Annotated in this window: 60 protein-coding genes and 1 riboswitch (2 of these 61 running past the window's edge); of the genes, 34 read left to right on the top strand and 26 right to left on the bottom strand. The window is 68.4% G+C overall.

Annotated elements, in window-relative coordinates; genetic code table 11:
* From ctaD to PUN51_RS03205, 3 genes are all read right to left on the bottom strand, one after another.
* Positions 1–291: the start of an aa3-type cytochrome oxidase subunit I gene (gene ctaD, locus PUN51_RS03215; RefSeq protein WP_275179976.1), read on the bottom strand. 1443 nt of this gene lie to the left of the window's left edge; only the first 291 of its 1734 coding nucleotides appear in the window; the start codon lies at positions 289–291; its stop codon lies beyond the left edge, outside the window.
* A 35-nt stretch (positions 292–326) separates the two neighbouring features.
* Positions 327–1184, bottom strand: coding sequence for an aa3-type cytochrome oxidase subunit II (gene ctaC, locus PUN51_RS03210; RefSeq protein WP_275179975.1), 858 nt, complete (start codon positions 1182–1184; stop codon positions 327–329).
* 189 nt (positions 1185–1373) lie between these two features.
* Complete coding sequence (locus PUN51_RS03205) at positions 1374–2096, bottom strand: VIT1/CCC1 transporter family protein (protein WP_275179892.1); 723 nt, start codon at positions 2094–2096, stop codon at positions 1374–1376.
* 301 nt (positions 2097–2397) lie between these two features.
* Between PUN51_RS03205 and PUN51_RS03200 the strand changes: the two genes are divergently transcribed.
* The gene (locus PUN51_RS03200; protein ID WP_275179891.1) at positions 2398–3759 is read left to right on the top strand and encodes a phenylacetate--CoA ligase family protein; all 1362 of its coding nucleotides are present in this window, start codon (positions 2398–2400) and stop codon (positions 3757–3759) included.
* Between the two features lie 27 nt (positions 3760–3786).
* Here the strand turns inward: PUN51_RS03200 and PUN51_RS03195 are convergent, their stop codons facing one another.
* Together PUN51_RS03195 and PUN51_RS03190 are read right to left on the bottom strand one after the other, a co-directional pair.
* On the bottom strand, positions 3787–3918 hold the full coding sequence (locus tag PUN51_RS03195; RefSeq protein ID WP_275179890.1) for a hypothetical protein: 132 nt from the start codon (positions 3916–3918) through the stop codon (positions 3787–3789).
* 103 nt (positions 3919–4021) lie between these two features.
* A complete protein-coding gene (locus PUN51_RS03190; RefSeq protein WP_224026932.1) occupies positions 4022–4279 on the bottom strand; it encodes a hypothetical protein in 258 nt (85 codons plus the stop codon).
* A 306-nt stretch (positions 4280–4585) separates the two neighbouring features.
* Here PUN51_RS03190 and PUN51_RS03185 point away from each other — a divergent pair, with 306 nt between their 5' ends.
* Both PUN51_RS03185 and PUN51_RS03180 read left to right on the top strand, forming a co-directional pair.
* Positions 4586–5731, top strand: coding sequence for a carboxylate-amine ligase (locus tag PUN51_RS03185; protein ID WP_374114914.1), 1146 nt, complete (start codon positions 4586–4588; stop codon positions 5729–5731).
* Between the two features lie 149 nt (positions 5732–5880).
* Positions 5881–7389, top strand: a complete 1509-nt coding sequence (locus PUN51_RS03180) for an FAD-binding oxidoreductase (RefSeq protein ID WP_275179888.1) — start codon at positions 5881–5883, stop codon at positions 7387–7389.
* Between the two features lie 28 nt (positions 7390–7417).
* Here PUN51_RS03180 and PUN51_RS03175 read toward each other — a convergent pair whose 3' ends face one another.
* Positions 7418–9142 (bottom strand): alkaline phosphatase family protein, encoded by a 1725-nt coding sequence (locus PUN51_RS03175; RefSeq protein ID WP_275179887.1) that lies wholly within the window; start codon positions 9140–9142, stop codon positions 7418–7420.
* 1 nt (position 9143) lies between these two features.
* Entirely contained in the window at positions 9144–10370 is a 1227-nt protein-coding gene (locus PUN51_RS03170; protein WP_275179886.1) for an alkaline phosphatase family protein, read from the bottom strand.
* A gap of 265 nt (positions 10371–10635) precedes the next feature.
* Between PUN51_RS03170 and PUN51_RS03165 the strand changes: the two genes are divergently transcribed.
* The 9 genes from PUN51_RS03165 (at position 10636) to PUN51_RS03125 (ending at position 19536) form a co-directional block, all read left to right on the top strand.
* Positions 10636–10992, top strand: coding sequence for an SPW repeat domain-containing protein (locus PUN51_RS03165; RefSeq protein ID WP_159633277.1), 357 nt, complete (start codon positions 10636–10638; stop codon positions 10990–10992).
* Between the two features lie 15 nt (positions 10993–11007).
* Entirely contained in the window at positions 11008–11355 is a 348-nt protein-coding gene (locus tag PUN51_RS03160; RefSeq protein ID WP_159633274.1) for a CU044_2847 family protein, read from the top strand.
* A gap of 5 nt (positions 11356–11360) precedes the next feature.
* A complete protein-coding gene (locus PUN51_RS03155; RefSeq protein ID WP_275179885.1) occupies positions 11361–12701 on the top strand; it encodes a phosphoribosyltransferase family protein in 1341 nt (446 codons plus the stop codon).
* 276 nt (positions 12702–12977) lie between these two features.
* The gene (gene acsA, locus PUN51_RS03150) at positions 12978–14813 is read left to right on the top strand and encodes an acetate--CoA ligase (protein ID WP_275179884.1); all 1836 of its coding nucleotides are present in this window, start codon (positions 12978–12980) and stop codon (positions 14811–14813) included.
* On the top strand, positions 14810–15871 hold the full coding sequence (gene pdhA, locus PUN51_RS03145; RefSeq protein WP_275179883.1) for a pyruvate dehydrogenase (acetyl-transferring) E1 component subunit alpha: 1062 nt from the start codon (positions 14810–14812) through the stop codon (positions 15869–15871). The genes acsA and pdhA overlap by 4 nt, the downstream gene beginning before the upstream one ends.
* Positions 15868–16848, top strand: a complete 981-nt coding sequence (locus tag PUN51_RS03140) for an alpha-ketoacid dehydrogenase subunit beta (protein ID WP_275179882.1) — start codon at positions 15868–15870, stop codon at positions 16846–16848. The genes pdhA and PUN51_RS03140 overlap by 4 nt, the downstream gene beginning before the upstream one ends.
* Positions 16841–18289 carry a 2-oxo acid dehydrogenase subunit E2 gene (locus tag PUN51_RS03135; protein ID WP_275179881.1) on the top strand — a complete coding sequence of 483 codons (1449 nt, stop codon included), beginning with the start codon at positions 16841–16843 and terminating at the stop codon, positions 18287–18289. Before PUN51_RS03140 ends, PUN51_RS03135 begins: the two co-directional genes overlap by 8 nt.
* A 42-nt stretch (positions 18290–18331) precedes the next feature.
* Positions 18332–18574: an acyl carrier protein gene (locus PUN51_RS03130; protein WP_159633252.1), complete on the top strand. Its 243-nt coding sequence runs from the start codon at positions 18332–18334 to the stop codon at positions 18572–18574.
* Positions 18571–19536, top strand: coding sequence for an alpha/beta fold hydrolase (locus PUN51_RS03125; RefSeq protein ID WP_275179880.1), 966 nt, complete (start codon positions 18571–18573; stop codon positions 19534–19536). Before PUN51_RS03130 ends, PUN51_RS03125 begins: the two co-directional genes overlap by 4 nt.
* A 6-nt stretch (positions 19537–19542) precedes the next feature.
* Here the strand turns inward: PUN51_RS03125 and PUN51_RS03120 are convergent, their stop codons facing one another.
* The 8 genes from PUN51_RS03120 to PUN51_RS03085 all read right to left on the bottom strand — a co-directional run bounded on the left by PUN51_RS03120 (position 19543) and on the right by PUN51_RS03085 (position 25375).
* Positions 19543–20817, bottom strand: a complete 1275-nt coding sequence (locus PUN51_RS03120) for an MFS transporter (protein WP_275179879.1) — start codon at positions 20815–20817, stop codon at positions 19543–19545.
* 127 nt (positions 20818–20944) lie between these two features.
* Complete coding sequence (locus tag PUN51_RS03115; RefSeq protein WP_275179878.1) at positions 20945–22345, bottom strand: MBL fold metallo-hydrolase; 1401 nt, start codon at positions 22343–22345, stop codon at positions 20945–20947.
* 91 nt (positions 22346–22436) lie between these two features.
* Positions 22437–22847, bottom strand: coding sequence for a rhodanese-like domain-containing protein (locus PUN51_RS03110; RefSeq protein WP_275179877.1), 411 nt, complete (start codon positions 22845–22847; stop codon positions 22437–22439).
* Between the two features lie 4 nt (positions 22848–22851).
* Entirely contained in the window at positions 22852–23217 is a 366-nt protein-coding gene (trxA, locus tag PUN51_RS03105) for a thioredoxin (RefSeq protein ID WP_275179876.1), read from the bottom strand.
* 76 nt (positions 23218–23293) lie between these two features.
* Positions 23294–23590, bottom strand: coding sequence for a rhodanese-like domain-containing protein (locus PUN51_RS03100; protein WP_109864070.1), 297 nt, complete (start codon positions 23588–23590; stop codon positions 23294–23296).
* A 48-nt stretch (positions 23591–23638) separates the two neighbouring features.
* The gene (locus PUN51_RS03095) at positions 23639–23980 is read right to left on the bottom strand and encodes a rhodanese-like domain-containing protein (RefSeq protein WP_275179875.1); all 342 of its coding nucleotides are present in this window, start codon (positions 23978–23980) and stop codon (positions 23639–23641) included.
* A gap of 22 nt (positions 23981–24002) precedes the next feature.
* The gene (locus tag PUN51_RS03090) at positions 24003–24761 is read right to left on the bottom strand and encodes a sulfite exporter TauE/SafE family protein (protein ID WP_224026917.1); all 759 of its coding nucleotides are present in this window, start codon (positions 24759–24761) and stop codon (positions 24003–24005) included.
* Positions 24758–25375: a rhodanese-like domain-containing protein gene (locus PUN51_RS03085; RefSeq protein WP_275179874.1), complete on the bottom strand. Its 618-nt coding sequence runs from the start codon at positions 25373–25375 to the stop codon at positions 24758–24760. The genes PUN51_RS03090 and PUN51_RS03085 overlap by 4 nt, the downstream gene beginning before the upstream one ends.
* Positions 25376–25500: 125 nt before the next feature.
* On the opposite strand from PUN51_RS03085, the gene PUN51_RS03080 reads away from it, so the two are divergent.
* The 6 genes from PUN51_RS03080 to crcB all read left to right on the top strand — a co-directional run bounded on the left by PUN51_RS03080 (position 25501) and on the right by crcB (position 28675).
* A complete protein-coding gene (locus tag PUN51_RS03080) occupies positions 25501–25758 on the top strand; it encodes a metal-sensitive transcriptional regulator (RefSeq protein WP_043452296.1) in 258 nt (85 codons plus the stop codon).
* Between the two features lie 73 nt (positions 25759–25831).
* A complete protein-coding gene (locus tag PUN51_RS03075) occupies positions 25832–26248 on the top strand; it encodes a DUF302 domain-containing protein (protein WP_224026915.1) in 417 nt (138 codons plus the stop codon).
* Positions 26249–26345: 97 nt separating this feature from the next.
* A complete protein-coding gene (locus PUN51_RS03070) occupies positions 26346–27017 on the top strand; it encodes a haloacid dehalogenase type II (RefSeq protein ID WP_275179873.1) in 672 nt (223 codons plus the stop codon).
* A gap of 55 nt (positions 27018–27072) precedes the next feature.
* A riboswitch (Fluoride riboswitch) is annotated at positions 27073–27159 on the top strand.
* Between the two features lie 66 nt (positions 27160–27225).
* Entirely contained in the window at positions 27226–27774 is a 549-nt protein-coding gene (locus PUN51_RS03065; protein WP_275179872.1) for a universal stress protein, read from the top strand.
* Positions 27774–28301, top strand: coding sequence for a fluoride efflux transporter FluC (locus PUN51_RS03060; RefSeq protein WP_275179871.1), 528 nt, complete (start codon positions 27774–27776; stop codon positions 28299–28301). The genes PUN51_RS03065 and PUN51_RS03060 overlap by 1 nt, the downstream gene beginning before the upstream one ends.
* The gene (gene crcB, locus PUN51_RS03055; RefSeq protein WP_275179870.1) at positions 28298–28675 is read left to right on the top strand and encodes a fluoride efflux transporter CrcB; all 378 of its coding nucleotides are present in this window, start codon (positions 28298–28300) and stop codon (positions 28673–28675) included. The genes PUN51_RS03060 and crcB overlap by 4 nt, the downstream gene beginning before the upstream one ends.
* A 48-nt stretch (positions 28676–28723) precedes the next feature.
* Here crcB and PUN51_RS03050 read toward each other — a convergent pair whose 3' ends face one another.
* Positions 28724–29458 carry a CDP-alcohol phosphatidyltransferase family protein gene (locus PUN51_RS03050; RefSeq protein ID WP_275179869.1) on the bottom strand — a complete coding sequence of 245 codons (735 nt, stop codon included), beginning with the start codon at positions 29456–29458 and terminating at the stop codon, positions 28724–28726.
* A gap of 42 nt (positions 29459–29500) precedes the next feature.
* Positions 29501–29929, bottom strand: a complete 429-nt coding sequence (locus PUN51_RS03045) for a hypothetical protein (protein WP_275179868.1) — start codon at positions 29927–29929, stop codon at positions 29501–29503.
* 145 nt (positions 29930–30074) lie between these two features.
* Here PUN51_RS03045 and PUN51_RS03040 point away from each other — a divergent pair, with 145 nt between their 5' ends.
* Positions 30075–30620, top strand: a complete 546-nt coding sequence (locus PUN51_RS03040; protein WP_275179867.1) for a YceI family protein — start codon at positions 30075–30077, stop codon at positions 30618–30620.
* A gap of 26 nt (positions 30621–30646) precedes the next feature.
* Here PUN51_RS03040 and PUN51_RS03035 read toward each other — a convergent pair whose 3' ends face one another.
* Positions 30647–31393 (bottom strand): ABC transporter permease, encoded by a 747-nt coding sequence (locus PUN51_RS03035; RefSeq protein WP_275179866.1) that lies wholly within the window; start codon positions 31391–31393, stop codon positions 30647–30649.
* 141 nt (positions 31394–31534) lie between these two features.
* Between PUN51_RS03035 and PUN51_RS03030 the strand changes: the two genes are divergently transcribed.
* Positions 31535–33511 carry an amino acid transporter gene (locus PUN51_RS03030; RefSeq protein ID WP_159633205.1) on the top strand — a complete coding sequence of 659 codons (1977 nt, stop codon included), beginning with the start codon at positions 31535–31537 and terminating at the stop codon, positions 33509–33511.
* Here the strand turns inward: PUN51_RS03030 and PUN51_RS03025 are convergent.
* Positions 33480–33875: a hypothetical protein gene (locus PUN51_RS03025; protein WP_224026906.1), complete on the bottom strand. Its 396-nt coding sequence runs from the start codon at positions 33873–33875 to the stop codon at positions 33480–33482. The genes PUN51_RS03030 and PUN51_RS03025 overlap by 32 nt on opposite strands.
* 148 nt (positions 33876–34023) lie before the next feature.
* On the opposite strand from PUN51_RS03025, the gene PUN51_RS03020 reads away from it, so the two are divergent.
* Positions 34024–34542, top strand: coding sequence for a GNAT family N-acetyltransferase (locus PUN51_RS03020; RefSeq protein ID WP_275179865.1), 519 nt, complete (start codon positions 34024–34026; stop codon positions 34540–34542).
* 112 nt (positions 34543–34654) lie between these two features.
* Complete coding sequence (locus PUN51_RS20805; RefSeq protein WP_374114912.1) at positions 34655–34876, top strand: PLDc N-terminal domain-containing protein; 222 nt, start codon at positions 34655–34657, stop codon at positions 34874–34876.
* 55 nt (positions 34877–34931) lie between these two features.
* On the opposite strand, the gene PUN51_RS03015 is transcribed toward PUN51_RS20805, so the two are convergent.
* Both PUN51_RS03015 and map read right to left on the bottom strand, forming a co-directional pair.
* The gene (locus PUN51_RS03015; protein WP_275179864.1) at positions 34932–35852 is read right to left on the bottom strand and encodes a phosphotransferase family protein; all 921 of its coding nucleotides are present in this window, start codon (positions 35850–35852) and stop codon (positions 34932–34934) included.
* A 66-nt stretch (positions 35853–35918) separates the two neighbouring features.
* Positions 35919–36692, bottom strand: a complete 774-nt coding sequence (gene map, locus PUN51_RS03010) for a type I methionyl aminopeptidase (protein ID WP_275179974.1) — start codon at positions 36690–36692, stop codon at positions 35919–35921.
* 144 nt (positions 36693–36836) lie between these two features.
* Here map and PUN51_RS03005 point away from each other — a divergent pair, with 144 nt between their 5' ends.
* Genes PUN51_RS03005 through PUN51_RS02990 form a run of 4 tightly spaced genes read left to right on the top strand, consistent with a single transcriptional unit; the run spans position 36837 to position 39666 of the window.
* Positions 36837–37187: an ArsR/SmtB family transcription factor gene (locus PUN51_RS03005; RefSeq protein ID WP_275179973.1), complete on the top strand. Its 351-nt coding sequence runs from the start codon at positions 36837–36839 to the stop codon at positions 37185–37187.
* The gene (locus PUN51_RS03000; protein ID WP_275179863.1) at positions 37184–37885 is read left to right on the top strand and encodes an aquaporin; all 702 of its coding nucleotides are present in this window, start codon (positions 37184–37186) and stop codon (positions 37883–37885) included. The genes PUN51_RS03005 and PUN51_RS03000 overlap by 4 nt, the downstream gene beginning before the upstream one ends.
* On the top strand, positions 37882–38292 hold the full coding sequence (locus tag PUN51_RS02995) for an arsenate reductase ArsC (RefSeq protein ID WP_159633187.1): 411 nt from the start codon (positions 37882–37884) through the stop codon (positions 38290–38292). The genes PUN51_RS03000 and PUN51_RS02995 overlap by 4 nt, the downstream gene beginning before the upstream one ends.
* Positions 38293–38304: 12 nt before the next feature.
* The gene (locus PUN51_RS02990) at positions 38305–39666 is read left to right on the top strand and encodes an FAD-dependent oxidoreductase (RefSeq protein WP_275179862.1); all 1362 of its coding nucleotides are present in this window, start codon (positions 38305–38307) and stop codon (positions 39664–39666) included.
* 7 nt (positions 39667–39673) lie between these two features.
* Here PUN51_RS02990 and PUN51_RS02985 read toward each other — a convergent pair whose 3' ends face one another.
* The 4 genes from PUN51_RS02985 to PUN51_RS02970 all read right to left on the bottom strand — a co-directional run bounded on the left by PUN51_RS02985 (position 39674) and on the right by PUN51_RS02970 (position 43107).
* Positions 39674–40111 carry a hypothetical protein gene (locus PUN51_RS02985; protein WP_275179861.1) on the bottom strand — a complete coding sequence of 146 codons (438 nt, stop codon included), beginning with the start codon at positions 40109–40111 and terminating at the stop codon, positions 39674–39676.
* A 194-nt stretch (positions 40112–40305) separates the two neighbouring features.
* Positions 40306–41136: an oxidoreductase gene (locus tag PUN51_RS02980; RefSeq protein WP_275179860.1), complete on the bottom strand. Its 831-nt coding sequence runs from the start codon at positions 41134–41136 to the stop codon at positions 40306–40308.
* A 47-nt stretch (positions 41137–41183) separates the two neighbouring features.
* Complete coding sequence (locus PUN51_RS02975; protein WP_275179859.1) at positions 41184–42212, bottom strand: aldo/keto reductase; 1029 nt, start codon at positions 42210–42212, stop codon at positions 41184–41186.
* A 13-nt stretch (positions 42213–42225) separates the two neighbouring features.
* Positions 42226–43107, bottom strand: coding sequence for an aldo/keto reductase (locus PUN51_RS02970; RefSeq protein ID WP_275179858.1), 882 nt, complete (start codon positions 43105–43107; stop codon positions 42226–42228).
* An 85-nt stretch (positions 43108–43192) separates the two neighbouring features.
* On the opposite strand from PUN51_RS02970, the gene PUN51_RS02965 reads away from it, so the two are divergent.
* Complete coding sequence (locus tag PUN51_RS02965; protein ID WP_275179857.1) at positions 43193–44098, top strand: helix-turn-helix transcriptional regulator; 906 nt, start codon at positions 43193–43195, stop codon at positions 44096–44098.
* A gap of 26 nt (positions 44099–44124) precedes the next feature.
* Here the strand turns inward: PUN51_RS02965 and PUN51_RS02960 are convergent, their stop codons facing one another.
* A complete protein-coding gene (locus PUN51_RS02960; protein WP_275179856.1) occupies positions 44125–45507 on the bottom strand; it encodes an MFS transporter in 1383 nt (460 codons plus the stop codon).
* Positions 45508–45626: 119 nt separating this feature from the next.
* Between PUN51_RS02960 and PUN51_RS02955 the strand changes: the two genes are divergently transcribed.
* The 7 genes from PUN51_RS02955 to PUN51_RS02925 form a co-directional block, all read left to right on the top strand.
* Positions 45627–46559, top strand: coding sequence for a LysR family transcriptional regulator (locus tag PUN51_RS02955; RefSeq protein ID WP_275179855.1), 933 nt, complete (start codon positions 45627–45629; stop codon positions 46557–46559).
* Positions 46560–46740: 181 nt separating this feature from the next.
* Entirely contained in the window at positions 46741–48399 is a 1659-nt protein-coding gene (locus tag PUN51_RS02950) for an amidohydrolase (protein WP_275179854.1), read from the top strand.
* A 22-nt stretch (positions 48400–48421) separates the two neighbouring features.
* Complete coding sequence (locus PUN51_RS02945) at positions 48422–50080, top strand: thiamine pyrophosphate-dependent enzyme (protein WP_275179853.1); 1659 nt, start codon at positions 48422–48424, stop codon at positions 50078–50080.
* Positions 50081–50111: 31 nt separating this feature from the next.
* Positions 50112–51485 (top strand): NAD-dependent succinate-semialdehyde dehydrogenase, encoded by a 1374-nt coding sequence (locus PUN51_RS02940; protein ID WP_275179852.1) that lies wholly within the window; start codon positions 50112–50114, stop codon positions 51483–51485.
* Positions 51476–52708 (top strand): aminotransferase-like domain-containing protein, encoded by a 1233-nt coding sequence (locus PUN51_RS02935; protein ID WP_275179851.1) that lies wholly within the window; start codon positions 51476–51478, stop codon positions 52706–52708. Before PUN51_RS02940 ends, PUN51_RS02935 begins: the two co-directional genes overlap by 10 nt.
* Complete coding sequence (locus PUN51_RS02930) at positions 52705–53871, top strand: amidohydrolase (RefSeq protein WP_275179850.1); 1167 nt, start codon at positions 52705–52707, stop codon at positions 53869–53871. The genes PUN51_RS02935 and PUN51_RS02930 overlap by 4 nt, the downstream gene beginning before the upstream one ends.
* Positions 53872–53918: 47 nt before the next feature.
* On the top strand, positions 53919–54381 hold the start of the coding sequence (locus PUN51_RS02925) for an MFS transporter (protein ID WP_275179849.1). Its footprint extends 839 nt past the window's final position; the window shows 463 of its 1302 coding nt (coding positions 1–463); its start codon is at positions 53919–53921; the stop codon falls past the right edge of the window.

Below are 54381 nucleotides of genomic sequence, written 5' to 3'. Positions count from 1 at the left end.
GGCGAAGCCGGCGAACAGCGGGGTGGCGAACATCAGCAGCATGATGGTGCCGTGCATGGTGAACAGCTGGTTGTACTGCTCCTTGGTCTGCAGGATCTGCATGCCTGGCTCGAACAGTTCCGCGCGGATGAGCAGCGCCATGACACCGCCCGCGCAGAAGAACACGAAGGACGAGATCAGGTACATGTAGCCGATGGTCTTGTGGTCAGTGGAGGTGATCCAGTTGACCACAAGGGCACCTTTGGGGCGCCTGACCACTGCCGGCGCAGCCGTGGCCGCGGTTCCGCCCATTCTTTGGCCTGTGGTGGTCATTACAGTGCCGTCCTTTACTGTGCTGGTTCCATCGCCTGCGGTGCAGGGGCTGATATCGGCTCCCTGTCGAAGTCCGTGCCCAGGTTGCCGGTGTTTCCCTTCGCCTTCAGATCGGCGATGTGGCTGTCATAGTCCTGCTGGCTGACCACCCGGACCTTGAAGAGCATCTCGGAGTGGTACTCGCCGCACAGTTCGGCGCACTTGCCCATGTATTCGCCGATGCGGTTGGGGGTGATGCTGATGTACGGGTTGTACTGTTCGTGGCCCGGGTAGAGGTCGCGCTTCTGGAGGAAATCCACCACCCAGAACGAATGCTGCACGTCGCGGGACTGGAGATGCAGCTCCACTTTCTTGCCGACGGGAAGGTAGAGCGTGGGCAGCCGGTCCGGCGCGCCATAGTCACCGGTCAGGTGGGCCTGCTGTCCGGCGTCCTCGTGGACCTGCTCCTTGACGTAGTTGAAATCCCAAGACCACTGTTTGCCGAAGACGTCGATCACAACGTCCGGGTTGGGGTAGCGCTCGTCGATGGCCCGCTGCTCCCGGTCCGTGAAGACGAACAGGACCCCGATGACGATAAGTGGAATGGCCAGGTAGAAGACTTCAAGGGGGAGGTTGTAGCTTAGTTGCGGCGGAAATCCGACGGTGTTCTTCCTGCGCCGGTACGCCACGATGACCCAGATCATCAGCCCCCAGGTGATGATGCCAACCACCAATGCAGCGATCCAGGAGTTGACCCACAGGTCGGTGATCAGTTCCGTGTTGTTGGTGGTGTCACGGGCGCCGGGGAGGAAACCGCGGGAAACCAGGTCGGAGCAGGAGGTCAGCGCGGGCAGGGCCAGAAGGCCCGCGGCCAGTGCCGCGAAGCGCCGCATGCGGTTCTTCAATGGTCTTTTACCCACCTGTGGTCCCTCCGGCATGCTCCCGAAGCCCAACTGCATGAGCCCACCGCAGGCCCCAAAGGACCAGCGGCTGTGTGGTTCACCCTACGCGCGGAGGTTGCTGATGTGAAGGGGTTTTGCGGCCGTACGGACTTACGGTGGGACAGGCGGAGCGACGGGCTGCTAGGCGATCCCGGTGGTGCCCAGCAGGCTGCCCACCGCGAAGGTGAACGCCATCGCCAGTGCCCCGCCCACCACCAGCCTGATGGTGGCCTTGCGCTTGGAGCTTCCGCCGATCTTGGCGCTGACGGTCCCGGTGAGGGCCAACGCGAGGATGACCGCAACAAATGTGACTGGGATCCGGGCTTCCTCCGGCGGGAAAATGATGGCCAGCATGGGCAGGATGGCGCCGACCGTGAATGCGATCGCGGAGGCGAAGGCGGCGTGCCAGGGGCTGACCACTTCTTCTTCGTCGATGTTCAGCTCGGCGGACAGGTGCGCCTTCAGGGCGTCCTTTGCCGTCAACTCTTCGGCAACAGTCCTGGCGGTGGCTTCGCTGAGGCCCTTCGCCTGGTAGATGTGGGCAAGTTCGTCCAGTTCGCCTTCCGGATCGTCCCGGAGCTCCTGGCGCTCCTTCTCAATCAGCGCACGTTGGCTGTCACTCTGGCTGCTCACCGAAACGTATTCGCCCAGGGCCATGGACACGGCACCGCCCACTACAGCGGCGGTGCCCGCCACCAGGATGGGCGCCAGGTCGTTGGTCACGCCCGCGACGCCCACCACGGTTGCCGCGACGGAGACGATGCCGTCGTTCGCGCCCAGTACACCGGCCCGCAGCCAGTTCAGGCGTGCGGCCACGCTGCTGTCGTGGGGCTCATTGCGGTGGACCTTGAGGGTTTCAGACATGCTGGCAGTAAAACACTGCCACGCGCCCTGCGCCACGAAGGTTTGCATCCCCTTACCGAAAGGCTTGAAGAGGCACGTCGGAGGTGCGTCCCTGGTTCGCCGATGTGCGGGGACCTATGACCCTGACGCTGCAGGGGCGGGCCGCGGAAGATCAACACTGGGAGTGTTGCGACTTCAAGGCCGGAAGGGGCAGGGCCATGATGTATTGGGACGACAACACGGGCCACGGGGAGTTCGACGAGGGCGAATGCAACTGTCCGCCGCCCGCCGGGCCGGCCGTGCTTCGATGCGGCGGCCTGCCATGAACGTCCGCCTCCTCTCGCAGGTGCTGTCCCTGCGGGCGGCATGGCGCCGGAGGGACGGGTGGGATCCAGCCCGGATCGCCGCCCACCAGGAACAGGCGCTGCACCGGCTGCGCGCGGCAACCTATGCCGGCTCGGAGTTCTACCGGCACCGGCACGCGGGCCTGCACGACGCACCCTTGCAGGAACTGCCGTCCGTCACCAAAGCGGACCTCATGGAGCACTTTGACGAAGCGATAACCACCCCGGACCTAAGCCTCGCCGACCTTGAGGACCACGTGCGTGCCCTCACCGCAAGCGGTGGTGATCCCGGCCGGCCGTTCAGGGGGCGCTGGTGGGTTGCCGCCACGGCCGGGACCACTGGGAGGCGGGGGATATTCGCCTGGAACCGCGCCGAGTGGGCCTCGATCCTGGCATCCTACGCCCGGGCCAACGACTGGGCCGGAATCGCACCCAACCCGCGCCGCCCACTGAAGACGGCGCTGGTGAGCTCCCGGGCGCCCAGCCACCAGTCCGCCGTCGTGGGTGCCTCTGTCCGATCCCGGCTGGTCCCCACGCTCCGCCTGGACGTCATGGCACCCATGGAGGAGACGGTGGCCGCGCTCAACCGGTTCCAGCCCAGGGTGCTGGTGGGATACGCCTCAGCCCTGGGGCCGCTGGCGGCCGAGCAGCGGGAGGGGCGGCTGCATATTGCACCGCAAGGCATCATGTCTGCCTCCGAAGTGCTTACCGCCCAGGCTGCGGCCGAGATGCAGGCGGCGTGGGGAACCGCCCCGTTCGATGTCTATGCCGCCACCGAAACAGCCGGGATCGCTTCCCCCTGCACCTACCGGAACCGCCACGTGTACGAGGACCTGGTCATCGTGGAACCGGTGGACCCCGCAGGCAACCCGGTGCCGCCGGGAACCACCGGGGCGAAGCTGCTGGTGACCGTGCTGTTCTCCCGCACCCTGCCGCTGATCCGCTACGAAATGTCGGACACCATCAGGCTGGACGGTCGCGGCTGCCCTTGCGGCCGGTCCTTCCAACTGCTCGAGGACATTGCAGGACGCCTTGAGGACGTCCTCCGGCTGCCGGGCAGGACAGGCACCGTCAGCATCCACCCAAACGTCTTCCACCTGGTGCTCGACGACGTGGCAGCCTCGGGATGGCAGGTGCTCCAGGAAGCCTACGGACTGCGCGTCCTGGTCACGCGCCTGATCCCCGGAGCCTCCCTCGAGGGAGTGCGCACGGAAGTGGCGGCAGCACTCGAGGCAGCAGGCGTGGCCGGCCTTTCCGTGGACGTCCAGGCGGTGGACCAGCTCGAACGCACACCGTTGGGCAAAGCGCCCTTTGTCCGGGCACTGCGGAGATCACCCTGACCCGGCCAAGGCCGGTCGGGGAGGTCATCAGTCCGGGGCGGGGCTTTCCTGGTCCGGGATCTCGATCTGGAAGCCGCAGGCACAACGCAGCACCCTGGTGGCCAGGTAGACGCCCAGGACTTCCGGGACCTGTCCGTAGGTGCCGTGGATACTGCGCATTTCGGCTCCGCTGGCCGTCATCACCTGCCCACAGTGGACGTAGTGACCGTCGTGGACCAACACGTCGCACACGTCCTTGCGCCGGCTTCCCGAGTACCGCCCATTACGCGACGGCCGGGTAGCTGCTGAGGATGTAGTCGGCCGCGGCAGGGCCGGTCATCCTGAGCCGGGAGTTCCGGACGTCCACGCCGCAGCGCAGCATCCCGGCGCGGAATGCCTGGTCCGGCTTGGGGCTCAGGCCGTGCAGCGCCGCCCAGCTGACATAGAGGCCGTAAAGGCAATCGGGGCCAAGGGGGGAATCGCCGGAGGGATCGGGCGTGGTTGCTTCATCAAGGAACTGCTGGAAATGCGAGGCCGACATGCTTGGCTCTTTCGCTCTTGCATAAGGCGCTGCCGTTGGGCTACAGCAGCTGCTCCCGCTGGGCCTTTGCAGAAGGGCCCGGGAGGACGGGTATGGCGCCCGTCACAGTCCAAATTTACCCGGGGGTAGGTCTGAAGTACAGCGGAGACCCCGGCGGCACCCCTTCCCCCTTATTGATAAGGGTGCTTATTATTGTTTCCTTCCGACGGCGTATGGCGGGCATGGACGTCCTGGTGAACGGGGCGGTCACGCTGCCATGCTCCGGGAAGGAACTTGCAACGACGCAGGGGACAGGGGACGACGGCGATGGACACCTACGGCAATGACGGCACCGGCGGCGCGGGCGCAGGCAGGCGGACGTTCGGCATCGAAGAGGAGTTGCTCCTGGTGGACCCCGCATCGGGGGAAGCCGTCCCGATGGCAGGCGCCCTCCTGGACCTTTACGTCCGTCCGCTGGAGGCCGCGTCCGGGCCGGTACTGACGGCCGAGTTCCAGCAGGAAATGATCGAGGTGGTGAGCCCGCCGCACGCCACCCTGGCAAAACTCGAGCAGGACATCGTGGCCGGCCGCGCCCTTGCCCAGCAGGCGGCCGAGGACGTGGGCGTCAGGGTGGCAGCGCTGGGAACCTCCCCGCTTCCGGCCGATCCCCATCCGGTGCAGCTGCGCAGGTTCCGGGCCATGATGGAGGAGTACGGGCTGACCGCCAGGGAGCAGCTCACCTGCGGCTGCCACATCCACGTCTCGGTGGAGTCGCCGGAGGAAGCCGTGGCCGTGCTGGACCGGATGCGGAACTGGCTGCCGGTGCTCGTGGCGCTGAGCGCCAATTCCCCGTTCTGGCACGGCGAGGACAGCGGCTACGCCAGCTACCGCTCCCAGGTGTGGAACCGCTGGCCGTCCGCCGGGCCGCTGGAACTCCTGCGCACCCCGGACGCCTACCACCAACTGGTCCATGACATGGTGAGCACCGGCGTCGCCATGGACGAGGGTATGGTCTACTTCGATGCCCGGCTCTCCCGGCACTATCCCACGGTGGAGATCCGCGTGGCAGACGTCTGCCTGCGCCCGGAAAACACGGTGTTGCTGGCGGGAATAGCCCGGGGCCTGGTGGAAACCGCTGCCAGGGAATGGCGGGAGGGGACCGACCCCGTATCCGTCCCGTCGGCCCTGCTGAGGCTGGCAGGCTGGAAGGCAAGTCGGTGGGGCCTGCGGGGTGAGCTGCTGGATCCCCAAACGCACCGCCCGGCGCCCGCGCTCGCCGTCGTGAATTCACTGCTGCACCACATCCGGCGGGCGCTGGAGGACACGGGTGACCTGCAGCGGGTGGAGGAACTGATGGACAGGCTGCTGGCCGACGGCACCGGCGCCATGCGGCAGATGGAGGTCCTGCACCGCACCGGTGACCTGGAGCGCGTGGTGGAGGACGCGGCGGACTGCACGATCGCCACGCCCTAGCGCCCTTACCGCCGACGATCTCCCCGGCCGGAGCGCTCTTGACCCCTTCCAGGCCTGGGCGTATACCGAAAGCATCATCATGCTGGCCCCCGCTGGGCCTTGGATGGAGCCGGCTGCCCCTGGTCTCCGACGCAAAAAATGGAGTTGTGATGGGTAGCGATCGTTTCGACGTGCTCCGCGAACAGGTCCGCGGGCAGGTTATCGAAGACGGCGACGCCGAGTACGAGGCCGCACGCCATGTTTACAACGGGATGATCGACCGTCGTCCCGCAGCGGTCCTCCAGGTGTCCCAGGTCGCGGACGTTCTGGCGGCCGTACGCTTCGCCCGTGGTCTGGGAATTGAAGTTGCCGTACGCGGCGGCGGGCACAGTGCGCCAGGATTCGGAACGGTCGACGACGGCCTGGTCCTCGACTTCTCGGCCCGCCGGGGAGTGCGCGTTGACCCCGCGGCGCGGCTGGCCCGGGTGGAACCCGGCGCAACGTGGGCAGACTACAACCACGCCACGCATGCATTCGGGCTGGCAAGCACAGGGGGCATCATCGGCTCAACCGGCGTCGCCGGCCTGACCCTCGGCGGCGGCATCGGGTACCTGTCCCGCAAGTACGGGTTGTCCTGCGACAACCTCGTTTCCGCCGACGTCGTCCTTGCTGACGGAACCTTCGTCACTGCCAGCGAAGCCGAAAACGTCGACCTGTTCTGGGCGCTCCGCGGCGGCAGCGGCAACTTCGGCGTGGTCACGTCGATGGAGTTCCGCCTGCACCCCGTGGACATGGTCCATGTGGGAATCATGTTCTTCGATGCAGCGACCGGAGCCGAAGTTGGGGCGGCCTACCGCGAGTGGATTGCTGCCGAACCGGACGAAATGGGCGCCTTCCTGGGATTCCACCAAGGTCCTCCGGTGCCGTTCCTTCCCGAGGAATGGCATGGGAAGCCCGTTGCGGTGATCGCAGGAATGTGGACCGGCGACCTTGACGCCGGCCCCGCGCACTGGCAGGCAATGCTTGACGCCGGGCAGGTGCTGGGAAGCTTCTTCGCCCCGATGCCGTACCCGGCACTGAACATCATGTTCGACGGCCTCAGCGGCGTCCCCGGGCTGCAGGGCTACTGGAAGGCCGATTTCCTCCGCACCCTCAGCGATGACGCGCTCCGCACCGCCGTCGCATATGCTCCTGGCATTCCCAGCGTCCACTCCGCCAACCATTTCTATCCGATCGACGGCGCCGTGAGGCGCGTAGCTCCCGAGGCCACCGCCTTCGCCTACCGTGACGTGGACTTCGCGCCTGTTATTGCGGCGCAGTGGCCCGATCCGTCCGAGAACGACAGGAACATCGCCTGGGTCCGGGAGTACTGGACCGCGCTCCACGAATTCTCGGAGCCCGGCGGCTACCTTAACTTCCAGGACGCAGATGACCAGGCCAGGATCGAGGACACGCTCGGCTCGAACTACGCGCGGCTTGCCGTACTCAAGGCAAAGTACGACCCCGACAACTTCTTCCATGTCAACCAGAACATCAAGCCCGCCCCCGCCGGCACCGCGGCCGCCGCCGTTCCGGCAGAGCGCCCGGCCGTGCTCCAGGCTGAAGCAGTACCGGAGGAAGCGCGGCAACCTGAAACCGCGCCGCGCACGGCAAATCCCGCAGAGGGGGCTGCCACGTAACCCGGCCGCGTCCTGGCGAGGCCCGGCGTCAGTACGTAGTGGCGTTGGGCAGGATGAGCGGCGGCAGCGGCGCCTGGGTGAAGTCGAAGGACTGTGCCAGGTCGCCCAGCTGGGGGTTGTTCTCGCGGACATCAGGGCGGGCGTCCGGCCTGCCGTCCGTGGCGGGATCGATGCGCTCGCCGCCCAGGAAATCGTCCTCGATGAACTTGAAGTAGGCGTCCTGGCTGAGGACCTGGTGGTCGATGAATCCCTTCTTCGCATAGGGGCTGATCACCAGGCCCGGGACGCGCAGCCCATAGCCGTTGTTGTCCACCACCGGCGGGTTTTCGTGGTCATAGAAGCCGCCCCAGTCGTCCCAGTTGAGGAAGATGGCGGTGCTGTCCCAGTCAGGGCCGCTCATCACGGCGTTGATGAGCCCGGCAACGTAGGCCTGCCCGGTGCTGATCTTCGCAGGCGCGTGTTCGCTGACTTTGTCCGTGGGCGCCACCCAGGTGACTGCCGGCAGCGTCCCCTTTCTGGCGGCATCGTAGAAACCGCTGAGCGGCTTGATGTTGCCCTGCTCGCCGTCCTCCTTGACCGTGTCGAAGTACAGCAGCGGATTCCACAGGCCGGGGGTCTTGGCGTCCTGCTTCACCGGATCGCAGGTGGCGGCGTCATTGCGGCAGTCCGGTTCGGTGCCGTTGAACACGTAGTAGGCCCACGGGACGTTGTGCTTGTGCAGCAGGAACGTCAGGTCGGTCCAGGCGTAGTCCGGCAGTTCCAGTTTCTTGGCCGCCTCGGTGAGCTTCTTCTTCAGGTCATCGGACATGGGGGCGGCATCCACCGCCGCCTGGCAGACGGCGTAGGAATCGGTGGCCTTGCAGCTGGTGCCGATGAGCTGGTCAATCTGGGCAGCGAGGCCCGGGTCGATGCCGGCAGCTTCCAGGGCCTCGCGGCAAGGATCCAGGTCCATCCCGGCCTGGCACTTGCCGATCAGCGTGTCCTTGATGATCTGCGGCTCCGGTTCGGGGTCCGGGTCCTGCAGGGCATTTACACACGACGACGGGTCCCCGGCCTTGGTGCATTTGGCCGACCATTCCGAGACCAGGTACAGGTGCGCCGGCAGGCTCCAGGAGGCGGCGGAGGCGAACAGGTGGTCCTCCAGCGTGAAGTTCTGCGCATAGGCCCAGTAGTTGGGCAGGTCCCGTCCGTCGTGGTAGCCCATCACATCGGTGGGCATGGTGGTGCTGTACTGGCACTTGGTGCTGGCGGCGCCGCAGCCGGACAGGCCCTTCTCCGCCTGCGCCACGAACCCGTCCATCGCCCCGCCGTTGATGTCGGCGGTGGCATCGGCGTGGCTGTGCGGGCCGCCGGCGTTGCTGTCGGCCGAGTTGTAGAAGGGCCTTACGCAGCCACCCTCGGCGGGATCCGGAACGCACACCGCGGGCTTGCCGTCCTTCATGGGAATCCCGTCGGCCCCGGGGTACGTCCCGAAGTAGCTGTCGAAGGACCTGTTCTCCTGGGTGATGATCACTACGTGCTTGATCTTGCCGATTCCGTTGGGGTCGGCGGCAGCAGTTCCCGGTACCGCAGCCGCGGTGGCCGGGGCGCCGGCGGTGGGCGCGGCTGTTGCGGGCGCGTCCGACGCCGGCGGGTCTGCGGACGGTGGGCCGCCGCGCAACGCCAGGGAAAGGACGACGGCGACGATCACCAAAGCCACCGCCGCGGCACCTGCCAGCACGGCCCGGCGTCGTCCGCTTCCTGAAAGCGCCACCTTAGGATTCCTTCCGGTAGACGTCGTCCCCGAACGTCCTGACGCCGGGATCACCGGCCAGCCCCAGGCGCGGGAGATGGAAGAGGTCCTCGATGGTGGCCAGCAGGCTGTAGTGGTTGTAGGGCCGGTCCGAGGAGGTGCCCGCAGCCGCGAACGGGGAGAGGACCAAGGCCCCCACCCGTCCTCCGGCCGTCCCCCCGGCGGGGACTCCCGGGTCGCCTTCGGAGGGGCCGGTGGTGTCGCCCTCGGCCTCGTCGAAGGTGATCACCAGCATGCCGTCCTGCTTGTACGCCGGTGACGCCAGGATGGCCGGGACCTGCTTCTTGAGCCAGTCGTCCGCTGTCCCCAGGCCGCCGTCAGAGCCGTCGGCGCAGGTGCCGTCATGCCCGTCGTGGCACAGGTTGGGCGTGATGTAGGCCAGGTTGGGGGTGGTGTCCACGGATTTCAGGTCGTCCTTGAGCGCGGAAAAGTTGACCACGTTTTTGGCGCAGTCCGGGGACGACGTGATGGAGCGGAAGTACATGAAGGGGTTGTGGTGGGTGGAGTAAAGCTCCTCCGGCGTGGCCTTGATGTGGTTGTCCGCCTCGCCCAGGACCGGGTGCTCGCACGGCTGCTGCATGTCCTCCATGTAGCCCTTCCACGTCTTGCCCTGCGCGGCCAGCTGCCCGGCCACGGTTTGGGTGTCCTCCGGGTAGACGCAGCCGTCGCCCTGCAGCGTCCCGTCCGGATCAGTGCCGGTGGCGTTGAACTCGGTGTAAGTGTGGCAGTCCAGTTCCGTGCTGTCGTTGGGCCGTTGTCCGGAGATCTGGGCCAGGTAGTTGGGCAGCGAGTTGTGGGCGATCCCGTAGTAGTTCTTCAGCAGCACGCCCTTCTTCCGGAGCGTTCCGGACAGGTACGGCGCGGGGGAATTGTCGCCCCAGGTAGTGCCGTACCCCTTGTTTTCCAGGTTGATCACGAAGATGTGCCGGGGCGTTCCGGCGGGCTTGGCCGCGTCCCCCGGCTGTGCCGTGGAGTCTGCGCCTGCCGTGGGTGCTGCCGACGCACTCGGTGGTGCCGACGTATTGGATGACGGGGTGGCGCCGCCGGATGGAGTGGCAGTCTGCGGAGCCGGTGCCGGAGTGGGCGCCTGGCATGCCACCAGCGCGGACAGGACCAGCGCCAGCACGGGCAGCAGCGCGGGCGAAGGAGGCCGCAGGGGAGCGGAGGGACGGGCTGATCTTCGGTTCACGGGCGGCCTCCGCGGTCTGTTCTTCACCTTGCGCCCCAGCGCTGCCGCCACTCTTGCACACCGTAACCGCGTTTTGCACGGGCAATTGCTGTGAGTTGGCAGGGAATCGGGGTGCGCGCAGGTGCACCGGCAGGTGCCGGGCCGCCCTAGGTCTTTCTGCCCTACAAGCGGATGACCGGCAGGCGTTGACTTAAATCGCGGGAAGCTGAGGCCCGCGGGCTGGAAACGCACAACGCGTCCCGCCCACATCAGAAAGGAAAGTTCAGTGAAAAAGTGGTATCGGTGGCAGGACTATGTAGCGGTCGCCGCCGGACTCTTCACCGCGGTGGCGGTCCTGTTCACGCGGCAGCTAAACATGTCCACCACCCTGATGCTCGTCTTCGGCGGGCTCCTGGTGGTCAGCGGCATTATCAACCTGGCCATGCCGGGAACTCCGGCCATGGAATACGTGCAGGCCGTCCTCGCCGCAGGACTGGTCCTCTCGCCATGGCTCGGGACATACACGGGCGCAACGGGCGCAGCCTGGACGTCATGGATCGCAGGGGCGGTGGCACTGGTGGTAACGGCAGTGGCCATTAAGCCCAGCACCGACCTCCGCCACACCTACCGCGTCTCGCATTAGCAGGTGGAATCCGCCATGACCGAAGTGCTGCGCTACGAAGTGGGATCCGGAACCGTGCTCGTTGAGGCTGCGGACAACAGCTACGGCGTGGATCATCCCGCGCGCAACGAACAAGGGATCCTGGACACGGGCAGGCGCCTGGAAGATGCACTTGCCAGCGTCCGCCCCGCTGCCCGCGCAGCACTGGAGGCCATGGCGGAACTCACCCCCGAACAGATCCAGATCGAGTTCGGCGTGAAGCTCGCGGGGGACGCAGGGGCGGTGATTGCCAAGAGCAGTTCCGACGCCCATTTCGTCCTCCGGATGACATGGAACCCCGCGGTGGCCGCGCTGCCCGGGGAAGAAATCACACACAACGGGTGACGGCGATGGCTTCGTTTCATGACAGGTCCGACGCCGGGCGGCGGCTGGGCAAGCGGCTGGCCTCCCTGCGCGGCCGGGACGTCGTGGTGCTGGGCCTGCCCAGGGGCGGCGTCCCCGTGGCATTCGAGGTAGCCAAAGCCCTCGAAGCGCCGCTGGACGTGATCGTGGTGCGGAAACTGGGGGTTCCGTTCCAGCCCGAGGTGGCCATGGGGGCCATCGGGGAGGGCAAAGTCCGCGTCCTTGATCCGCGCACCATCTCCATGGCCCGCGTCTCCCAGGAAGACCTGCAGCAGGTGGAGCGCCGCGAACGCGCCCTGCTAGAAAGCAGGGTGGCCAGGTTCCGGCAGGGGCGCCGGCGGATCGACCTTGCCGGACGCACGGTGGTCATTGTCGACGACGGCATCGCCACCGGTTCCACCGCCCGCGCGGCCTGCCAGGTGGCCCGGCATCTCGGCGCTGCCAGGGTCATCCTTGCCGTTCCCGTTGCCCCCGCCCGCGCCATTGTGGAGCTCAAGGAACCGGACGACGTCGTCTGCCTCCTTTCGCCCCAGGACTTCCAGGCCGTGGGCTACTACTACCGGGACTTCTCACCCACCGAGGACAGCGAGGTGGTGCAGCTGCTGGACGCCGCTGCCGCCCCGGCACACCACGGCGACGGCTACCGGGGAGACGGCAGCCTGGAGGACGACGTCGAAATCCCCGACGGAAGGGCGGTCCTGCGCGGCAGCCTCTACCTGCCGGCCCGGTGCGACGGCACGGTCCTCTTTGCCCACGGCAGCGGCAGCAGCAGGCACAGCCCCCGCAACCGCTTCGTCGCCTCGGTGCTGCACGGCGCCGGCCTGGGCACGCTGCTCCTTGACCTGCTAACGCCCGAGGAGGAGGTCAACCGGGCCAACGTGTTCGACATCGCGCTGCTGGCCCGCCGCCTGTCCTCCGCCACCCACTGGCTGGAGGCGCGGCACGATGGCTCCGCCGGCCGGATCGGCTACTTCGGCGCCAGCACCGGCGCGGCCGCCGCACTGTGGGCCGCGGCCGAACCCGGCGCCCAGGTTGCCGCCGTCGTCTCCCGCGGCGGCAGGCCGGACCTGGCCGGACCCCGCCTCGCCGCCGTAAAAGCCCCCACCCTCCTGATTGTTGGCGGCGCCGACACCCAGGTGCTGGCCCTCAACCGGCAGGCCATGGCGCTCCTGCAGGCACCCACCCGGCTGGAGATCGTCCCGGGCGCCACACACCTCTTCGAGGAACCCGGCACCCTTGCCATGGCGGCCACCCTCGCCGCGGACTGGTTCCGGCACTACCTCCTGCCCTCCCCGGTGGGGCGGCACGCGCCGGAGGCCAGGGAATGAACGCTTCCACCGGCAACACCGGCACCGGCCGCTGGGAGGAACGGGGGCGGAACGCGCGGCGGAAGCCGCCCAGATCCGCGGCCTGGCCCACCCCTGGCCACGCCCGACGACGTGCCCACCCGGATGGGGGACCGCTACGACGCCCTCTTCTGGCATCCGCGGACCGAGGCGCTGCGGCCGCTGCACCACGAATACCAGCCGGGGAACCCGAGTTCGAGACCGAGCCCACGTGGTTCTAGCCCCAACCAAAGGAACATGATGGACCAGAGGAGCACCATGACCGCCGGAGTTGAGGGTGCCACGCGCTGGCCTGCCATCACCAAGGACGTGGCCGCCTTCCCGGTCCGGCCCAACCTGTTGGATTACGATGCCGCCCGGCGGGACTTCAGCTGGGACCAGGCACGGCAGGCGCTGGCCGGGCTGCCCGGAGGCCGGGGCCTGAACATCGCCTACGAGGCCGTGGACCGGCACGTGGCGGAAGGCCGCGGCGCCAAGGAGGCCCTGCGGTTCGTAATGGCCGACGGCAGCACCCGCTCCCTGACCTACGGCGGCCTTGCGGACGGGTCCGGCAGGTTCGCGGCGGTGCTGCAGGGCCTGGGGGTGGGGCGCGGCGACCGGGTCTTTTCGCTCCTGGGCCGCAGCCCCGCGCTGTACACCGCCGTGCTGGGCACCTTCAAAAACGGCAGCGTCTTCTGCCCGCTCTTTTCAGCCTTCGGCCCCGAGCCGGTCCGGCAGCGGCTGCACCTCGGGGCCGGCCGGGTACTGCTGACCACCCGGGCGCTGTACCGCAGGAAGGTGGCGCCGGTCCGGGACTCCCTGCCCGACCTCCGCCACGTCCTGCTGGTGGACGCCGACGGCAGCCCCGAACCGGAAACCCTGGACCTGGCCGAACTCCTGGCCCAGGCTGACCCCATCGGGGAGATCGCAGACACCCAGCCCGAGGACATGGCCCTGCTGCACTTCACCAGCGGCACCACCGGCACGCCCAAGGGCGCCATCCACGTCCACGACGCCGTCGCCGCCCACTACGCCACCGGCCGCTTCGCGCTGGACCTGCACCCGGACGACATCTACTGGTGCACCGCCGATCCGGGCTGGGTGACCGGCACGTCCTACGGCATTATCGCCCCGCTGGTGCACGGCGTCACCGCCATCGTGGACGAGGAGGAACTGGACGCCGACCGCTGGTACCGGATCCTCGCCGAGCAGCACGTCACCGTCTGGTACACCGCGCCCACGGCGCTGCGGATGCTCATGAAGGCCGGCGCCGGGCGGGCCGCGGGCCATGACCTGTCAGCGCTGCGCTTCATCGCCAGCGTGGGGGAGCCGCTGAACCCGGAGGCCGTGGTGTGGGGCCAGGACGTCCTGGGCCTGCCCGTGCACGACAACTGGTGGCAGACCGAAACCGGCGGGATCATGATCGCCAACTACCCGGCCATGAACATCCGGCCCGGCTCCATGGGCCGGCCGCTGCCCGGCATCGAGGCGGCCCTGGTGGCCCGCGACGCCGACGGCAAACCCATCGTCAAAGACGGCCAGGCAGTCCTGGTCACCGGGCCGGACACCATGGGCGAGCTGGCGCTGCGCCCCGGGTGGCCGTCCATGTTCCGCGGCTACCTCAACGAGGAGGAGCGCTACCGGCGCTGCTTTGCCGGCGGCTGGTACCTCACCGGCGACCTGGCAAAGCGCGACGGCGACGGCTACTTCTGGTTCGTGGGCCGCGGCGACGACGTCATCAAGTCCTCAGGCCACCTGATCGGCCCCTTCGAGGTGGAAAGCTGCCTCATGGAGCACCCGGCCGTGGCCGAAGCCGGCGTGATCGGCGTGCCGGACCCCGTGGCCGGCGAGGTGGTCAAGGCCTTCGTGGAACTCAAATCCGGCAACGAGCCCACGGAGGAGCTCCAGCTGGAGATCATCGGCTTCGCGCGGAAACGGCTGGGCGCCGCCGTGGCACCCCGGCTGCTGGACTTCACCACCACCCTGCCCAAGACGCGCAGCGGCAAGATCCTGCGCCGGCTCCTGAAATCCCGCGAGCTCGGGCTGCCGGAAGGCGATACCTCAACGCTTGAATCCCCGGCAGGGCCTGCCGTACCTCTGAAGGACCAGCCATGACCACGCTGAGGAGCCGGGGCATACCGGATGCGGAGCACGCCGTGCACCTGCTGCGGCAAATGCTGCGGGTACGCAGGCTCGAGGAAAAATGTATCGAGCTCTACAGTGCCGCCAAGATCCGCGGCTTCCTGCACATCTATATCGGCGAGGAGGCCGTGGCGGCAGGGGTGATGGAAGCCCTGGAACCGGAGGACGCCGTGGTGGCCACCTACCGCGAACACGGGCACGCCCTGCTGCGCGGCGTCTCCGCCGGGGCCATCCTCGCCGAAATGTACGGCCATGCGGAGGGCTGCTGCCGGGGCCGGGGCGGGTCCATGCACCTCTTCGATGCCGCCACCCGCTTCTACGGCGGAAACGCGATCGTGGCCGGCGGGCTGCCACTCGCCGTCGGCCTGGCCCTCGCGGACCGGATGGCCGGGCGCCAACGGGTGACCGTCTGCTTCTTCGGCGAAGGCGCCGTGGCCGAAGGCGAATTCCACGAAAGCATGAACCTGGCCGCGCTGTGGCAGCTGCCGGTGCTGTTCTGCTGCGAAAACAACCTCTACGCCATGGGCACCGCGCTGGGCCGCTCCGAATCCCAGACGGACATCGCCCTCAAAGCCGCCGGCTACGAGATCTCGGCGTGGGCGGTGGACGGCATGGACGTGCTCGCCGTCGAGGAGGCCGCCCGGCGTGCCGTGGACGCCGTGCGGTCCGGCGGCGGCCCGCACTTCCTGGAGCTGCGCACGTACCGGTTCCGCGCCCACTCCATGTTCGATCCCGAGCTGTACCGGGAAAAATCCGAGGTGGCCCGGTGGATGGAACGGGACCCCATCAGCCTGCTGCAGTCCGCCATGCAGGCGGCGGGCCAGCTCCCGGACAAAGAGTGGGCCGCGCTGCAGGCGGACGTGGACGCGGAGATCAGCACCGCCGTCGGATTTGCCGAGAACGGAACGCCGGAGCCGGTGTCCGAGCTCAGCCGGTTCGTCTACAGCGACCGGCCGGACGACGGCAGCGCAGGCGGCGGGGGTCCGGAGGAGCAGGGCACGACAGCAGGGAAAGGCGGGGCTGCAGGATGAAAACCACGTACCGGGAAGCCATGCGCGCGGCCCTCCGCGATGCCATGACGCGCGACGAACGGGTGTTCCTCATGGGCGAGGACGTGGGCCGGTACGGCGGCAGCTTCGCCGTGAGCCTGGGCCTGCTGGAGGAGTTCGGGCCTGACCGGATCCGCGACACACCCCTCTCCGAGTCCGGGTTCGTGGGCACGGGGATCGGCGCGGCGCTGGGCGGGATGCGGCCCGTCGTCGAAATCATGACCGTCAACTTCAGCCTGCTGGCGCTGGACCAGATCATCAACAACGCCGCCACCCTGCTGCACATGTCCGGCGGCCAGTTCAACGTGCCCATCGTCATCCGGATGACCACCGGCGCCGGCCGCCAGCTGGGGGCGCAGCACTCCCACAGCCTGGAAGGCTGGTACGCGCACATCCCGGGGCTGCGCATCCTGGCCCCGGCCACGCTGGCGGACGCGCGCGGGATGCTGTGGACCGCGCTGCAGGATCCGGACCCGGTGCTGATCTTCGAGCACGGCTCGCTGTACAACGTCGCGGGGGAGCTCGACGACGATGCCGGCGCCGTGGGCATCGACAAGGCAGCGGTCCTGCGCGAAGGGGACGCCATCACGCTCATCACCTACGGCGGAACACTGCCCCTGGTGCTGGAGGCCGCGCAACAGCTGGACGGGGAGGGCATCGACGCCGATGTCATCGACCTGCGCACCCTGCGCCCCCTGGACGCCCACACCATCATGGACAGCGTGGCCAGGACGCACCGGGCCGTGGTGGTGGACGAGGGCTGGCGCAGCGGCAGCATCTCCGCCGAGATCGCGGCCCGGATCTGTGAACAGGCCTTTTTCGACCTGGACGCCCCCGTGGAGCGGGTGTGCAGCCTGGAGGTCCCCGTCCCCTACGCCAAGCACCTGGAGCAGGCGGCGCTGCCGTCGGTGGAACGGGTCATGGCCGCCGCACGAAGGGCCGTGGGCGCCGGTGGATGAGTTCCGGATGCCGTCCCTGGGCGCGGACATGGAGCACGGCAAGGTGGTGGAGTGGCTGGTTAAACCCGGGGACTACGTCCACAAGGGCGACCTCGTGGCGGCCGTGGACACGGACAAGACCGTCATGGACATCGAGTCGTTCCAGGAAGGCGTGGTGGCCGAGTTCCTGGTGGACATCGGCGACACCGTGGACGTGGGCACCCCCATCGCCAGGATCACCGCCACCCCGGCAGAGGTCCCGCCGCCGGCGAAAGTCCCGCCACCGGAACCGGAGCCGGGCACCAAGGCCCCGCCCCCGGTGCGGCACCTGGCGCACACGCTGGGGGTCGACGTCGGACGCATCAGCGGGAGCGGCCCCGGCGGCGAGGTGACCCGGGCCGACGTCGAACGCGCCGCCGCTGCGCCCGGCACCTCCGCTGCGCCCGGCGCCGCCGCGGGGGCTGCTCCGGCTTCGGCTGCGCACATGCCGGCAGAAGGCGCAGCCCACCGGGTGCGGTCCTCGCCGCTGGCCCGACGGCTGGCCGCGGAGCTGGGCGTCGACCTGCAGGCCATCGCGGGCACCGGTCCCGGTGGTGCCGTGACGGAGGAGGACGTGCTCGCCGCGGTGCCTCCCCGGGAACGGGCGCCCAAGGAGGAAATTCCCGGCGGGCGGCCACCCAGCGAACGTGCGGCGGAGGAACCGGCGGAAGCACCGCCGTCGGAAGCTCCAGTTGCCGAACCGCCGCACAAAGCCGCGGAAGAAGCGCCACGGCGCGGCCGGAAGGACACCGGCAGCAAAGCGGAAACCCTGCGGCAGGCAATCGGCGCGCTGATGTCCCGGTCCAAGAAGGAGATCCCGCACTACTACCTGTCCACCACCCTGGACCTGGCGGCCGCGATGGCGTGGATGCAGAGCGCCAACCAGCAGCGGCCGGTCTCCTCCCGGCTGGTGCCGTCCGCCCTGCTGCTGAAGGCCACCGCGCTCGCGGCCAAGGAGGTGCCGGACATGAACGGGTTCTTCACCAGGGGCGCTTTCCAGCCCAGCGGCGCGGTGCACCTGGGCGTGGCGGTGGCGTTGCGGCACGGCGGACTGGTGGCCCCGGCCCTGCTCGACGCCGACACCCTGACGCTCGACGAACTCATGGACCAGCTGCGCGACCTGGTGGGCCGGGCCCGGGCGGGCCGGCTGCAGCGCGCGGAGATGGCCGACCCCACCCTCACGGTGACCAACCTGGGCGATCTCGGCGTCGAAAGCGTGTACGGGGTGATCTACCCGCCGCAGGTGGCCATGGTGGGCTTCGGCAAGGTTTTGGAGCAGCCCTTTGCACACAACGGGATGCTGGGCATCCGGCACGCGGCCATCGCCACGCTGTCCGCGGACCACCGGGTGAGCGACGGGCTGCGCGGCGGCCGGTTCCTGGCCCGCATCGACGAACTGCTGCAGAAGCCCGGCGACCTGTGACTGTTGGACCCTGACTGTTGGACCCGTACTCAAGGAGGAGCCGTGAACGAACAGGACGCGCGCCACGCAGTGGAGGCAGCGCTCGGCAAAGTAGCGCCCGACGTCGAGCCTGGCGACCTGGACGGCGGCGCCCGCCTGCGCCAGGACCTGGAACTGGACTCCCTGGACTTCCTCCGCCTGGTGGAAGTCATCGCGGAATCCACGGGGGTGGACATCCCTGAGGCGGACTACCCGGCCGTGGCCACCGTGGACGGGCTGGCCACCTACGTCGCCCGGCACGGATGACACCGCGGCGGAAGCGGCGCTGGCTCCGCCGGCTGGGGATCGCGGCGCTGGTTGTCCTGGGGCTGGTCCTGGCCTCGGCGGTGGCCAACGCAGCCCTGGAGGCGCAGGAGAAGGCCACCACCCCCGCCTACGGGGAGCGGATCGCGGTGGCCGGGGGCTCGCTGAACGTGGTCCGCAACGGAAACGCGAACCAGGGTCCGCCGATCATCCTGCTCAGCGGACTGGGCACCGCCGCACCCGGCCTGGACTTCGCCCCGCTGATCCGCGAACTCAGCGGCTTCGACGTGATGGTGGTGGAAGGGTTCGGCTATGGCTACAGCGACATGGAAGCCAGCGCCCGCACCAACGAGCACATCAGCAACGAGCTCCATGAGGTCCTGTCAAAGCTCCAGGTCCGGCAGCCCTACATCCTGGCCGGCCACTCCATCGCCGGGTTCTACCTGCTGGACTACGCCAACCGGTACCGCCCGGAGGTTTCAGCGGTGGTGGGCATCGACGCCACCATTCCCAAGCCGGGCGACCACCCGGTGGAGGAGGCGCAGCCCGGCATCAACTGGGTCAAGGTGGTGGCTGCCACCGGGCTGGTCCGCGACGTAGCCGCGGTGGCACCGGGTCTGTTCGATCCGGACGGCAACGCCTATTCGGAGGAAGAGCTGAAGCGGATGCGCACCATGATGCTGTGGAACGTGGGCAATGCCGCGGTGGCCGATGAAACAGCCCGCATCGGCAACAACGCGGCAGCCCTCCGCGGAGTCACCTATCCCGCCGACCTGCCCGTCCTGGCGTTCATCGCGGACGAAAAGGACGGCCGGGCAGCCACGAAGGCCGCCGCCGCGGAGGACCTCCTCAGGAACGTCACCCGGCACCGGGTCCTGCCCCTTGAAGGCGGCCACTACCTGCACTGGACGCAGTCCACCCGGATGGCGGCGGAGATCCGGCAGTTCATTGCCCCGGCCGGCTGACGTGCGCTATCCCGCCGCGTGGTCGTTGCCGCGCATCCGGATGGCCACCACGGCGCCGGAAGCTGCGGTGAGGACCGCGACGGCGGCAACGGCGGCGGGGATGCCGTAAAGGTCGGCCAGGACACCGGAGAGCAGGGCGCCCACGGCGAATCCGCCGTCGCGCCACAACCGGTACACGCCCACGGAGCGCGCCCGCCAGGCCGGGTGCGCGACGTCGCCGATGGCGGCCAGCAGGGTGGGGTAGACCAGGGCGGTGCCGAGGCCCAGCACGACGGCGGCGGCGAGCCAGGGCCCGAAGCTGTGGGCGGTTGCGGTGATGCCCAGCGCCACGGCCTGGACCAGCATGCCGGCCGTGATGAACCATTTGCGGCCCCACCGGTCGGAGGCGGCGCCGGTGGCCAGCTGGGCGGCACCCCAGGCAGCGGGGTAGGCGGCGGCCAGGATGCCGATCTGGCCAAGGTCCAGCCCGGCGCCGGCGAACAGGACGGGAAAGAGGCCCCAGGCCAGGCCGTCGTTGAGGTTGTTCACCAGCCCCGCCTGGCTGGCTGCCGAGAGGGAGCGGTCCTTGAAACTGGTGAGGGTGAACACCTGGCCGGTGGTGAGGCCGGCATGGGCGCGGCTGGAGGTGCCGGCATGCTGGATGGCCTCGGTCTTGGCGTGCTGGTGGGTTTCCCGGACGGCGAGGACCGTCAGGCCCAGGCCCAGGGCGATATAGGCGGCTCCGAGCAGGAACGGGGCGGGGCGGAGTCCGAAGGAGGTGGCCAGGTAGCCGGTGGCCAGCGCTGTGGCGGCCACGCCAAGGTAGCCCGCGGCCTCGTTGAAGCCCATGGCCAGCCCACGCTGCCTGGGGCCCACCAGGTCCATTTTCATGATGACGGCGGTGGACCAGGTCAGCCCCTGGCTGATGCCCAGCAGGACGTTGGCGGCCACGATCCAGCCCCAGGACGGGCCGAAGATGAGCATGAGCGGTACGGGAACCGCTGCCAGCCAGCCGGCGATGAGGACCGGTTTGCGGCCGTACTTGTCGGAGAGGGTGCCGGCGAAATAGTTCATCCCGGCCTTGGACAGGCCGAAGGCCAGGATGTACGTCAGCGCCCCTGTGTAGAGGTCCAGGTGGAACTCCTGGGAGGCCAGGAGGGGCAGGACGGTGCGTTCCTGGCCCAGGGTCCCGCCCACCAGGGCATTGACGGAAACCAGCAGCATGAACTGCGCCAGGTTCTGCCGCAGGCCCAGCATGGGACCGGCTGGCCCGGGGGCGTGGGGAAGCGTTCTGTCCGGCATTGGTGCTCCGTTCCTGGCGGTGGATAGGGGGACATAAAGGTGGCCCGGGCGTGTGGGGGCACGCCCGGGCCGGGAGCCCGGGCAGGAGGGGGGTCCTGCCCGGGCGGTCTTGGGGTGGCAGGTCCGGTCAGACGGCGGGGACGCTGTTCTGCCAGGCGTTCCAGGCGGCGTAGCTGCCGTCGAGTTCGACGACGTCGTACCCGGCACGGCGCAGGGCGCTGGCGGCTACGGAGTTCCGGACGCCGGACTGGCAGTAGGACACGATGGTTCCACCGATGGGCAGCTCGTCGAGGTGCCACATGACGCGGCCGCCGCTGAGCTGGTACGAGCCCGGGATGTGCCCGGCCTTGTGCTCGGTCTTGTTGCGGACGTCCAGGACCATGGCGGCGTCGAAACCGTCGAGTTCCTCAGGCTGGATCAGCTTGGGGGTGAAGGTGGGCAGCCCCTCGATGCCGGTCAGGTAGCCGGCCACGTTGTCGATGCCCACGCGGACCAGGTGGTCCCACATGTCCTGGGCCTGCTCCTGGTCCTTGGCCAGGAGCACCAGCGGGTTCGTGTCCGTTTCCGGGTTGACCACCCAGGCGCCGTAGCTGGCCACTGACTTGCCGGCCGGCACGTTCAGGGACCGGGCCACGGTGCCCTGGTGGACTTCGCCGTTGGAGCGGGTGTCGATGAACGTCAGGGTGTCATCTGCCAGGCCCTGGGCCACGACGGCGGTGTCCAGCTCCTGCAGCGGGGCACGCTCGCCCATGACGGCCGGGCCTTCACGGTTTTCGCGCTTCATGCGGCCGAAGTAGGCGTGGGCGTCGGGCTGGCCGTCGAGGAGCTCGTCGATGAAGCCCTGCTCGTCGTTGGCGGCCAGGTAGGGGCCCCACCAGGCGTAGAGGCGTTCGTAGCCCACCGTGGAGGACGGGATGGCACCCAGGGCCTTGCCGCAGGCGCTGCCGGCGCCGTGGGCGGGGTGGACCTGGACGTAGTCCGGGAGAGTGAGGAACTTGTCGCGGAGGCTGGCGAAGAGCTGCTTGGCGCCCTCGAAGCGGGTGTCCACGCCGCCGGCTGCCTCGTCCAGCAGGTCCGGCCGGCCCAGGTCGCCGGAGAACACGAAGTCTCCGGAGAGCAGGTAGCCGGGCTTGTCGCTGAACGCGCCGTCGGTCACCAGGAAGGACAGGTGCTCCGGGGTGTGCCCGGGGGTGTGGACTGCCTTGATGTTGATGTTGCCCAGGGTGATGGTGTCGCCGTCGTAGAGCCGCTCGCCCTCGAACTGGTACTGCCAGTCGGGTCCGCCCTCGCCGGAGACGTAGATCTTGGCGCCGGTGGCGGCTGCGAGTTCGCGGGTGCCGGAGAGGTAGTCGGCGTGGATGTGGGTCTCGGTGACGGCCACGATCTTCATGCCGTTCTTGGCGGCGAGCTCCTGGTACACGGAGATGTCGCGGCGTCCGTCCACCACGATGGCTTCGCCCTTGGCCTGGCAGCCGATGACGTAGCTGGCTTGTGCGAGGTCTTCGTCGTAAATGCGCTCGATAAGCATCTGGTGCTCTCCTTCAGTTGAAAGGGGATTGGGAGGTGGTTCTGAATTCAGTATAGATACCCCCGGGGGTATCCCGCAAGTGCGCTGCGGCCTATGCGGATGTCCTGCGGAAGAGCCGTGGCAGCAGGCGCCGGAGGCCTGGTGCTGCGGGGTTTTTTGATGGTGCCGGCTGGTCTGCCGGAGTTTGGCTGTAGCTGACGGGATGCCCTGCCCGGTACCACTCGGTGATCCCGCCGGCCACGTTGACCGCGGTGTGTCCGCGGTCGGTGAGGACCCGCGCGGCCTGGCTGCTGCGCTTTCCGGAGCCGCACATCAGGTAGAGGGTCGTATTGGGCAGGTCCGTGAGCCGGGAGGCCAATTCATCCAGGGGAATGTTCAGGCTCCCCGGGACGTGCGCGGTGGCGTGCTCCTCCCGGCTGCGGACGTCCACCAGCGTGACGCGGGGCCGCGCCAGGGCGAGTTCGTCCGCCGTGACCGTACGGAACGCCCGCTGGTCCGTCATGGCCTCAGGCGTGCTGGTGTCCGGCTTCGGCGCGGAGCGTGTTCATGTCCAGGTTCTTCACGGCCTGGATGACTTCCTCCAGGCCCGTGGCGTTGAGGGCGCCGGGCTGGGAGAAGACCAGGGTCTTGTCCTTGAACGCCATCAGGGTGGGGATGGACGTGATGTTCGCTGCGGCGGCGAGAGCCTGTTCGGCCTCGGTGTCCACCTTGGCGAAGGTGATGTCCGGGTGGCGTTCGGCGGCGGCGCCGTAGGTGGGGGCGAACATGCGGCAGGGGCCGCACCAGGCTGCCCAGAAGTCAACGAAGACGATGCCGTTGTCCTCCAGGGTCTGGGCGAAGGATTGCTGGGTAATGTCGATGGTTGCTGCCATGATCTGTCGTGTCCTTTCGGGCGAAGTTTGTGGTTGCGCTGTGTTTGTTGGTTGCGCTGTGCCGCAGGGGCAGGGCCTAGGTGGTGGGGAGCCCGGCGCGGGTCCAGGCGGTCATGCCGCCGGCCATGGTGTCCGCCTTGTAGCCGGCGCCGTTGAGGGCATCGGCGACGGCGGCGCTGCGGTTGCCGCTGCGGCAGACGGCGATCACGGGCACGGCCGGGTCAAGCTCGCCCAGGCGGGCCTGCAACTGGCCCATCGGGATATGCAGGGCGCCGGGGATCATGCCCTCGGCGACTTCGAAGTCCTCGCGGACGTCGAGGATCCGGGCGGTGGAGCGGCGCTGTTCGGCTTCGGTGATGGTGATTTCAGCCATGATGGTTCTCCTTCGAAGTGGTGTGTGGCTGGAGCTGTGGTGGTGTTGCTAGCGGACGGGTTCGCCGGCCTGGCGCCAGGCAGCCATGCCGCCGCGCACCGAGTACGCGTCGTACCCCTTGGCGGCCAGCAGCCTGGCTGCCGAAGCGGAGCGGACGCCGGAGGCGCAGACGGCAATCACCGGACGGGTTTTCTGGATGCCTGCGGTGCTGGCCTGCAGCCGGTCCAGGGGAACGTGCTTGGCCTGCGGCGCCCGGCCGGTCCGCCATTCCTGGGCCGACCTGACGTCGATGAGCGTGGCCCCGGAACCCAGGAGTTCCTTGGCCTGGGCCACCGAAATCGTCTTGTAGGGCTTGCTGAAGGCCTTCTTGAGGGAATCAATCAGTCCCATGGTGTTCTCCTCTATGGATGGGTCAGGCGGTGACCGTGCCGGCGGTGACCCACGCCGCGACGGCGAAGATGAGTACCGCGAACGATATGCGGATGTGTTTGTCGTGCAGCCGGCGCGCAAACCGGGCGGCAACCACCGATCCCACGATCGCCGGGATGGCGAACGCCAGGGTGGTGGCCCAGTCGATGGTGTAGCCGGCGGCGTGGGCGCTGAACCCCGCGGCCGAGTTGACCACGATGATGGCCAGCGACGTTCCCACGGCCTGCTTCATGCGCAGGCCCAGGAAGATGGTCAGCGCGGGGGTGATGAGGAAGCCGCCGCCCACGCCCAGCAATCCGGTGAGGAACCCGACCAGCAGGCCCACTCCCACGGCTTTCGGGGCGCAGGACCGGAATGCCCGGTTCGGCCCGGTGCTGCAGGACCCCTCGCTTTCGCGGGGCTTGCTGAGCATCCGGATGCCCGCGGCCACCATGATCCCGGCGAAGGCCAGCATCAGGATGTTCGGGTCCAGCAGCTTGCCCACGGCCGCACCGGCCCAGGCTGCCGGGATGCCGGCACCCCCCACCAGGGCGATCACGGGCCAGTTCAGGCCTTCCCGCAACCTGGGGAGCAGTGCTGCCAGCGAGGAGATTCCCACCACCAGCAGCGAGGTGGGAATGGCCTGGGCGGGGCTCATGCCCACGCCGTACACCAGGGCGGGAACAGCGATGATGGACCCGCCGCCGCCCACTACGCCCAGTACGACGCCGACGACGAGCCCCAGACCCAGGGCCGGGATCATGCTGCCGCGCCCTCTTCAGCCGGCTGCACGGGGAGCTGCAGGATGGCACTTTCGCGGGTGGGTTCCTTGGCGGCCTTGTTCCACGGCATGGCAGACAGGGCCTTGCCCATGGCGCAGGTGTTGGTCGCGGCCGAGAACGTCAGCCCGGCGCCGATGGCGCCGGCCAGCATGCGGACCTTGGGGGAGACGAACTTGCCCCCGGCCAGGCCCAGCATCACCAGGGAGCCTGCGGCCAGGCGGACCTGGCGTTCCAGGTCCCAGCGGTCCTTGCCCTTGACCACGTCGCCGCCGGCGGCGGCGAAGCCGGGAACCCCGCAGGTGAGCACGTAGGCGGTGTCGAGGCCAACAGCGGCCATGCGCTGGCGGGCCTGTTCGGCGCGGACGCCGGACTGGCAGACCAGGACAACGCGGGAGCCCAGGCGGGCAGCGAGCTCATCGGTGTGCTCGGAGAGCAGCGGAAGCGGCACGTTGTAGGAGCCGCGGATGTGCATGGTTTCGAATTCAGCGGCGGAGCGAACGTCGATCACCACAAGATCCTGGTGCTCTTTGATCCAGGACTGGAGGGCCTCAGGGGCGAGTGCAGTAACGGCTGTTGCTGTGGAAGGGGATGTCATGGGTGGCCTCTCGGAAGGGGTCGGGTGGATACCCCACCGAGTATTACAGATACCCCCGGGGGTAGTCAAAACACCCATGGGGGTATATAGTTGACGGCAAGCACCCCATCGATGGAGACCCCTTTATGGAACTGAACCCAACCGAACTCACGCCTGTGATCAACCGCCTCAAGCGCGCACAGGGCCAGCTCGCCGCTGTGACCCGCATGCTTGAGGAGGGCCGGGACTGCAAGGACGTCGTCACCCAGCTGGCCGCCGTGTCCAAGGCCCTTGACCGGGCGGGCTTCGCCATCATCGCTACCGGGCTTGAGCAGTGCATCGTCCAGAAGGACGAAACCATGGACCGGAAGGACCTGGAGAAGCTTTTCCTCTCCCTCGCCTGACCGGCGGCACGCTGCGCGCCCTGAGCCCCAGCACCCTCTAGACCCGCACCGCCCGGCAACTTCAAGGAGCATCATGACCTACACCCTGGCCACCACTGTTTCCCTTCCCTGGGCGGAGGCGCTGGAGCGCACCCGCGAAGCCCTCGCCGCGCAGGGGTTCGGGATCCTGACCGAAATCAACGTCCGGTCCACCTTCGAAGCCAAGCTCGGCGCCGAGGCCGCGGACGCCGTCGGGGATTACGTCATCCTCGGTGCCTGCAATCCCGCCCTCGCCAGCCGCGCCCTGGCTGCCGAACCCGAGATGGGTGCCTTGCTGCCCTGCAACGTGGTGGTGCGCCGGAACAGCTCCGCGGACTCCACCACGGTGGAAGCCATCGATCCGCAGACCATGGTGCAGCTCAGCAGCGCCCCTTCCGTGAAGGAAGTGGCGGACGACGCCGGCACTCGCCTGCGCAAGGCCCTCGCCAGCCTGGGCCAGACTGAAGGCTAGTCCCCGCAGCTCCCGTGTGGTCTACTGCTGACAGGCCTGGCCTGCCGGCAGCCGCCGGCAGGGCCTGACCGGCCGGCTGGAACGAAAAGGGAAGATCATGGCGGAACCACTGGTCATCGTTTTTGACGTCAACGAAACGCTCTCGGACATGGCCCCGCTCGGCGAGGTCTTTGCGCAGACCGGCGCGCCCCGCGGGCTGGCCAAACTTTGGTTCGCCACGCTCCTGCGGGACGGCTTCGCCCTCACCGCCAGCGGCGACAACCAGGCCTTCGCCACCATTGGCGGCGATGCCCTCCGCACCGTGCTGGAAGCCGAAGGGATCTCCGGGAACCTGGACACCGCCGTCGAACGCGTCATGGCCGCCCTGCAGAACCTCTCCCTTCACCCGGATGTCCCTGCCGGGGTCCGCGCCCTGGCAGCTGCCGGGCACCGGCTGACCACCCTGACCAACGGCGCGGCCGCCAATACGGACAGGCTGCTGGTTGCCGGCGGCATCCGGGATAAATTCGAGCTGCTCCTCTCGGTGGAGGATGCCCCTGCCTGGAAACCGGCCAAAGCCGCGTACCTGTATGCGGGCGCCTCGGCCGGAGTGGATCCGTCCGGCATGTTGCTGGTCGCCGTGCACCCCTGGGACATCCACGGCGCAGCCAGGGCCGGGCTGCGGACCGCCTGGATCAACCGGACCGGCGCCCGCTACCCCTCGTATTTCCGTGCCCCCGACATCACCGTCGGGGCACTGACCGAGCTGCCCCCGGCCCTCGCCGCCTAGGCTGGTGGCCGGGGCCGCAGCCGTGGTGGCGGACGCCGCGGGAATACCTGTAGTCTCTGTTCACGGTGATGGATCCCGCCGGAAGGCCTGCGCTGGTGCGCGGTCTTCGAACCGCCACATGGCTGATGGTTCCTGCCTTTGACACGAAGGCAGGTGACCCGTGCCCGCGCCCGGTTCAGTCTTCCTGCCCCGCCGAACAGGAGAGCACATGACTGAGCCCGAGAAACCAGCCCCCTCCACTGGCGGCGTTCCCTATGCACTCCGGAAGATCAGCGGGCCGGTGCTCATGGGGGTGGTGCCGGGCCAGCCGCTGGCCGTGGCCCACCGCGCCGCCGAGCTGGCCTACAGCCTGGGCGTGAAGCTGGTCTGCGCCTACGTGGACGTCACCACCTACCTGGCCGAAGAGCCCGACGGCACGGTGGAAGCGCGCCCCATCGATCCCGACGGGGTTGATGACGACATCGAAGGCATCAGCGCCTCCATCGCCGGCCATCTCCGCGAAGCCCTGGACGGGACCGGGATCGGCTGGTCCTTCGTGACGCTGGCCGGGGACCCTGCCAGGGCGCTGGGACGGCTGGCGGAAACCACTGACGCGTCCGTCATTGTGGTGGGCACCCGGGAACGCGGACTCGGGGCGCGGCTGGAGGAACTGCTCGTGGGATCCGTGGCAGTCCATCTCACCCACCGCCAGCACCGGCCCGTCCTGGTGGTCCCCCTGGCCCCGCACCCCAGGCACCAGCCGAAAGCGGACCACTGATGGAGCAGCCCGTCCCCGGGACCACAGCGGCCGGCGACACAGACCAAGGGACGCTGGGCGAGGCACGCGTCCACCGGCCGGTCCACCTGCACCCGGGATTCGTCCTGGTGGTCATCGTGGGCGGCACCTTCGGCGCCCTGGCCCGTTATGGGCTGGGCAGCGTCCTGCCCGCGCCAGGCGGCTGGCCGGTACCCACCCTGGTCATCAACCTGGCGGGGGCGTTCCTGCTGGGTGCCCTGCTTGAGTCTCTGGTCCGCCGGGGCGCTGACGCGGGGCGGCTGCGGCTGGTCCGGCTGCTGGTGGGCACCGGGTTCCTGGGCGCCTTCACCACCTACAGCACCCTGGCCGTGGAAACCACCACCCTGTTCAGTGCCGGCCGCAGCGCCGACGCCTTCATCTATGTGGCAGCCTCCGTGCTGGTCGGAGCCGTGGCCTCCGTGGCCGGCATCCGGCTGGCAGCAGCCCAGCATGCCCGGACCAGCTCCCGGCCAGGCACAGCCGGCCCCCGGAAGGAGGGAACCCGGTGAGCCCCCTGACCATCATCCTGCTGGGACTCGCCGGCGGCCTCGGAGCTGCCACCCGCTTCGTGGTCGACGGCCTGGTGCGCGCCAAAATCAGGACCGCCCTGCCGGTAGGGACCATTGCCATCAACGTCACGGGATCGTTCCTGCTGGGCCTCGTGGCGGGTGCCGTGATCGTGCATGCGGCGCCCCCGGAGCTGCAGGCCATTGCCGGCACCGGATTCCTGGGCGGCTACACCACCTTCAGCACCGCGAGCTTCGAAACCGTCCGCCTGGTCCAGTCCGGCCGCACGGGACTGGCCCTCCTCAACGCCCTGGGTACCGCAGCAGCCGCCGTGGCCGCCGCTGCCGGAGGCTTCGCCGTCGCGGGGCTGCTGTAACGGGACGGGCTGCTGTGACGCGACCGGGCGGCAGCGTACCCACACCAACTAGGCAACCGCGGCCGGCACACCCTGGAGTCCGGCGCGGTGCAGGTGTTCCAGTTGGACCACGTCGCGGGTAAAGGACAACGCGAGCAGGGCCAGGGCGAGTGCCGGTACCGACGCCGCGGCAACCGCAGGGACCCCGGGGAGGAGCGCGAACAGCAGCGCGAAGGGCTGGAACGCGCCAATGGCTTTGCGGGATGCGCTGGGCGGCAGCGCCACCCGAAGGTGCGGCCGGACGAGCCCCGCGGCGACGAACGCGTAGTACATGGCCCCGATGCCCAGCGTCCAGGGGCCCGCCACGGGAGCGGCGGCAACGGACAGTACCAGCACCAGGGCGGCGTCGGTGGCGGAATCGAACCGCGCCCCGGCAGGCGACGAGGTTCCGGTGCGCCGGGCCACCACACCGTCCAGCCCGTCCAGCAGGAACGCGGCGCCGCCCAGGACGGGGAGGAGCAGGTCTGCGCGGCGGCCCGTGAACAATTGCGGGACGGCCAGCACCGCGCACAGGGCCACGAGGATGGCGCGCAGCAGGGTGACCCGGTCGGCCGGCGTTGAGAACCGGGGGATACGGCGCAGGACAGAACCGGCGGCGGCCACGGCCACCAGGGCGCCCGCGCACAGTCCGGCCAGCTGGAGGACCGGCACGGTGGGGGACAGGGACGTCAGCCAGAGGGCCGACAGCACATAAATGGAAACGGCGCCGAACGCATCCGGCACCGCCCGTTCAGCCGCGCCCATGTGCCACCTCCCCTTGCATGCTAACAACGGCGGGGGTGATGGTCACGGGCGGCGGCGCCGGGCCCGAAGCCTGGCGCCGTCGTCGGACGTTCTCCTGCGGCCGCCACGGACCAGGCCGGCGAAGGCCAGCACCGCGCCGGCTCCCTCGGCAACAGCGCTGAGGGTCTTCGAGAAAAACCAGACGGGGTCGTACATCGCCGGGATCGGTCCGATGGCCGGGATGTCCACGTACCTGTACAGCACGACGGCGGCGAACGCGCTGAGGGCAACCACCAGGGCCACGGCGTAGGCAGCCCTGCTGCCGCGGACCAGGACATAGACACCGGCCACCAGCGCCGCGGCGGCTTCGAGCAGGAACAGGGTGCCCTGGCTGACAGTGCCAGGCTGCGCGTTCTGGTAGCCCGGGGCCAGGAAGAGGTGGACGCCGGCATCAATGAACAGCGCCAGGGCGGTCAGTAATCGTAGAGCCACGCTTATGTATACGCCGGAAGTTCCCTTCCGGTTCATACGGCCCTGTTTTCCATGTGGGTTTTGGGGGGAATATTTAGGGGCATCCGCAGTCTTGCGCCTGTAGCGGGCGGCTGGGCCTGCGGCCCTACGAGTAAGGAGAACTGCCATGACCCTTCCCAAGGAACTCACGCCTGGAACCTGGACCCTGGACATGTCCCACAGCGAGATCGGCTTCAGCGTCCGCCATGCCGGGATCAGCAAGGTCCGGGGCCGTTTCACCGAAGCCCAGGCCGAGGCACGCGTGGGCCAGTCCCTGGCGGACTCGTCGGTGCACGCCACGGTATCCACCGCCAGCTTCAACTCCGGCGACGCCAACCGCGACGCCCACGTCCGCGGCGAAGACTTCTTCGACGTCGGGAAGTACCCCGAGATGACCTTCCGCGGCACCTCCATCGAAGGGGACGGCGAGGAATACACCCTGACCGGGGACCTCACCATCAAGGGCGTCACCCGGCCCATCGAGCTGGAAGTCGAGTTCACAGGCGTTGCCGTTGACCCGTTCGGCGCTACACGGGCCGGCTTCTCCGCCGAGACGGAGATCAGCCGCAAGGAATTCGGGCTCACCTGGAATGCGGCGCTGGAGGCCGGCGGCCTGCTGGTCAGCGACAAGGTGAAGATCAGCCTGGAAGCGGCCCTGGTCAAGCAGGGCTGACGCAGCAGTTCCGCGGCGCCCGTCTGTCAGGGCGCCGCGGGCCGTACCTTCACGTTGCCCAGCGAACGGATGAGTGCCACCGCGGTGATGGACCCGGCGGCCATGATCGAGGCCAGCACCACCACCTGGAACCGCCCCGCTTCCAGGGGTGAGGCGCCGCCGAAGATGGCGCCCACGAACGCGCCCGGCAGCGTGACCAGGCCGGTGGTCTTGGTCTGGTCCGTGGACGGGATCAACGCTGAATGCACCGCCTGCCGGGCTTGGATCAGGGTGGCCTGCCGCGGCGTGGCACCCAGCGCCAGCCAGCCCTCCACCTGGTCCCATTGCTCCACTACTGCCTCGAAGAAGCGGCGGCCGGCCAGGGTGGCAATGGTCATGGAGTTGCCGATCACGATCCCGCCCACCGCCAGCGCGTACCGCGGGGAGAACTCGATGGCGCCCGTTCCGAACACGACCCCCAGCGTCACCAGGATCCCGGCGGCCATGGTTGCCGCCACCAGCGCAAAGCGCCGCCAGGACCACGTGAGCCGGCGCGCCGCCGTCACGGACGCCACGCTGAACATCACCAGCAGGGCCGCCCCAACCCACAGGGGACTCGTGATGACACCGCCCAGCACCAGGCTGATCACCGCCAGCTGGGCCGCGCCGCGGAGGATGGCCAGGGCGGGGGAGAGGTACGACGGCGTCCGCGCGCCCCACAGGATGCCCACCGTGAGTGCCGCCAGGATGGCAACGGCCACCAGGGTGGGCAGCAGCGCGGCGAGGGTTGGCATGCCGCCAGCTTACTGACCGCACTGCGTCGTAGATCACGCGTCAAGGAATCATTAAGAAATGCCTTTTCGGCGCTCCCGCCCTTTTGGCCGGTGCTAGCTTCGCAAGGGTCGCGATGCAAAGGGCAGCGCGGAAAGGCAGACATGACCACGTTGAGCAGGCCCCCGGCGGATCCGTCCGCGCCCCACGCCCACGGCAGGAAGGCGCTCCAGGACTGGCTGCTGTTTGGGCTGCAGGACAGCAAGGGCGCCCACCCGGGTCCCGGCGGCGTGCCGACGCAGCACGAGAAGAAGCATTCGTGGTGGCAGGTCATGTGCCTGACGGGCGTGGACTACTTCTCCACCCTGGGCTACCAGCCGGCCATCGCCGCGCTGGCCGCAGGGGTCATCTCCCCGCTGGCCACCCTGGTGCTGGTGGCGGTGACCCTGCTCGGCGCCCTGCCGGTGTACCGCAGGGTCGCCGGGGAAAGCCCCCGCGGTGAAGGCTCCATAGCCATGCTCGAGCGGCTGCTGCCCCGGTGGGGCGGCAAGCTCCTGGTGCTGGTCCTCCTGGGGTTCGCCGCCACCGACTTCATGATCACCATGACCCTCTCGGCCGCCGACGCCACCGCGCACCTGCTGGGCAATCCCGTGGCGCCGGGCTGGCTCCAGACCCAGAACGTCCCCGTGACGCTCTTCCTGCTGGCCCTGCTGGCAGCGGTGTTCCTGCGGGGATTCAAGGAAGCCATCGGCGTCGCGGTGGTCCTGGTGGTTCTCTACCTGGGCTTGAACGCCGTGGTGGTGGTCGCCACCCTGGCGCAGGTGCTCACGCACCCCGCGGCCACGGGGGACTGGTGGACCAACCTGTGGGTGTCGCACGGAAACCCGGTCATGGCCGTGGCCATCGCGCTGCTGGTGTTTCCCAAGCTGGCCCTGGGCCTCTCCGGCTTCGAAACCGGCGTGGCCGTGATGCCGCAGGTGCGGGGCGCTGAGGACGACACGGAGGAGAACCCCGCAGGCCGCATCCGGGGCGCCCGGCGCATGCTCACCACCGCCGCTGTGATCATGAGCGTTTTCCTGCTGACCACCAGCTTCATCACCGTGGTTCTGATCCCGGAACAGGAATTCCAGCCCGGCGGCCAGGCCAACGGCCGTGCCCTGGCCTTCCTGGCGCACGAATACCTGGGTGTGGGCTTCGGCAGCGTCTATGACATCAGCACCATCGGCATCCTCTGGTTCGCCGGCGCCTCGGCCATGGCAGGGCTGCTGAACCTGGTGCCGCGGTACCTCCCGCGCTACGGCATGGCTCCGGCCTGGGCCAAGGCTGTGCGGCCCCTGGTCCTCGTCTTCACCCTGATCGGCTTCCTGATCACCTTCATCTTCAACGCCGACGTCGACGCCCAGGGCGGCGCGTACGCCACCGGCGTCCTGGTGCTGATGACTTCCGCCGCGGTGGCCGTCACGCTCTCGGCGCGCCGGCGGAGGCAGCGGAACCTCACGGTGGGCTTCGGCGTCATTTCGGTCGTGTTCGCGTACACCACGGTGGCCAACATCTTCGAACGGCCCGAGGGCATCCGGATCGCCGCCATCTTCATCCTCGGCATCATCGTCATCTCGCTGCTGTCCCGGGTCCGCCGTTCCTTCGAGCTGCATGCGACCCGGGTTCACCTGGACCAGCAGGCCCTGGAGTTCATGTCCAGCGCCCTGGACGGGCCCATCGCCATCATCGCCCACGAGCCGCTGCGGATGTCCGCGGAGGCCTACCGGGACAAACTCGAGTCAGCCATCGAGGTCAGCCACCTCCCGCTGGCAGGTGACGCCCTGTTCCTGGAGGTCGTCGTGGACGACTCCTCGGATTTCGAAACCGAACTGCACGTCCGCGGCGTGAACCGGCACGGGTACCACATCCTGGAAGTCCACGGCCCGGTGGTGCCCAACACCATCGCCTCTGTGCTGCTGCACATCCGGGACGTCACGGGCCTGATGCCGCACATCTACTTCCGCTGGACCGAGGGGAACCCCATCACCAACCTGGTCCGGTTCCTGTTCCTGGGCGAGGGCGAGATCGCGCCGGTGACCCGCGAGGTGCTGCGCGAGGCCGTACCGGACGTTACCCAGCGGCCCTGGGTCCACGTCGGCTGATGGGCTCCACCGCGGCCGCAACCCGGGCGGCGTCCGCCAGGCTGGAAGGGGCGTTCGCGCTGAAGGCTGCCTCGGCGTCGTCCTCCCATACGCCTGCCGCGAGCACCACAACGTGCACCATGTCGCCGTAGGAATCGTTGCAGGCAAGGATGTCGCCGGGAACCCGGTGCGGATGCGGGCCGGCTGAGGGCCAGGGCTGGAAGATGACCCACCACGGGTCCCCGTCCTGGTCCGGGAAGGTGTAGCCGGCCACAGGATGAAGGGCGCGGCCGTTCAGCCCGCGTCCGCCGTAGCCCTCCACGGCGTCGGCGGATGCGGCGAACTTGACCCTGCCGCGGTCCGCTGGCTCCTCATCCCACCGCATCTGCCCTCCCTGGCTTCATGCCTGCCTATGCCTCCATCAAAGGGCCGCACGGGTGGAATCGGGGCGGGAGGGCTGTTTTATTGACGAATTTTTTACGCCGCCGCCTGCCTGGGCGGTGGCCCGCGGGCGCCACACCATAATGGGATCCATGGACAGCCCCGTAACCATCCGCCCCATGTGCCCCGATGACTGGGACGCCGTCCACGCAATTTACGCCGCCGGCATTGCCACGGGGGAGGCGACGTTCGAGAGCGAGCCGCCCACCTGGGAAGCGTTCGACGCCGTGCGGTTGCCTGAGCACCGGATCGTCGCCGGGGATGCGGGGCGGGTCCTGGGCTGGGCCGCCGTGTCCCGGGTTTCCTCCCGTGAGGTGTACCGGGGGCTGGTGGAGCACTCCATTTATGTTGACCCGCAGGCCCAGGGCCGGGGCGTGGGCCGGCTCCTCCTCGCGGCCCTGATCGAATCCACGGAGGCGGCGGGCATCTGGACCATCCAGTCCAGCATCTTTCCCGAGAACGCCGCCAGCCTGGCACTGCACCAAAAGCTGGGCTTCCGGGTGGTGGGGACCCGGGAGCGGATTGCGCAGATCAGCAACGGCCCCAAGGCCGGGCACTGGCAGGACACGCTGCTGCTGGAACGCCGCAGCGGCGTGGTGGGGATGGAATAGCTCCTACCGCGAGGGCAGGGTCCGGATCTCTGCGCCGCGTCCGCCCAGGGTTCAGCACGCGATAGCCGACTCACCTGCTGCGGTGGAGGGGTGATTGACGCATACTGATCCTATGAACATGGCAGGTGCCGCCTCATGGTTGCCTTGGCTGGTCCTCATCCCGTGCCTGGCCATATGGGTGTATAGCCTGGTCGACTTCATCCAAACCGACGAACGGGAGATGCGAACTTTCAGCAGGGACACCTGGCTGGTTCTCCTCGTCTTTGGAAGTGTGGTGGGCGGGTTGGCGTGGCTCGCAGCAGGCCGCCCCCGGCTGCCTGGAGTTCATCGCTGAACCTCGTGCAGCCCGCACATAGCTTGGGCGGAATTGCCGGCGGCGCAGTTCACTGTCACCCCAGCAACGCCTCGAGATCCGGAAGCCGGCAGAACAAGTCGGGGAGGCCACGCACCCCGTCGCGCACGGACTCATGCGACAGCGCGAGGTCTGGCCCGGTGCTTGCCTCAACACCGGCGAGGCACCGGAGGATGTTCCACCTCGTGTGCCCCAGCCAGCCGCCGATTATGAACGCAAACCAGCTTGGACCCTGCGGCGGCAGCGTTCCGCCCCCCGCCACATAGCCGTCGAGAACCGAGCGGAAAATGGCGGGCCTGATGTCATCGACGCCGGGCCCCTTCGCAAGGCTCAGCGCGGTCGATCCGAGCTCGCCGGACAGGTCGAGCATCCCCGAGAGTTCCCAGTCGAGCACCACCGGCCGGCCCTCTCGAGCGAGCAGGTTCCACGGTTGGATGTCTCTGTGCGTCAGAACGACTGGGCCTGGCCGGTTGCAGGTGTCAACGAAGCGGGCAATCGCGAGGAACGTTTCGACCTGGGAGGCGAGCTCTGCAGCCCACGGTTGTCCGGTCGCCGCCGCCTGGACGGCGAGCTCAGCCCAGTCCCTTGACGCCTGCTCCTCGATCAACGCGTCGCTCCACCCGACGTCGAGCGAATGGATACGCGCGAGAATCTCACCGATCTCAAACGCGTAGCTCGCCGACACCGGCGCTTCGGCCTTCCCGCCGTCGACCCATCGGTGAACGAGTGTGTTGTGGTTGGCCGAAATCGGCTCTGGCATCGGAATGCCGGCAGCGAAGGCGGCCCGCTCAAACCGGAGCACGTCCTTGATGCGATAGGGCCAGCGGCGATCGACCAGGTTCAACTCCTTCACCGCGAACGACCCATCGTCAGTGTCGAGCCGGTACATCCGGTTGGCGAACCCGCCATGGACGCGAATCATCGGCCCGACGGGCACGCCGAGATGCGAAAGGTTCACCTCCCCATTTTAGGAGGCGGCGGTTGGTCGATGCCCGAGGTGAACGTGGTGGGGACGGAATAGCTCCTACCGCGAGGGCAGGGTCAGGATCTCGGCGCCGTCCTCGGTGATGGCGATGGTGTGCTCGGTGTGTGCCGTCCGGCAGCCGGTGGCGCTCCTGAGGGTCCAGCCGTCGTCGTCCGTTACCAGCTCCGCCGTGTCCGCCATGATCCACGGCTCCAGGGCCAGCAGCAGCCCGGGCCGCAGCTTGAAGCCGCGGCCGGGCCGCCCCGTATTGGGGACGTGCGGATCCTGGTGCATGGTGGACCCGATCCCATGGCCGCCGAACTGCGTGTTGACCGGATATCCCGCATCGCTGAGGACCCGGCCGATGGCGTAGGAGATGTCGCCGATCTTCGCGGCCGGCCCCGCGGCGGCGATTCCGGCGGCCAGCGCCCGCTCGGTGGCCTCGATCATGGCCACGCTCTCCGCCGGGCGTGATTCGCCCACAATGAAGCTGATGGCGGCGTCGGCGGCCATCCCGTTCTTGACGACGGCGAGGTCCAGGGTCAGCAGGTCGCCGTCGGCCAGGTCGTAGTTGTGGGGGAGTCCGTGCAGCACGGCATCGTTGACGCCCGTGCAGATGTAGTGCCCGAACGGGCCCCGGCCAAACGACGGGGCGTAGTCCACGTAGCAGGATTCGGCCCCGGCCTCGGTGATCATCTCCTTGGTCCACTGGTCGATGTCCAGGAGGTTGGTGCCCACCGTGGCGCGGCTCTTCATGGCCTGCAGGATGTCCGCCACCAGGGCGCCGGTCTCCCGGGCGCGGGCCACTTCAGCGGGGTTCAGGATCTCGATCATGGTGGCGCCCTTCATCTCCGGCCGGTAAATCTACGGGCCATCCTATTTGTCCTTTCTCCGCGCGCCGCAAGGGAAGAGCGTAATCAGCGGGAAAATATGGGGATTGCCAAAGACATAGATGAATGTAAATATTTATGTGTGTCTATGTCCCTGAAACTGACCCCTGTGGCAGCCGCGGCGTGCTGCTCGCCGCTTGCGCGCGAGCCGTTGACCGAGCCGGAAGCGGAAGGAGTCGTCCCACTGCTGAAGGCGCTGGCCGATCCTGTCCGGCTGCGGCTGATGTCCCTGGTTGCCTCCCATGAGGGCGGCGAGGCCTGCGTCTGCGACCTGAACGATGCCTTCGAGCTGTCCCAGCCCACCATCAGCCACCACCTGAAGATCCTGCACGAGGCGGGGCTGCTGGACCGGGAGAAGCGCGGCGTGTGGGTCTACTACCGGGCCCGGACCGAGGCGCTGCAGAACCTGGCGGCCCTGATCGGCGGGCAGGCAGCGTGAGTGTGCTGGGCCGCAAAGCTGCCGCGGAGTTCGTGGGCACCGCGTTCCTGGTGATGGCCGTGGTGGGCTCGGGCGTCATGGCCTCGCGGCTTTCACCGGACGACGCCGGGCTGCAGCTTCTGCAGAACAGCCTCGCCACGGGTGCCGCGCTGGTGGCCCTGATCGTGGCACTCCAGCCGGTCTCGGCGTCGTTCAATCCCGTGGTGACCCTGGTGGAACGGGCCCTGGGCCTGATCGATACAGGGACCACCGCGGCGTTAGTGGCCGCGCAGGTTCTGGGCGGCCTGGCCGGCACCGTGGCGGCCAACCTGATGTTCGGGCTTGACGCGGTCACGGTTTCAACTCACGTCCGCACCGGTCCCGCGCTCTGGCTGGGCGAGCTCATCGCCACCGTAGGGCTGCTGGTGGTCATCTTCGGCACCGTGCGCTCCGGCCGGGCAGACCGGGTCGCCTTCGCCGTCGGCGGCTACATCACCGCAGCGTACTGGTTCACCAGCTCCACCAGCTTCGCCAACCCCGCCGTGACCATCGCCCGGACGGTCACGGACACCTTCGCCGGCATCGCGCCGTCGTCGGCCCCTGCCTTCATCCTCGCCCAACTGTTGGGCGGCGCCGCCGGGTACGTCCTGGTCCGGTTCCTTTACCCACCCCTCGCAACTCCCGCCGTCGCCACGGCTGACCGAAAGGTGCTCTCATGAGCCAGAAGCCCTCCGTCCTGTTCGTCTGCGTCCACAACGCGGGCCGGTCCCAAATGGCGGCCGCCTTCCTCACCACGCTGTCCAAGGGCGCCATCGAGGTCCGCTCCGCCGGATCGCAGCCGGCCGAGAAGGTCAACCCGGCCGCCGTCGAGGCGATGGCCGAGGTGGGCATCGACATGTCTGCCGAGATCCCCAAGGTCCTCACCACTGAGGCCGTGAAGGATTCCGACGTGGTGATCACCATGGGCTGCGGCGACGAGTGCCCCTACTTCCCGGGCAAGCGCTACGAGGACTGGGTCCTGGAGGACCCCGCCGGCAAGGGCGTCGACTCCGTGCGGCCCATCCGCGACGAGATCAAGGGCCGCGTCGAAGCCCTGATCGCCTCCCTTATCCCCGCTTCGGCCTGAAAGGTTGACGCCATGACATCACAGGAGTCACTGCCCGTAGCCGTAATCGGCGCCGGACCCGTAGGCCTGGCCGCCGCCGCGAACCTGCTGGAACGCGGGCTGGAACCGCTCGTCTTCGAGGCAGGTCCCGCCGTCGGGGCAACCATCCGTCAATGGGGGCACGTCCGCGTGTTCTCCACCTGGAAGTACAACGTGGACCCCGCCTCGGTGCGGCTGCTGGAGCGCCACGGCTGGGAAGCTCCACGGCCCACCGCGCTGCCGTACGGGTCGCAGATCGTCTCCGAATACCTTGAGCCGCTTGCCGCGACGCCGGAGCTCAAGGACCGGATCCGGACCGGGTCCCGGGTTGTTGCCGTCACCCGGCAGGGCATGGACAAGGGCCGCAGCCAGGGCCGTGACAGTGCCCCGTTCCTCCTTCGCATAGGACACGACGGCGGCCAGGTCACCGAGGTGCTGGCCCGCGCCGTGATTGATACGTCCGGTACCTGGAGCAGCCCGGCGCCGCTGGGATCGTCCGGCCTGGCCGTTCCGGGTGAGGCCGAGGCGCGTGCAGCCGGGCTGGTCACAGGCCCCCTGCCGGACGTTTCCGCTGGTGGTTTTGCCGGCCGCCGCACGCTGGTCATCGGCTCCGGGCATTCGGCCGCCAACATGGTGCTGGACCTGGCCCGCGTGGCCCGCGCCAACCCTGGCACTGAAGTCCTGTGGGCCATCCGCGCCGCCACCCCGGCCCGGGCCTACGGCGGCGGCGACGCCGACCAGCTGCCCGCCCGCGGCCAGCTCGGGGCCCGGCTCCGCACCGCCGTCGAGAGCGGCGCTGTCCGGCTCCTGACCAGCTTCCACACGGCGTCCATCGACGTTCGAGGCGACGCCCTGACCGTGCACGCGGCGGACGGCCGGTCCGTGTCGGTGGACCGGGTCATTCCCGCCACGGGGTTCCGCCCGGATTTGGCCATGCTGTCCGAGCTGCGGCTGGACCTGGACCCCGCCGTCGAGGCACCCAAGGCCCTGGGCCCGCTGATCGACCCGGATTTCCACAGCTGCGGCACCGTTCCTGCCCACGGCGCCCGGATCCTTGAGCAGCCGGAAAAGGACTTCTACCTGGCGGGCATGAAGTCCTACGGCCGCGCGCCCACGTTCCTCATGGCCACCGGGTACGAGCAGGTCCGCTCCATCGCCGCCGCCCTGGCCGGGGACACCGCAGCCGCGGACGCCGTCGAACTTGAACTTCCGGAAACCGGCGTGTGCTCCACGTCCGTTCCGGACGACGCCGGGGATGCTGGCGCGGACACCTGCTGCTCCGCCCCGATGCCGGTGACGATCGGTTTTGCCACCGGACTGCAGCACGGCCGCAGCAGCGAACCGGCGGACGCGTAGGCGTGCCTTAGGGAGCCGACGGGTCACCCCAGTTGATGCCGATGGATCGGCCGCGGGAGAAATGGGCGTTTGCGATGTCGTTGACTTCGCGCAGACTCTTCCCCGGGTGGGCCAGCCGGATCCACTCGTAGTCCCATTCCTGCATGTCCCGTACGCGGCTTATCCGTTTGTGGGCCCGCAGTTGGGCCGTCAGGTCTTCGCCGGTGGGGACCACGCGGGGCGGGGCAGCCACGGGTTGCGGCCTGGGTGGTGGTGGCACCTTCGCCGGGCGGGCCGGGGCATTGGCGGAGCGGACCAGCGCCACAGTCAGCCCAACCACACCTGCAGCAATCAGCAGGACCCACCAGTACTGGATGATCAGGGCTACGACGATGAGGACGAAGAAGGGGGCGCACCCGATAGCGCCGGCGCCCTTGCCGGCTGAGCGGCGTCGTATGGCTGCCATGCTGGTTCCTCTTGCGGAGTGGTGGAACGTGAGGAATTCACTCTCGCACCGGGCGTGCGCCCTGTCATGAGTACCGGGTACTCGATTTTGCGATGCCCGATTTCGTTGCGGCCCAGGGTTTCCAGTTCCCCAACTGGGTCGCATTTGTTGTCGTTTTGACGCCCCAGAACGACAACAACTGCGACCTAGTTGGGTTAGTCGGTGATGTCCGTGCTGGTGCTCAGCTCCTGCCACTGGTCCAGCTCGGCGCGCTGGGCCTCGGCCACCTTGCCGAATGCACCGAAGGCGTCCGTGCCCAGGACCAGCAGGCCCGGCGGGTTGGGGGAATCGACGACGGCGAGGATCGCCTTGGCTGCCTTGTCCGGGTCCCCGGGCTGGTTCCCGTGGGCGGTGTCGACTTCCTTGCGGCGCTTGCCGGCCGTGTCCGCGTAGTCCCCGATCGCCGTCGTAGACTGTGTGAGCGAGCGGCCGGCGAAGTCGGTGCGGAAGCCGCCCGGCTCGATGGCGGTGACGTTGATGCCCAGCGGCTTCAGTTCGTTGCGGAGCGATCCGGACATGCCCTCCAGCGCTGCCTTGGTGGCCGCGTAGTAGCCCGAGCCGGCCGGGGTGATGCGCGCCCCGATGGAGGAGATGTTCAGGATGGACCCCGACTTGTTGGCGCGCATGCCGGGGACCACGGCCTTGATCATGTCCACTGCGCCGAAGAAGTTGGTGTCGAAGAGGCGGCGGATGTCGGCGTCGTCCGCTTCCTCCACGGCGGCGCGGTAACCGTAGCCGGCGTTGTTCACCAGGACGTCGATGCTGCCGAACTTATCCTCGGCTGCCTTCACGGCGGCGGTGATCTGCGCCTTGTCCGTCACGTCGAGGGGGAGGGACAGTGCGGTGTCGGGGAAGCCGGCGGTGATGTCCTGGACTGCCTCGACGTTCCGGGCGGTGACGACGGCGTTGTGCCCGGATGCGAGCACGGTTTCCGCGAGTGCCCGGCCAAGTCCGGTGGAGCAGCCTGTGATGAGCCACGTTGCCATGGGTTTTCCTTTCATAGGGGAGTGGGTAGTAAGGCGGGAAGCGGCACTTAAGGCCGGTGCCGCCGTCGTGCCTGTGCTGTCAGTTCATGGGCGCCGTAGCTGTTGTCGTCGGGGTTGACGGTGACGCCGGGGGCCACCAGCTGGTCAATGCGGTCCAGGACCTCGGGGGCAAGCCTGGTGTCCGCGGCGGGGAGGTACGACTCGAGCTGCTCCATGGTGCGGGGCCCCACGATCGCGGCCGTGACGCCGGGGTGGTTGATCACGAATGCGATGGCCAGCTCGATCATCGTGACGCCTGCCCATTCGGCCACCTGGGCGAGCTCCTCCACGATGTCCAGCTTGCGCTGGTTGGCGGGCTGGGTCATGTCGAACCGGGCGCTGGGCCGGGCACTCGAGGCGGGCCTGGACGCGGAGTCCTTCCGCCACCGGCCGGAGAGCCAGCCGCCGGCCAGCGGGCTGTAGGTCAGGGTGCCCATCCCGTGCCGCTCCACCGTGGGGAGGACGTCCTCCTCAATGCCGCGGGCCAGGATGGAGTACGGCGGCTGCTCCGTGACGAACCGCTCCAGGTTGCGCTCGCGGGACGCCCACTGCGCCTCCACGATCTGGGAGCCGGAGTAGGACGAGGAGCCGATGTAGCGGACCTTGCCCTGCCGGACCAGGTCGGTGAGGGCGCCCAGGGTTTCCCCAACATCAGTGTCCGGGCTGGGCCGATGGACCTGGTAGAGGTCGATGTGGTCGGTGTTGAGCCGGCGCAGTGAGTTCTCCACCTCCCGCATGATCCAGCGCCGCGAGCCGCCGCGCTGGTTGGGGTCTTTTTCGTCCATGGGCATGAAGAACTTGGTGGCCAGGAAAACGTCGTCGCGCTTTCCCGCAATCGCTTCGCCGACGATCTCCTCCGAAGCGCCGCCGGAGTAGACGTCCGCGGTGTCGATGAAGTTGATGCCGGCGTCCAGGGCGCGGTGGATGATGCGGGTGGCGTCGGCGCGGTCGTCATTGCCCCAGGGGCCGAACATCATGGCGCCCAGGCAGAGGGGGCTGACCTGCACACCGGTGCGGCCGAGCGGGCGGTATTCCATAGTTGCTTCTCCTTTAGGCTTCCGGGATGACCATGGCGAACCGCTCCGGGCGGGCCACATCAGGGTCCGGTCCGCTGCGGACGCCGGTGTCCAGGGCGTCGATGGTCTGGAGCTCCGCCGGGGACAGCTCAAAGCCGAACACGTCGAAGTTCTCCGCGATGCGGGCCGGGTTGGTGGATTTGGGGATGGCGGAGCGGCCCTGCTGCAGGTGCCAGCGGAGCATCACCTGCGCGGGCGTCTTGCCGTGGGCCTTCGCGACGGCGGCAATCGCCGGGTCCCGCATGACGTTCTTCCGGTTCTCGCCCCACCCCGGATAAAAGGTGATGCCGCCGATGGGCGACCACGCCTGGGTCAGGATGCCGTGCTCCGCGTCCGCTGACTGGACCTCCCGCTGCTGGAAGTAGGGGTGCAGCTCGATCTGGTTCACGGCGGGGACGGTGTCTGTCTCGGCGAGCAGCTGCTGAAGGTGGTGCGGCATGAAGTTGCTGACGCCGATGGCCCGCACACGCCCGTCCTTGAGCAGGGTTTCCAGGGCCTTGTACGCGGCGACGGTCTTTTCCATCCGGTCCGGCGCGGGCTGGTGCAGGATGAGCAGGTCCAGCTGTTCCACGCCCAGCTTGCCCACCGCCTTGTCCCAGGCGTGCAGTGCCTCGTCGTAGCCGTAGTCGCTGACCCACACCTTCGTTTCGATGAAGACCTCTTTGCGCGGCAGCCCGGACCGGCGGATGCCTTCGCCCACCTCGCGCTCGTTGCCGTACGCGGCGGCGGTGTCGATGTGCCGGTAGCCCACCTCGAGCGCTGTCTGGACGGCCGCCGTCGTCTCTTCCGGGGGACTTTGGAAAACGCCCAGGCCGAGTACGGGCATGGTGATTCCGTTGTTGAGTTTCAGTTCCATGCCTCCACGCTATTTCGGCGCGCGGGTTTGTGGGAGGGCTTGCCAGTCCCTCCTTCGCTGCCTGCCCGGGGCGTAGCGTGGGGGCATGACCAACAGCGAGGACGTGCGGAAATTCCTGACCTCCCGCCGCGCCCGGCTCACCCCGGAGGACGCCGGGCTGCCGGCGTACGGCGGCAACCGGCGCGTGGCGGGGCTCCGGCGGGAGGAGGTGGCCATGCTTGCGGGCCTCAGCATCGACTACTACATCCGGCTGGAGCGGGGGAACCTTTCGGGCGCGTCGGACAGCGTCCTGGAGGCCTTGGGGCGGGCGCTGCAGTTGGACGACGCCGAGGCGGCCCACCTTTTCGACCTGGCCCGCGCGGCCACCGCAGCCCCGCGGGTGCGGCGGAAGCGGAGCCCCCTGACCGTGCGCCCCAGCGTGCAGCGGGTGATCGACGCGATCACGACGGCGCCCGCCTGGGTCCGCAACGACCGCGGCGACGTCCTGGCCTCCAATGAGCTGGGCCGGGCCCTGTACCTGGAGATGATGGCCGACGCCGGCACCCCGCCCAACAGCGCCCGGTTCACCTTCCTGAATCCGAAGGCACGGGAGTTCTTCCGGGACTGGGAGCGCAGCGCGGACGACATCGTGGCCGTCCTGCGGTCCACCGCCGGGAAGAACCCGTACGACAAGGACCTGTCCGACCTGATCGGCGAGCTGTCCACCCGCAGCGAGGAGTTCCGGATCCGCTGGGCCCGGCACGATGTGAAGTACCACCGCACGGGCCGGAAACGGCTGCACCACTCGATCGTCGGGGATCTGGACCTGACCTATGAGGCGATGGAGCTTCCCGCGGATCCTGGCCTGCGGATCAACATCTACACGGCCGAGCCCGGCACGCCCTCCGAGGACTCACTGAAGGTCCTGGCTAGCTGGGCCGCGACGCAGCAGGCAGCCGCGCAGGGCGGAGGGGCGCAGCCCGCGCCCGGGGTGCCCGCCCGGGACGGCTGATCCGGCCGGCACCATTGGCAGCCAAACTAGTCGCCGGCGCCGTCCTTGCGGATGATGCGGGCGGCGGCGATGGCCCCGGCCAGGGAAATCAAGCCGACGATGACCAGGAGCGTGGCCGGACCCCAGGAGGCGTTGCCTGACACGGTCAGGAAGAGGGTGGCCAAGGCTGGCATAAAACCAGCGATCACCGCGGACAGGTTTGCGGACAGCCCCATCCCTGAGTACTTCACGTTGGCCGGGAACAGGCGCTCCAACAGGGCCCCGATAATGGCATAGGTGATGCCGCAGGGGCCGAACGCCAAGACCATGGCCAGCGTGATCATCCCCGGATCCCTGGTGTCCACCAGCGCAAAAATGGGGAAGCCGAGGGCGATGAACACCACGTAGCCGGCAATCGCGGTCCTGGCGGCCCCGAACCGGTCGGCAGCAAACCCGGCCAGGACGGTGACCACCATTTGCACCACGGCGCCGACCGTCATGGCAGTAAGAATGACCGACGGCGCCAGGCCCAGCACCCGCGTGACGTAACTGATCATGAACGTCGTGAGGATAAAGAAGCCGGCGTTGCCTACGAGGTAGGCGGCAACGCCGATGGCCAGCCGGCCGGGTGCTGCCTTGATGAGCTGCAGCAGGGGTGCTTTCCGGGTGTCTTCGGATTCCTCCAGCTCGCGGAACACGGGTGTCTCTTCGATTTTCCACCGCATCCACAGGGCAACTCCCACCAGGATCAGCGACGCGAGGTAGGGCAGGCGCCAGCCCCAGGACATGAATGCATCCTTGGGCAGTAGGGTTACCAGGGTGATCGCGGCCGTGGACAACAGCGTGCCCACCGGTGAACCCAGCTGGACCAGTGCCGCGTACAGCGCACGCCGGCGTTCCGGCGCGTACTCCACCGCCATGAGCGTGGCGCCGCCCCATTCGCCGCCCGTGGCCACACCCTGGACGGCGCGGAGCAGGGTCAGCAGGATGGGGGCGACGATGCCGGCCGTTGCATAGGTGGGCAGCAGGCCCATGAGGGCCGACGCCACGCCCATCATCATCACGGTGGCCACCAGGGCGCCCCTGCGGCCATACTTGTCACCCACGTGGCCGAAGATCACGGCGCCGATGGGCCGGGCAACGAAGGCCACGCTAAAGCTCAGGAACGCGGAGACGGTGGATGCCACCGGATCGGAGCCCGGGAAGAACAACGGCGCGAATACGATCGCAGCGGTGGTGCCAAAGAGGAAGAAGTCGTACCACTCCAGGGCTGTGCCGATGAAGGCGGCCGCCACCACCTTCCCCGGCGAAGATCCGGAGGCGGGGGACCCACCGGAATCGCCACGGGTAGCAGTTGACGACGCCGGGCCGGGACGTGTGTGCGGAACGCCGGCTCCCGCCGGGGTGCCAGTGGTGGAACCTGTAGGCATGCCAGGTGTCCTCTCTGCTGCAAACGGAAGATCGACTGCATTGAGAGTAGGGTCAACCAGCCCATGCTTACCAATACTTTTTATTGCGCAAGACCATGCCGTCTAGGCATGCTTAGCGGATGAACTACCGGAGACTCGAATACTTCCTGGCTGTAGTGGATGCCGGCACGGTTACGGCGGCGGCGGAGGAGCTGCGAATCGCACAGCCAGCCCTGAGCCGCCAGCTCCGCACTTTGGAGCGTGAAATTAAGATGCCGCTGTTCGAGACGCGCGGCAACCGGCTGGTCCTCACCCAGGCGGCCCACTCCTTCGTGGATCTGGCCCGCCGCCTCATCCAGCAGACCCGTGCGACGGAGGAAGCGGTTACGGCCCTGCGCAGCGGTGAGGTGGCCACCCTTACCGTCGCCGCCACCACAGCCTCCATCCGCGGATTCCTTGCCCCCTTCATCGCCACCACCAGCCCCCGGGACCCACTGCTGCTGGCCCGCGAAACCACGCACTTCGGCATCCACGAAACGCTGCTGCACGGCGCGGATCTGATCATCGCGCCGACGCCGCAAAAACCGGACCTGGAATCCCTGGACCTGGGCAGCATCCCGCTCAAGGCTTATGTGGGCCCGGACCACCCCTGGGCGTTGGAGGGGCGAACGCAGGTGGACCTGGCTGAGCTGGCGGGAGCTCCCCTGATCCTGCCGTCGCACAGCAGCGTCAGCCGCTACATGCTGGACGACGCCCTGAACCAGCAGCGCCTCGCACCGGTGGAAATCCACGAGTGCGAGGACGGACTCTCCATTCAAGCGCTCGCCGCCGCGGGCCGCGGGGCGGGGGTTACCACAGATCTCCCGCACTACGGCGCGCACCCCCTGCTGATCAGCACCAACGGGCGGGACGGCGGCGGCGCAACAGGCGCCGTGCTGCAGCTTCCGTTGCATGCCGCCTGGCTTCCCAGCCATTACGCCGCGGACCTCATCCGGAGCATCGCTGGCCGCATCCGCGACTTCCTCAACAGCCAGGGTGCTACCCTCCGGCCGACCGAGGACGGAGGCCAGTAGTAGCCCAGGAACAAGCACCGCAGCCGACCCTCCACCCTTCAGCCGCTGACAGGTCAGCATGCTTTTTAGGCATGGTAGAGAAACTTTTTTCGCATTAGACAGCATAGAAACCCTCCGCTCTACTTGATGAAACGAGACGCCGGACACATCGGCGTCACCCCATCAGGACCCGGAGGCAAGGATGCTTTTTGACGCGCTGTTCACCAACGGTGTGATCCACACCCAGGACGCGGCCTGTCCAACGGCACACAGCCTTGGCGTCCACAACGGCCGAATCATCAGCCTGGACAACGAACTGCCAGCCACGTCATTCCGTGAGGTGCACAACCTGGGCGCAGCCGCCGTCGTCCCCGGATTCAACGACGCGCACCTCCACCTGACCTACCTGGGCGAGGCCCAGCTGCAGGTTGACCTGCGCCCCGCCGCGGTGACCGGCATGGACCAGGTGCTGGCCGCCGTCGGCCAAGCCTGCAGAGATGCTCCCCCCGGTGCCTGGGTGATCGGCGCCGGCTACGACCAGAACTATCTGGGGGACACACACCCCACCGCCGAGATGCTGGACCGGGTCAGCCAGGGCCATCCCGTTTGGTTGATCCACAATTCCCGCCACATGGGCGTGGCCAACACGGAGGCGTTCGAGCGCGCCGGATTCCCCGGGCGGCGCAACGTCCCCGTGCCCGACGGCGGCGCCGTGGCCAAGGATGCCAACGGCAATGCCGCGGGACTTCTTCAGGAAACGGCCCGGGCGCTGGTCACCGCCGCCATACCGGGCAAGACCGCTGAAGATGTCGCCGCCATGGTGGGTGCCGGCAGCCGCGTGGCCCTGGACCTGGGCATCACCAGCATCACCGAACCCGGCCTGGGTGCCCCTGCACATATCGGGCACAGCGCCGTGGACGTGGCGGGCTACCAGCTGGCCCGGGACACCGGCCGGCTGGGCGTCCGCGCCACCGTGATGCCCTACCTCACCGCCCTCCATCCATTGACAGGCAACGCCGACGAGGCAGCCGGCGCACCCTTTGGCCTTGACCTCGGCCTCCGTTCAGGGCTCGGGGACGAATGGCTCCGCATCGGGCCGGTCAAGATCCTGTCCGACGGCTCCATGATCGGCCGCAGCGCATTCATGTGCTGCGACTACCCGGCCGACGACGCTGCCGGAATCTCCAACCGCGGCATGCTCCAATTCCCAGCGGACAACCTCCGGGACTGGCTGACCGGGGCCCACCGCTCGGGTTGGCAGGTCGCCGTGCACGCCATCGGCGACGCGGCCCTGGACGTCGTTATGGACATCCTCGAAGATGCCCAGCGGCAACACCCACGGCCGGACACCCGGCACCGGATCGAACACCTCAGCACCGCCAGCGACCTCCAGCTCAAACGGGCAGCAGCACTGGGACTCGTCGGAGTCCCGCAGGGCCGGTTCATCTCCGAACTGGGCGACGGCGTGGTCCGCGCCGTCGGGCAGGACCGGGTCCCCTCCATCTACCGGGTCAAAGGCCTGCTGGACGCCGGGATGGAGATCCCCGCAAGCACCGACGCTCCCGTGGTGGACGCCAGCCCCATCCTGAACATTCACGATCTGGTCAACCGCCGGACGGCTTCGGGCGCGGACTTTGGCCCGGAAGAACGCATCACCGTGGCGCAGGCGGTGCGCGCCTACACCGTGGGCAGTGCCTACGCCGTCCACGAAGAACAGTACAAAGGCACACTTTCCCACGGCATGCTGGCGGACTTCGTCACCCTGTCCGAGGACCTCTACCGGGTGGACGCCCGGAACATCCGCGATGTGAAGGTCACCGGCACTTTCGTTGCCGGCAGGCCCGTCCACTCCACCCGCTGAAAACCCACCAAGGAGCTTCCAAATGCAACACCCCACCGCCGCGGCCCACGCAGGCCAGGCCATCGTTGATTCCCTGGCCCTGCACGGCGTCAAACGCGTCTTCGCCGTCCCCGGCGAGAGCTACCTGGCCGTCTTGGACGGCCTGCACGGCGCAGCCATCGAAACCGTTGTGTGCCGCCAGGAAGGGGGCGCCGCGTACATGGCAGAAGCCCACGGCAAGTTCACCGGGGAGCCCGGCGTGGCCCTGGTGACCCGCGGACCCGGCGCCGCCAACGCGTTCGTCGCCATCCACAGCGCCTGGCAGGACGGCACCCCCATGGTCCTTTTCGTGGGCCTGATCCCCACCGCCGATCGGATGCGGGAGTCCTTCCAGGAGTTCGATCCCCACGCCTGGTTCGGCACGCAGGCAAAGCGCGTCTTCGTCCTGGACGAGGCCCGTCGCGCCTCCGAAGTTGTCGCCGAGGCCTTCTTCGCCGCCAAGTCCGGCCGCCCCGGCCCCGTCATCGTAGGACTCCCCGAGGACGTCATCACCCACGAATTCACCGGCCCCCTGCACCAACCCATCGCCGTCACGGAAGGGGCGGTCTCCCCACACGAACTGGAGCACCTCACACAGACCGTTGCCTCTGCCCGGAAGCCGCTGATCTTCACCGGCGGGCAGCGCTGGACCCCGGAAGCTGCTGCCACCATCACCCGCTTCGCCGAAACCAACGGCATCCCCGTCATCCAGGACTGGCACGCCGCTGACCGCATACCGTCCACCTCTCCGGTCAACGCGGGCTCCCTGGGCTACGGCCGCACGGACACCGCCGCCAGGATGTTCGAGGAAGCGGATGTGCTGCTGGCCATCGGGGCAGTCCCCACCGACGTCCCCACGGACGGCTTCACGCTGCGCCAGTCCCCGGATGCCGTGAACATCCTGGTGACCATCGATACGTCGCTCCGCGGCCGGTCGGGCGCCGTCACCAGCCACATCCTCGCCTCACCGGTGGCGTTCGCCCGGGCTGTGGACGGCATGAACTTTGGGCTCGCGGGGGAGTGGGACGCCTGGCGTTCCGCGGGCCGCCAGGCACAGGAACAACTGGCCACCGTGCCGGATTACGCCACCCTGCCGGACACCCGGGAAGGAACCGCCCACATGTCCGTCGTGATGGGCGAGCTGGTCCGACGGCTCCCGAACGACGTGGTGAGCACCTTCGGCGCCGGCAACCACTGCGCCTGGGCCCAGAACTACCTGCCCACCACCGAATTCCCCGCCCAGCTGGGCACCCGCAACGGCTCCATGGGCTACTCCATCCCATCCGCAGTCGCCGCCTCGCTGGAAAGCCCGGACCGGCTGGCCGTGGCAGTGTGCGGAGACGGTGAGTTCCTGATGAACGGCCAGGAAATGGCCACCGCCGCGCAGTACGGCGCCCCGCTGCTCGCCATCGTGATGGACAACGGCCAGTACGGCACCATCCGCTCACACCAGGAAGCCCATTTCCCGGGGCGCATCAGCGGCACCCAGCTGGAGAACCCGGACTTCGCAGCCCTGGCCCGCGCCTTCGGGGCCCACGGCGAAACCGTCACCTCCGACGGGCAGGCCGCATCCGCCGTCGAACGAGCCCTCAAAGCCGTCCAGGAACAGGGCCGGCCGGCGCTCATCCATGTCATCACCGACCAGCTCATTGCCCTCCCGTAACCCGGGTACCCAGACCCCAAGGAGAACCACTGTGACCAAGTACGCCGTCACCAACCCCGCCACGGGGGAGCTCGTGGCTGAATACCCAACCGCCACGGACCAACAGGTCCAGGACGCCCTGGCCGCCACGGACAAGGCCTTCAGCAGCTGGCGCACCAGCCCTGTGGAGGACCGCGTCCGGGTACTGAACCGGGTGGCCGACCTTTACCAGGATCGCCGCGACCAGCTCGCCGCGATCATCACCCGTGAGATGGGCAAGCCCATCTTCCAGGCGCAGATCGAGGTGGACATCGTGGTGTCCATTTATCGGTACTACGCCGCCAACGGCCCGGCCTTCCTGCAGGACGAGGAGCTGGACGTGGAGGGCGGCGGCACAGCGGTGGTCCGCAAGGAGGGCCTGGGCACGCTGCTGGGCATCATGCCCTGGAACTTCCCGTACTACCAGGTGGCCCGGTTTGCCGCACCCAACCTGATGAACGGCAACACCATCCTCCTCAAGCACGCCCCGCAATGCCCGGAATCCGCGCTGGCCATGGAGGAACTCTTCACCGACGCCGGCGTCCCGGAGGGTGCCTATGTCAACATCTTCGCCACGAACGAGCAGGTGGCGGACATCATCGCCGATACCCGGGTGGCCGGGGTGTCCCTGACCGGGTCGGAGCGTGCGGGCTCCGCCGTGGCCGCGGTCGCGGGCCGCCACCTGAAGAAGGTGGTGCTCGAACTGGGCGGCTCGGATCCGTTCCTGGTCCTGGACTCGGCCGATGTGGACCGTGCGGTCACCCAGGCCATGTTCGGCCGCTTCGGCAACGCGGGCCAGGCCTGCAACGCCGCCAAGCGCATCATCCTCACCGAAGGGGTGCAGGACGAATTCGTGGCCAAGTTCACCGCCGCCGTCGCCGGCATCACCCCGGACGACCCCACCAAGGCGGACACGTTCATGGGCCCCCTGTCCTCGCCCGCCGCCGTCGAGGGTGTTGCCGCCCTGGTGGACGACGCCGTTGCCAAGGGCGCCACGGTGCTCACCGGCGGTTCCCGGCTGGAACGGCCAGGGGCCTGGTACCAGCCCACCATCCTCACCGGCGTCACGGAGGGGATGCGCGCCTATTCCGAGGAACTGTTCGGGCCGGTCGCTGTTCTGTACAAGGTCTCCTCCGAGGCGGACGCTGTGGCGCTGGCCAACAACTCCGCCTATGGGCTCGGGGCCGTGGTGCAGTCGGATGACATCGCCAGGGCGCACCAGATCGCCGCGCAGTTGGACTGCGGCATGGTCTACATCAACGAGGCCCCCGGCACCGCTGCGGAACTGCCGTTCGGCGGCATCAAGCGCTCGGGCGTGGGCCGGGAGCTGGGCAAGTACGGCATGGAGGAATTCGTCAACCGGAAGCTGGTCAAGACATGCAAGTAACCGCTGAATCCATCACCGACGCTGCCCTCGCTGACCGCGTCCGCGCTGCCCGGCCCTCGGAAGTGCGCAAGGTGTTCCGCGCCGCGCAGCGTCCGGGCATGATCTCCTTCGCCAACGGCGCCCCGTACCTGGGCGCCCTGCCATTCGACGCGCTGGCTTCCTCGGCCGCACGGATCCTGGCCGAAGCCGGTCCCGTGGCCCTCCAATACGGTGCCAGCCAGGGCCTGCCCGCACTCCGCGAACACATCGTGTCCCTGATGGCGCTGGAAGGCATCACCGCCGGAGCCGACGAGGTGGTTGTGACCGCCGGCAGCCAGCAGGCGCTGGACCTGGCGGCGCGGATCCTGGTCAATCCCGGCGACGTCATCTTCGCCGAGGCCCCGTCCTACGCCGGGGGAATGGCGGTGTTCAGCGGCTATGAAGCGGACCTTGTGCACATCCCCATGGACGCGGACGGCCTGGTCCCGGAGGAACTGGAAAATGCCATCGCGGCTGTCCGGGCCTCGGGCCGCACCGCCAAGGGCCTCTACACCATCCCCAACTTCCAGAACCCCGGCGGGGTGAATCTCTCCGTGGAGCGCCGCCGCCGGGTGGGAGAGATCTGCCGCGCCAATGGGCTGCTGATCTTCGAGGACAACCCATACGGCCTGCTGGGTTTCGACGGCACCACCCTGCCCGCCATCCAGCCGGACTTCCCGGACATCACCATGTATTTCGGGTCATTTTCAAAGATGATCGCACCCGGCCTGCGGCTGGGCTGGGTGTTGCCGCCGGCCTCGCTGTACACCCACTTCCTCAACACCTCGGAGACCACCCTGCTCAACCCGCCGGTGTTCAACCAGATGCTCCTGAGCAGCTACCTGGATGACCCCGCCTGGGAGGCCAAGCTCGACGAATACCGCTCCCTGTACAGGGAAAAGTTCCAGGTCCTGGTGGAGACGCTGGAGCAGGTCATGCCCGAAGGCACCCGCTGGAACCTGCCCACCGGCGGTTTCTACCTGTGGGTCACCGTCCCGGACGGCATCGATACCGAGGCGCTGGTGCACGAATGCATCGACCGCGGCGTGGTTTACGTTCCGGGCACTGCCTTCTACACCAATGGCAGGGGCCACAACGAGCTCCGGCTCTCGTTCTGCCTGCCAACCCTGGAGCAGATCCGCCAGGGCGGCGCCATTCTGGGTGAGGTCTTCACCGCCGCTGCCGCCAAGGGTGGCCGGGCATGAACGCGGATGGCCTGACGGACGGGCTGAAAGCCAAGGCTGAGGCGGCCCTGGCTTCCGAATTCGACCGGATCCTGGGCTTCAGCCACCGCCTGCATGAGAACCCCGAAACCGGGTGGGAAGAGGTCAATGCCTCCACCTGGCTCGCAGGGGAACTAAGGGCCGTGCCCAACGCCCGGGTCACCCACGGGCTGGGACAACTTCCGACGGCGGTCCGCGCCGAAGCAGGCACGGGCGCCCTGGTCCTGACCATCTGCGCCGAGTACGACGCGCTGCCCGGAGTGGGACACGCCTGCGGACACAACGTCATCGCTGCCGCCGCGCTGGGAGCTTTCGTGGCCCTGGCCCCGCTGGCCGACCAGCTGGACATCACTGTCCGGCTGCTGGGCACCCCGGCTGAAGAAAACGGCGGCGGCAAGATCGTCATGCTGGAACAGGGGGACTTCGACGGCACCCACGCGGCCATGATGGTCCATCCCGGCAACGTGGACGAATACGAGATGCACCCTTACGCCTGCTCCGGCTTTGCGGTCCGGTATGAGGGCCGTGCCTCCCACGCCTCGGCTGCCCCGTGGGACGGCATCAACGCCCTGGACGCCCTGACGGTGGCCCTGACCGCCGTCGGCCTGGCACGCCAGCAGCTCGAACCGGGCCAGCAGATCCACGGCAGCGTGGACGGCGCCGGAACGGCGCCCAACATTATTCCGGAGACCGCCTCCGGCAAGTGGATGGTCCGGGCCCATGACGTCCTGTCACTCCAAAGTGTCACCGCCGTCCTGGAGCGCTGCCTCCGCGCCGGGGCCGTGGCCACCGGCGCCGCGCTGCACATCGAACAGGTGGGCCGGACCTATGCGGACATGCGCAATGACCAGCCCATGGCCCAGCTCTTCGCCGCCAATGCGGGCCGCCTGGGCCGCACCATGAGCCGCAGCGACAGGCGCGGCGGCTCCACGGACATGGCAAACGTCTCCCAGTCCTTCCCCTCCATCCACCCCATGATCAGCCTCGGCGACGGATGTCCACCCATCCACAACGAGGCCTTCGCCCGCTACGCCGCCTCACCCGCAGGCGACCAGGCGGTCCGGGACGGTGCCTTGGCGATGGCGTTCACCTGCATCGACCTGGCTACCGACCCGCGGCAGCGCACCCGGCTGCTGGATACCTGACCGCAATACCTTCCTGCACTGCCTTCACAGAAAAACTGAGGCACACCATGTCCACCTTCAATACAACTGCAGCCGCCTCCGCGGAGCAGTCCACACTGCGGGCGGGTGCCCGCACCGTCTTCGGCATCGGCGTCGGAAATGCCCTGGAATGGTTCGACTGGGCCATCTACGCATCCTTCGCCCCTTTCTTCGCCGGCCAGGTTTTCGACAACAAAGATCCCGTCTCAGCCATGCTGGCGACGCTCGCGGTGTTCGCCGTCGGTTTTGTGGCGCGGCCCGTGGGCGGCTTCTTCTTCGGCTGGCTGGCCGACCGCAAGGGCCGCAAGTTCGCCATGACCCTCTCGGTGGGTCTGGCGTCCCTGGGCAGCCTGATGCTGGCACTCACGCCCACCTTTGCCGCCGTCGGCGTTTTCGCCTCGATCCTGCTGCTCCTCACCCGGCTCATCCAGGGCCTGGCGCATGGCGGTGAAATGCCGGCGGCGCAAACCTATGTGGCCGAGGTGGCGCCGC

This window comes from Arthrobacter sp. NQ4 (assembly GCF_029077345.1).
In the GTDB taxonomy this organism is placed as follows: Bacteria; Actinomycetota; Actinomycetes; order Actinomycetales; family Micrococcaceae; genus Arthrobacter.
The sequence above is the reverse complement of the archived record's forward strand: the minus strand, read 5'-3'. Positions and strand labels throughout refer to the sequence as shown.

Excerpts from the sequence above, each read along its gene's own strand:
- ctaC (WP_275179975.1), bottom strand. The coding sequence starts at position 1,184 with ATGCGGCGCTTCGCGGCACTGGCCGCGGGCCTTCTGGCCCTGCCCGCG.
- PUN51_RS03205 (WP_275179892.1), bottom strand. The coding sequence starts at position 2,096 with ATGTCTGAAACCCTCAAGGTCCACCGCAATGAGCCCCACGACAGCAGC.
- PUN51_RS03200 (WP_275179891.1), top strand. The coding sequence starts at position 2,398 with ATGAACGTCCGCCTCCTCTCGCAGGTGCTGTCCCTGCGGGCGGCATGG.
- PUN51_RS03195 (WP_275179890.1), bottom strand. The coding sequence starts at position 3,918 with ATGCGCAGTATCCACGGCACCTACGGACAGGTCCCGGAAGTCCTGGGC.
- PUN51_RS03190 (WP_224026932.1), bottom strand. The coding sequence starts at position 4,279 with ATGTCGGCCTCGCATTTCCAGCAGTTCCTTGATGAAGCAACCACGCCC.
- PUN51_RS03185 (WP_374114914.1), top strand. The coding sequence starts at position 4,586 with ATGGACACCTACGGCAATGACGGCACCGGCGGCGCGGGCGCAGGCAGG.
- PUN51_RS03180 (WP_275179888.1), top strand. The coding sequence starts at position 5,881 with ATGGGTAGCGATCGTTTCGACGTGCTCCGCGAACAGGTCCGCGGGCAG.
- PUN51_RS03160 (WP_159633274.1), top strand. The coding sequence starts at position 11,008 with ATGACCGAAGTGCTGCGCTACGAAGTGGGATCCGGAACCGTGCTCGTT.
- PUN51_RS03155 (WP_275179885.1), top strand. The coding sequence starts at position 11,361 with ATGGCTTCGTTTCATGACAGGTCCGACGCCGGGCGGCGGCTGGGCAAG.
- acsA (WP_275179884.1), top strand. The coding sequence starts at position 12,978 with ATGACCGCCGGAGTTGAGGGTGCCACGCGCTGGCCTGCCATCACCAAG.
- pdhA (WP_275179883.1), top strand. The coding sequence starts at position 14,810 with ATGACCACGCTGAGGAGCCGGGGCATACCGGATGCGGAGCACGCCGTG.
- PUN51_RS03140 (WP_275179882.1), top strand. The coding sequence starts at position 15,868 with ATGAAAACCACGTACCGGGAAGCCATGCGCGCGGCCCTCCGCGATGCC.
- PUN51_RS03125 (WP_275179880.1), top strand. The coding sequence starts at position 18,571 with ATGACACCGCGGCGGAAGCGGCGCTGGCTCCGCCGGCTGGGGATCGCG.
- PUN51_RS03120 (WP_275179879.1), bottom strand. The coding sequence starts at position 20,817 with ATGCCGGACAGAACGCTTCCCCACGCCCCCGGGCCAGCCGGTCCCATG.
- PUN51_RS03115 (WP_275179878.1), bottom strand. The coding sequence starts at position 22,345 with ATGCTTATCGAGCGCATTTACGACGAAGACCTCGCACAAGCCAGCTAC.
- PUN51_RS03110 (WP_275179877.1), bottom strand. The coding sequence starts at position 22,847 with ATGACGGACCAGCGGGCGTTCCGTACGGTCACGGCGGACGAACTCGCC.
- trxA (WP_275179876.1), bottom strand. The coding sequence starts at position 23,217 with ATGGCAGCAACCATCGACATTACCCAGCAATCCTTCGCCCAGACCCTG.
- PUN51_RS03100 (WP_109864070.1), bottom strand. The coding sequence starts at position 23,590 with ATGGCTGAAATCACCATCACCGAAGCCGAACAGCGCCGCTCCACCGCC.
- PUN51_RS03095 (WP_275179875.1), bottom strand. The coding sequence starts at position 23,980 with ATGGGACTGATTGATTCCCTCAAGAAGGCCTTCAGCAAGCCCTACAAG.
- PUN51_RS03090 (WP_224026917.1), bottom strand. The coding sequence starts at position 24,761 with ATGATCCCGGCCCTGGGTCTGGGGCTCGTCGTCGGCGTCGTACTGGGC.
- PUN51_RS03085 (WP_275179874.1), bottom strand. The coding sequence starts at position 25,375 with ATGACATCCCCTTCCACAGCAACAGCCGTTACTGCACTCGCCCCTGAG.
- PUN51_RS03080 (WP_043452296.1), top strand. The coding sequence starts at position 25,501 with ATGGAACTGAACCCAACCGAACTCACGCCTGTGATCAACCGCCTCAAG.
- PUN51_RS03075 (WP_224026915.1), top strand. The coding sequence starts at position 25,832 with ATGACCTACACCCTGGCCACCACTGTTTCCCTTCCCTGGGCGGAGGCG.
- PUN51_RS03070 (WP_275179873.1), top strand. The coding sequence starts at position 26,346 with ATGGCGGAACCACTGGTCATCGTTTTTGACGTCAACGAAACGCTCTCG.
- PUN51_RS03065 (WP_275179872.1), top strand. The coding sequence starts at position 27,226 with ATGACTGAGCCCGAGAAACCAGCCCCCTCCACTGGCGGCGTTCCCTAT.
- PUN51_RS03060 (WP_275179871.1), top strand. The coding sequence starts at position 27,774 with ATGGAGCAGCCCGTCCCCGGGACCACAGCGGCCGGCGACACAGACCAA.
- PUN51_RS03050 (WP_275179869.1), bottom strand. The coding sequence starts at position 29,458 with ATGGGCGCGGCTGAACGGGCGGTGCCGGATGCGTTCGGCGCCGTTTCC.
- PUN51_RS03040 (WP_275179867.1), top strand. The coding sequence starts at position 30,075 with ATGACCCTTCCCAAGGAACTCACGCCTGGAACCTGGACCCTGGACATG.
- PUN51_RS03035 (WP_275179866.1), bottom strand. The coding sequence starts at position 31,393 with ATGCCAACCCTCGCCGCGCTGCTGCCCACCCTGGTGGCCGTTGCCATC.
- PUN51_RS03030 (WP_159633205.1), top strand. The coding sequence starts at position 31,535 with ATGACCACGTTGAGCAGGCCCCCGGCGGATCCGTCCGCGCCCCACGCC.
- PUN51_RS03025 (WP_224026906.1), bottom strand. The coding sequence starts at position 33,875 with ATGCGGTGGGATGAGGAGCCAGCGGACCGCGGCAGGGTCAAGTTCGCC.
- PUN51_RS03020 (WP_275179865.1), top strand. The coding sequence starts at position 34,024 with ATGGACAGCCCCGTAACCATCCGCCCCATGTGCCCCGATGACTGGGAC.
- PUN51_RS20805 (WP_374114912.1), top strand. The coding sequence starts at position 34,655 with ATGAACATGGCAGGTGCCGCCTCATGGTTGCCTTGGCTGGTCCTCATC.
- map (WP_275179974.1), bottom strand. The coding sequence starts at position 36,692 with ATGATCGAGATCCTGAACCCCGCTGAAGTGGCCCGCGCCCGGGAGACC.
- PUN51_RS03005 (WP_275179973.1), top strand. The coding sequence starts at position 36,837 with ATGTCCCTGAAACTGACCCCTGTGGCAGCCGCGGCGTGCTGCTCGCCG.
- PUN51_RS02995 (WP_159633187.1), top strand. The coding sequence starts at position 37,882 with ATGAGCCAGAAGCCCTCCGTCCTGTTCGTCTGCGTCCACAACGCGGGC.
- PUN51_RS02990 (WP_275179862.1), top strand. The coding sequence starts at position 38,305 with ATGACATCACAGGAGTCACTGCCCGTAGCCGTAATCGGCGCCGGACCC.
- PUN51_RS02985 (WP_275179861.1), bottom strand. The coding sequence starts at position 40,111 with ATGGCAGCCATACGACGCCGCTCAGCCGGCAAGGGCGCCGGCGCTATC.
- PUN51_RS02980 (WP_275179860.1), bottom strand. The coding sequence starts at position 41,136 with ATGGCAACGTGGCTCATCACAGGCTGCTCCACCGGACTTGGCCGGGCA.
- PUN51_RS02975 (WP_275179859.1), bottom strand. The coding sequence starts at position 42,212 with ATGGAATACCGCCCGCTCGGCCGCACCGGTGTGCAGGTCAGCCCCCTC.
- PUN51_RS02970 (WP_275179858.1), bottom strand. The coding sequence starts at position 43,107 with ATGGAACTGAAACTCAACAACGGAATCACCATGCCCGTACTCGGCCTG.
- PUN51_RS02965 (WP_275179857.1), top strand. The coding sequence starts at position 43,193 with ATGACCAACAGCGAGGACGTGCGGAAATTCCTGACCTCCCGCCGCGCC.
- PUN51_RS02960 (WP_275179856.1), bottom strand. The coding sequence starts at position 45,507 with ATGCCTACAGGTTCCACCACTGGCACCCCGGCGGGAGCCGGCGTTCCG.
- PUN51_RS02955 (WP_275179855.1), top strand. The coding sequence starts at position 45,627 with ATGAACTACCGGAGACTCGAATACTTCCTGGCTGTAGTGGATGCCGGC.
- PUN51_RS02950 (WP_275179854.1), top strand. The coding sequence starts at position 46,741 with ATGCTTTTTGACGCGCTGTTCACCAACGGTGTGATCCACACCCAGGAC.
- PUN51_RS02945 (WP_275179853.1), top strand. The coding sequence starts at position 48,422 with ATGCAACACCCCACCGCCGCGGCCCACGCAGGCCAGGCCATCGTTGAT.
- PUN51_RS02935 (WP_275179851.1), top strand. The coding sequence starts at position 51,476 with ATGCAAGTAACCGCTGAATCCATCACCGACGCTGCCCTCGCTGACCGC.
- PUN51_RS02930 (WP_275179850.1), top strand. The coding sequence starts at position 52,705 with ATGAACGCGGATGGCCTGACGGACGGGCTGAAAGCCAAGGCTGAGGCG.